The 56,579-nt window shown below is 67.3% G+C and carries 54 protein-coding genes and 1 pseudogene (2 of these 55 cut by a window edge); 38 read left to right on the top strand and 17 right to left on the bottom strand.

The features are described 5' to 3' along the window. A protein-coding gene (mprF, locus tag C7H84_RS02895) for a bifunctional lysylphosphatidylglycerol flippase/synthetase MprF (RefSeq protein WP_121857321.1) crosses the window boundary here: on the top strand, positions 1 to 1,406 show its 3' portion. Its footprint begins 1,189 nt before the window's first position; 1,406 of the gene's 2,595 nt are visible here — the last part of the coding sequence; its start codon lies off the left edge, out of view; the stop codon is at positions 1,404 to 1,406. Next, complete coding sequence (locus tag C7H84_RS02900) at positions 1,403 to 2,683, top strand: AcvB/VirJ family lysyl-phosphatidylglycerol hydrolase (RefSeq protein WP_121857322.1); 1,281 nt, start codon at positions 1,403 to 1,405, stop codon at positions 2,681 to 2,683. Before mprF ends, C7H84_RS02900 begins: the two co-directional genes overlap by 4 nt. 109 nt (positions 2,684 to 2,792) lie before the next feature. Here the strand turns inward: C7H84_RS02900 and C7H84_RS02905 are convergent, their stop codons facing one another. After that, positions 2,793 to 3,188, bottom strand: coding sequence for a hypothetical protein (locus C7H84_RS02905; protein WP_121857323.1), 396 nt, complete (start codon positions 3,186 to 3,188; stop codon positions 2,793 to 2,795). Between the two features lie 85 nt (positions 3,189 to 3,273). After that, positions 3,274 to 4,710: a PLP-dependent aminotransferase family protein gene (locus tag C7H84_RS02910; protein ID WP_121857324.1), complete on the bottom strand. Its 1,437-nt coding sequence runs from the start codon at positions 4,708 to 4,710 to the stop codon at positions 3,274 to 3,276. Positions 4,711 to 5,081: 371 nt separating this feature from the next. On the opposite strand from C7H84_RS02910, the gene C7H84_RS02915 reads away from it, so the two are divergent. Continuing rightward, positions 5,082 to 6,206, top strand: coding sequence for an extracellular solute-binding protein (locus C7H84_RS02915; protein WP_121857325.1), 1,125 nt, complete (start codon positions 5,082 to 5,084; stop codon positions 6,204 to 6,206). Next, entirely contained in the window at positions 6,203 to 7,975 is a 1,773-nt protein-coding gene (locus C7H84_RS02920) for a sensor domain-containing diguanylate cyclase (protein ID WP_121857326.1), read from the top strand. The genes C7H84_RS02915 and C7H84_RS02920 overlap by 4 nt, the downstream gene beginning before the upstream one ends. 101 nt (positions 7,976 to 8,076) lie before the next feature. Here C7H84_RS02920 and C7H84_RS02925 read toward each other — a convergent pair whose 3' ends face one another. Continuing rightward, complete coding sequence (locus C7H84_RS02925; protein WP_121857327.1) at positions 8,077 to 8,376, bottom strand: DUF4148 domain-containing protein; 300 nt, start codon at positions 8,374 to 8,376, stop codon at positions 8,077 to 8,079. A 267-nt stretch (positions 8,377 to 8,643) separates the two neighbouring features. After that, complete coding sequence (locus C7H84_RS02930; protein ID WP_121857328.1) at positions 8,644 to 8,904, bottom strand: hypothetical protein; 261 nt, start codon at positions 8,902 to 8,904, stop codon at positions 8,644 to 8,646. 240 nt (positions 8,905 to 9,144) lie between these two features. Between C7H84_RS02930 and C7H84_RS02935 the strand changes: the two genes are divergently transcribed. Both C7H84_RS02935 and C7H84_RS02940 read left to right on the top strand, forming a co-directional pair. Beyond that, positions 9,145 to 10,041 carry a LysR family transcriptional regulator gene (locus tag C7H84_RS02935; protein WP_121857329.1) on the top strand — a complete coding sequence of 299 codons (897 nt, stop codon included), beginning with the start codon at positions 9,145 to 9,147 and terminating at the stop codon, positions 10,039 to 10,041. A 147-nt stretch (positions 10,042 to 10,188) separates the two neighbouring features. After that, on the top strand, positions 10,189 to 10,821 hold the full coding sequence (locus C7H84_RS02940; RefSeq protein ID WP_121857330.1) for a LysE family translocator: 633 nt from the start codon (positions 10,189 to 10,191) through the stop codon (positions 10,819 to 10,821). A gap of 97 nt (positions 10,822 to 10,918) precedes the next feature. Here the strand turns inward: C7H84_RS02940 and C7H84_RS02945 are convergent, their stop codons facing one another. After that, positions 10,919 to 12,604: a metallophosphoesterase family protein gene (locus C7H84_RS02945; protein ID WP_121857331.1), complete on the bottom strand. Its 1,686-nt coding sequence runs from the start codon at positions 12,602 to 12,604 to the stop codon at positions 10,919 to 10,921. Positions 12,605 to 12,780: 176 nt separating this feature from the next. Between C7H84_RS02945 and C7H84_RS02955 the strand changes: the two are divergent. After that, positions 12,781 to 12,927, top strand: a pseudogene (locus C7H84_RS02955) (hypothetical protein); the annotation flags it as partial. A gap of 92 nt (positions 12,928 to 13,019) precedes the next feature. On the opposite strand, the gene C7H84_RS02960 reads toward C7H84_RS02955, so the two are convergent. The 3 genes from C7H84_RS02960 to C7H84_RS02970 all read right to left on the bottom strand — a co-directional run bounded on the left by C7H84_RS02960 (position 13,020) and on the right by C7H84_RS02970 (position 16,338). Continuing rightward, positions 13,020 to 14,213, bottom strand: coding sequence for a tyrosine-type recombinase/integrase (locus tag C7H84_RS02960; RefSeq protein WP_121857334.1), 1,194 nt, complete (start codon positions 14,211 to 14,213; stop codon positions 13,020 to 13,022). An 87-nt stretch (positions 14,214 to 14,300) separates the two neighbouring features. Further along, the gene (locus C7H84_RS02965) at positions 14,301 to 15,056 is read right to left on the bottom strand and encodes a glucose 1-dehydrogenase (RefSeq protein WP_121857335.1); all 756 of its coding nucleotides are present in this window, start codon (positions 15,054 to 15,056) and stop codon (positions 14,301 to 14,303) included. Positions 15,057 to 15,162: 106 nt separating this feature from the next. Beyond that, positions 15,163 to 16,338, bottom strand: coding sequence for a helix-turn-helix transcriptional regulator (locus C7H84_RS02970; RefSeq protein ID WP_121857336.1), 1,176 nt, complete (start codon positions 16,336 to 16,338; stop codon positions 15,163 to 15,165). A 240-nt stretch (positions 16,339 to 16,578) separates the two neighbouring features. Here C7H84_RS02970 and C7H84_RS02975 point away from each other — a divergent pair, with 240 nt between their 5' ends. Beyond that, a complete protein-coding gene (locus C7H84_RS02975) occupies positions 16,579 to 16,959 on the top strand; it encodes a DUF4377 domain-containing protein (protein ID WP_121857337.1) in 381 nt (126 codons plus the stop codon). 26 nt (positions 16,960 to 16,985) lie between these two features. On the opposite strand, the gene C7H84_RS02980 is transcribed toward C7H84_RS02975, so the two are convergent. After that, positions 16,986 to 18,374 (bottom strand): DHA2 family efflux MFS transporter permease subunit, encoded by a 1,389-nt coding sequence (locus C7H84_RS02980; protein ID WP_121857338.1) that lies wholly within the window; start codon positions 18,372 to 18,374, stop codon positions 16,986 to 16,988. A gap of 187 nt (positions 18,375 to 18,561) precedes the next feature. Here C7H84_RS02980 and C7H84_RS02985 point away from each other — a divergent pair, with 187 nt between their 5' ends. Beyond that, positions 18,562 to 18,945 carry an ATP-dependent protease gene (locus C7H84_RS02985; protein ID WP_121857339.1) on the top strand — a complete coding sequence of 128 codons (384 nt, stop codon included), beginning with the start codon at positions 18,562 to 18,564 and terminating at the stop codon, positions 18,943 to 18,945. Positions 18,946 to 19,065: 120 nt separating this feature from the next. Here C7H84_RS02985 and C7H84_RS02990 read toward each other — a convergent pair whose 3' ends face one another. From C7H84_RS02990 to C7H84_RS03015, 5 genes are all read right to left on the bottom strand, one after another. After that, positions 19,066 to 19,440: a copper resistance protein CopC gene (locus C7H84_RS02990; RefSeq protein ID WP_121857340.1), complete on the bottom strand. Its 375-nt coding sequence runs from the start codon at positions 19,438 to 19,440 to the stop codon at positions 19,066 to 19,068. A 2-nt stretch (positions 19,441 to 19,442) separates the two neighbouring features. Continuing rightward, positions 19,443 to 20,375 (bottom strand): hypothetical protein, encoded by a 933-nt coding sequence (locus C7H84_RS02995; protein ID WP_205611385.1) that lies wholly within the window; start codon positions 20,373 to 20,375, stop codon positions 19,443 to 19,445. A gap of 106 nt (positions 20,376 to 20,481) precedes the next feature. Further along, positions 20,482 to 20,838 carry a DUF2946 domain-containing protein gene (locus C7H84_RS03000; protein WP_240461948.1) on the bottom strand — a complete coding sequence of 119 codons (357 nt, stop codon included), beginning with the start codon at positions 20,836 to 20,838 and terminating at the stop codon, positions 20,482 to 20,484. A gap of 513 nt (positions 20,839 to 21,351) precedes the next feature. Continuing rightward, complete coding sequence (locus C7H84_RS03010; RefSeq protein ID WP_121857344.1) at positions 21,352 to 22,512, bottom strand: DUF4382 domain-containing protein; 1,161 nt, start codon at positions 22,510 to 22,512, stop codon at positions 21,352 to 21,354. Positions 22,513 to 22,671: 159 nt separating this feature from the next. Next, entirely contained in the window at positions 22,672 to 23,280 is a 609-nt protein-coding gene (locus C7H84_RS03015; protein WP_121857345.1) for a carbonic anhydrase, read from the bottom strand. Positions 23,281 to 23,886: 606 nt separating this feature from the next. On the opposite strand from C7H84_RS03015, the gene C7H84_RS03025 reads away from it, so the two are divergent. Beyond that, on the top strand, positions 23,887 to 24,885 hold the full coding sequence (locus tag C7H84_RS03025; RefSeq protein WP_121857346.1) for a helix-turn-helix domain-containing protein: 999 nt from the start codon (positions 23,887 to 23,889) through the stop codon (positions 24,883 to 24,885). A gap of 126 nt (positions 24,886 to 25,011) precedes the next feature. Then, positions 25,012 to 25,653, top strand: a complete 642-nt coding sequence (locus C7H84_RS03030; RefSeq protein ID WP_121857347.1) for an HD domain-containing protein — start codon at positions 25,012 to 25,014, stop codon at positions 25,651 to 25,653. Positions 25,654 to 25,891: 238 nt separating this feature from the next. Here C7H84_RS03030 and C7H84_RS03035 read toward each other — a convergent pair whose 3' ends face one another. Next, the gene (locus tag C7H84_RS03035) at positions 25,892 to 26,242 is read right to left on the bottom strand and encodes a VOC family protein (RefSeq protein WP_121857348.1); all 351 of its coding nucleotides are present in this window, start codon (positions 26,240 to 26,242) and stop codon (positions 25,892 to 25,894) included. Between the two features lie 259 nt (positions 26,243 to 26,501). Here C7H84_RS03035 and C7H84_RS03040 point away from each other — a divergent pair, with 259 nt between their 5' ends. From C7H84_RS03040 to C7H84_RS03080, 9 genes are all read left to right on the top strand, one after another. Then, a complete protein-coding gene (locus tag C7H84_RS03040) occupies positions 26,502 to 27,641 on the top strand; it encodes an LLM class flavin-dependent oxidoreductase (protein ID WP_121857349.1) in 1,140 nt (379 codons plus the stop codon). 170 nt (positions 27,642 to 27,811) lie between these two features. Further along, on the top strand, positions 27,812 to 29,005 hold the full coding sequence (locus tag C7H84_RS03045) for an acyl-CoA dehydrogenase family protein (protein ID WP_121857350.1): 1,194 nt from the start codon (positions 27,812 to 27,814) through the stop codon (positions 29,003 to 29,005). A 10-nt stretch (positions 29,006 to 29,015) separates the two neighbouring features. Further along, positions 29,016 to 30,773, top strand: coding sequence for an FAD-dependent oxidoreductase (locus C7H84_RS03050; protein WP_121857351.1), 1,758 nt, complete (start codon positions 29,016 to 29,018; stop codon positions 30,771 to 30,773). Further along, complete coding sequence (locus tag C7H84_RS03055) at positions 30,773 to 31,291, top strand: flavin reductase family protein (RefSeq protein WP_121857352.1); 519 nt, start codon at positions 30,773 to 30,775, stop codon at positions 31,289 to 31,291. Before C7H84_RS03050 ends, C7H84_RS03055 begins: the two co-directional genes overlap by 1 nt. Before the next feature lie 39 nt (positions 31,292 to 31,330). Continuing rightward, entirely contained in the window at positions 31,331 to 31,555 is a 225-nt protein-coding gene (locus C7H84_RS03060) for a hypothetical protein (RefSeq protein WP_121857353.1), read from the top strand. 10 nt (positions 31,556 to 31,565) lie between these two features. Then, entirely contained in the window at positions 31,566 to 32,624 is a 1,059-nt protein-coding gene (locus tag C7H84_RS03065) for a ferredoxin--NADP reductase (protein ID WP_121857354.1), read from the top strand. 52 nt (positions 32,625 to 32,676) lie between these two features. Continuing rightward, a complete protein-coding gene (locus C7H84_RS03070; RefSeq protein ID WP_121857355.1) occupies positions 32,677 to 34,257 on the top strand; it encodes a FadD3 family acyl-CoA ligase in 1,581 nt (526 codons plus the stop codon). 37 nt (positions 34,258 to 34,294) lie between these two features. Continuing rightward, positions 34,295 to 35,068: an SDR family oxidoreductase gene (locus C7H84_RS03075; RefSeq protein ID WP_121857356.1), complete on the top strand. Its 774-nt coding sequence runs from the start codon at positions 34,295 to 34,297 to the stop codon at positions 35,066 to 35,068. Positions 35,069 to 35,827: 759 nt separating this feature from the next. Further along, positions 35,828 to 36,481 (top strand): hypothetical protein, encoded by a 654-nt coding sequence (locus C7H84_RS03080; protein WP_121857357.1) that lies wholly within the window; start codon positions 35,828 to 35,830, stop codon positions 36,479 to 36,481. 102 nt (positions 36,482 to 36,583) lie between these two features. Here the strand turns inward: C7H84_RS03080 and C7H84_RS03085 are convergent, their stop codons facing one another. Next, entirely contained in the window at positions 36,584 to 37,558 is a 975-nt protein-coding gene (locus tag C7H84_RS03085) for a helix-turn-helix domain-containing protein (RefSeq protein WP_346428366.1), read from the bottom strand. 582 nt (positions 37,559 to 38,140) lie between these two features. On the opposite strand from C7H84_RS03085, the gene C7H84_RS03090 reads away from it, so the two are divergent. After that, on the top strand, positions 38,141 to 39,217 hold the full coding sequence (locus tag C7H84_RS03090; protein ID WP_121857358.1) for a helix-turn-helix domain-containing protein: 1,077 nt from the start codon (positions 38,141 to 38,143) through the stop codon (positions 39,215 to 39,217). A gap of 19 nt (positions 39,218 to 39,236) precedes the next feature. On the opposite strand, the gene C7H84_RS03095 is transcribed toward C7H84_RS03090, so the two are convergent. After that, positions 39,237 to 40,463, bottom strand: coding sequence for an acyltransferase (locus C7H84_RS03095; RefSeq protein ID WP_121857359.1), 1,227 nt, complete (start codon positions 40,461 to 40,463; stop codon positions 39,237 to 39,239). A 643-nt stretch (positions 40,464 to 41,106) separates the two neighbouring features. On the opposite strand from C7H84_RS03095, the gene C7H84_RS03105 reads away from it, so the two are divergent. The 17 genes from C7H84_RS03105 to C7H84_RS03185 form a co-directional block, all read left to right on the top strand. After that, a complete protein-coding gene (locus tag C7H84_RS03105) occupies positions 41,107 to 41,343 on the top strand; it encodes a DNA-binding protein (RefSeq protein ID WP_014899176.1) in 237 nt (78 codons plus the stop codon). Continuing rightward, positions 41,330 to 41,746: a type II toxin-antitoxin system VapC family toxin gene (locus C7H84_RS03110; protein ID WP_240461950.1), complete on the top strand. Its 417-nt coding sequence runs from the start codon at positions 41,330 to 41,332 to the stop codon at positions 41,744 to 41,746. Before C7H84_RS03105 ends, C7H84_RS03110 begins: the two co-directional genes overlap by 14 nt. 251 nt (positions 41,747 to 41,997) lie before the next feature. Next, on the top strand, positions 41,998 to 42,894 hold the full coding sequence (locus tag C7H84_RS03115; protein WP_121857361.1) for a VOC family protein: 897 nt from the start codon (positions 41,998 to 42,000) through the stop codon (positions 42,892 to 42,894). 9 nt (positions 42,895 to 42,903) lie between these two features. Next, on the top strand, positions 42,904 to 43,797 hold the full coding sequence (locus tag C7H84_RS03120) for a CoA-transferase (RefSeq protein ID WP_121857362.1): 894 nt from the start codon (positions 42,904 to 42,906) through the stop codon (positions 43,795 to 43,797). Between the two features lie 10 nt (positions 43,798 to 43,807). Then, positions 43,808 to 44,605, top strand: coding sequence for a ketoacid CoA transferase (locus C7H84_RS03125; RefSeq protein WP_121857363.1), 798 nt, complete (start codon positions 43,808 to 43,810; stop codon positions 44,603 to 44,605). A gap of 8 nt (positions 44,606 to 44,613) precedes the next feature. Continuing rightward, complete coding sequence (locus C7H84_RS03130) at positions 44,614 to 45,540, top strand: enoyl-CoA hydratase (RefSeq protein ID WP_121857364.1); 927 nt, start codon at positions 44,614 to 44,616, stop codon at positions 45,538 to 45,540. After that, positions 45,537 to 46,649 (top strand): nitronate monooxygenase, encoded by a 1,113-nt coding sequence (locus C7H84_RS03135; RefSeq protein ID WP_121857365.1) that lies wholly within the window; start codon positions 45,537 to 45,539, stop codon positions 46,647 to 46,649. Before C7H84_RS03130 ends, C7H84_RS03135 begins: the two co-directional genes overlap by 4 nt. Positions 46,650 to 46,674: 25 nt before the next feature. Then, complete coding sequence (locus C7H84_RS03140) at positions 46,675 to 47,484, top strand: enoyl-CoA hydratase family protein (RefSeq protein WP_121857366.1); 810 nt, start codon at positions 46,675 to 46,677, stop codon at positions 47,482 to 47,484. Then, positions 47,481 to 48,650 (top strand): acyl-CoA dehydrogenase family protein, encoded by a 1,170-nt coding sequence (locus C7H84_RS03145; protein WP_121857367.1) that lies wholly within the window; start codon positions 47,481 to 47,483, stop codon positions 48,648 to 48,650. Before C7H84_RS03140 ends, C7H84_RS03145 begins: the two co-directional genes overlap by 4 nt. A 35-nt stretch (positions 48,651 to 48,685) precedes the next feature. Continuing rightward, positions 48,686 to 49,753, top strand: a complete 1,068-nt coding sequence (locus C7H84_RS03150; protein WP_121857368.1) for an acyl-CoA dehydrogenase family protein — start codon at positions 48,686 to 48,688, stop codon at positions 49,751 to 49,753. After that, the gene (locus C7H84_RS03155; protein ID WP_121857369.1) at positions 49,753 to 50,904 is read left to right on the top strand and encodes an acetyl-CoA C-acetyltransferase; all 1,152 of its coding nucleotides are present in this window, start codon (positions 49,753 to 49,755) and stop codon (positions 50,902 to 50,904) included. Before C7H84_RS03150 ends, C7H84_RS03155 begins: the two co-directional genes overlap by 1 nt. A 41-nt stretch (positions 50,905 to 50,945) precedes the next feature. Then, positions 50,946 to 51,824 carry an SDR family oxidoreductase gene (locus C7H84_RS03160; RefSeq protein ID WP_121857370.1) on the top strand — a complete coding sequence of 293 codons (879 nt, stop codon included), beginning with the start codon at positions 50,946 to 50,948 and terminating at the stop codon, positions 51,822 to 51,824. Positions 51,825 to 51,827: 3 nt separating this feature from the next. After that, positions 51,828 to 53,081, top strand: a complete 1,254-nt coding sequence (locus C7H84_RS03165; RefSeq protein ID WP_121857371.1) for an acyl-CoA dehydrogenase family protein — start codon at positions 51,828 to 51,830, stop codon at positions 53,079 to 53,081. Next, on the top strand, positions 53,078 to 54,280 hold the full coding sequence (locus C7H84_RS03170; RefSeq protein WP_121857372.1) for an acyl-CoA dehydrogenase family protein: 1,203 nt from the start codon (positions 53,078 to 53,080) through the stop codon (positions 54,278 to 54,280). Before C7H84_RS03165 ends, C7H84_RS03170 begins: the two co-directional genes overlap by 4 nt. After that, positions 54,277 to 55,077 (top strand): SDR family oxidoreductase, encoded by an 801-nt coding sequence (locus tag C7H84_RS03175; protein ID WP_121857373.1) that lies wholly within the window; start codon positions 54,277 to 54,279, stop codon positions 55,075 to 55,077. Before C7H84_RS03170 ends, C7H84_RS03175 begins: the two co-directional genes overlap by 4 nt. After that, a complete protein-coding gene (locus C7H84_RS03180; protein WP_121857374.1) occupies positions 55,077 to 55,562 on the top strand; it encodes a MaoC family dehydratase in 486 nt (161 codons plus the stop codon). Before C7H84_RS03175 ends, C7H84_RS03180 begins: the two co-directional genes overlap by 1 nt. 17 nt (positions 55,563 to 55,579) lie before the next feature. Further along, positions 55,580 to 56,579 carry the 5' portion of an acetyl-CoA C-acyltransferase gene (locus C7H84_RS03185; protein ID WP_121857375.1) on the top strand. Its footprint extends 206 nt past the window's final position, so only the first 1,000 of its 1,206 coding nucleotides appear in the window; the start codon lies at positions 55,580 to 55,582; its stop codon lies off the right edge, out of view.

Here is a 56,579-nt window from a genome sequence, read left to right on the forward strand (position 1 = left end):
CGCTGCTGTTCGTCGCGCGCGGGCTGCTGCGCCGGCTGGACGGCGCATGGTGGATGACCTTCGCGCTGACGCTCGCGAGCCTCGCGCTGTCGCTCGCGAAGGGCCTCGCGTTCGTCGAGGCCGGCGTGCTCGGCACGCTGCTGGTGCTGCTGCTCGTCAGCCGCCGCCGCTTCAACCGGCATTCGTCGCTGCTTGCCGAGCGTTTCACGGTGAGCTGGTTCGTGTCGGTGACGATGGTGCTCGTGCTCGCCGTGTGGGTGCTGTGCTTCGCGTTCCGCGACGTGCCGTACACGCGCGATCTGTGGTCGCATTTCGCGTTCGACGAGCGCGCGCCGCGCGCGCTGCGCGCGACGCTGGCGGCCGGCGTGTTCGTCGCGATGTTCGCGCTGTGGCAACTGCTGCGCCCGGCGCCCGGCCGGTTCGTGAAGCCCGTCGAGCAGGACCTGCTCGACGCGGAACAGATCATCCGCGCGCAGGAATGCAGCGACGCGGGCCTGGCGCTGATGGGCGACAAGTCGTTCCTGTTTTCCGAATCGCGCCGCGCGTTCCTGATGTACGCGAAAAACGGCCGCACGTGGGCCGCGCTGCACGACCCGGTCGGGCCGCGTGAGGAATGGCCGGCGCTGATCAGCAAGTTCATCGCGCTCGCGCACGCGCACAGCGGCCGCGCGGCGTTCTACCAGGTGCGCGCGAACGCGCTGCCGCTGTATCTCGACGCGGGGCTCACGCTGATGAAGCTCGGCGAGGAAGCGCACATCGCGCTCGACCGGTTCGACCTGAAGGGTTCCAACCGGTCGCACCTGCGCTACGCGCTGCGCCGCGGCGACAAGGACGCGCTGACAGTCGAAGTGATCGCGCCGTCCGACGTGCCGGCCGCGCTGCCCGCGCTGCGCGACATCTCGGACGGCTGGCTCGACAGCCGCGACGCGCGCGAGAAGAGCTTCTCGGTGGCCGCGTTCCACGACGGCTATCTGGCGACGCAGTCGGTGATGCTGGTGCGCCAGGCCGACAAGCCGATCGCGTTCGTCACGTTCATGACGACCGACCTCAACACCGAGGCGACCGTCGGCGTGATGCGGCATCTGCCGGAAGCGTCGCCGTATGCGATGGAGTATCTGTTTACGCAGCTCGCGCTGCATCTGAAGGAAGCGGGGTTCCGCAAGCTGAGCCTGGGCATCGCGCCGTTCTCGGGGATGGGGGCGGCGAAGATGCCGTCGCCGTTCCACCGGCTCGGCCTGATGGTCTGGCGCTTCGGCGGCCGCTTCTACAACTTCCGTGGCTTGCGTGCATTCAAGAGCAAGTTCGAGCCGCACTGGGAGCCGCGTTATCTCGCGGCCTCGGGCTCGGTCGGCGTGTTCGTCACGCTCGCGGATCTGTCCCTGCTGGCTGGAGGTCGGCGTTCATGACGTTGAAGAAGGGTATCGCGCAGGCGGCAGTCGCCTGTGCGGGAATGATGCTGGCCGGCACCGCGTTCGCGGCGCAGCCGGCGGTGGCGAAACCGGAAACCGTGTCGGGCGGCCGCTACGGCCCGGTGACGGTGACGAAACCGGGCGGGCCGCTGCGCGGCTTCGTCGTGCTGTTCTCGCGCGAACGCGGCTGGGGCGCGGCCGACCAGCAGGCCGCCGACGCACTCGCGAAGGCGGGCGCGATGACGGTCGGCGTGGATTCGGAGCGCTATGCGGCGAACCTCGCCGCGAAGCAGGAAACCTGTCACCACCTCGATGGCGACGCGGAAGCGGTCAGCCATCAGCTCGAACGCCTCGCGCAATCGGCGCGCTATTACACGCCGATCGTCGCGGGCGTGGGCCAGGGCGGCGCGATCGCGAAGCAGATCCTGTCGATGGCGCCGGAGAACACCATCGCCGGCGTCGTATCCGTCGATCCGGCGGCGAAGCTCGATGCGCGCTTCAAGCCGTGCCCGCCCGATCCGACGATCGTGCGTCGCGCGATGCCGGGCTTCGTCGAAACGGCCGCGGCCGGCGACACCGCGAAGCTCGTGTCGCTCGTCACGTCGCACCTGCATGACACCAGCAGCAGCGACGAGCTCGACGTGTCGGACCTGCCGCTCGTCGAGCTGCCGGCCAAGGGCGGCAGCGACCGCCTCGCGATCGTGATCTCGGGCGACGGCGGCTGGCGCGATCTCGACAAGACGATCGCCGAGGCGCTGCAGCGCGACGGCGTGTCGGTGGTCGGCATCGACAGCCTGCGCTACTTCTGGAGCGAGAAGCCGCCCGCACAGGTGAGCCGCGACCTGGCGCGCGTGATGCGCACGTACACGGCGCGCTGGCATGCGAACCGCGTCGCGCTGGTCGGCTACTCGTTCGGCGCCGACGTGATGCCGTTCGCGTACAACCGGCTGCCGGCCGACCTGCGCGACAAGGTGTCGGTGATGGCGCTGCTCGGCTTCGCACCGTCGGCGGATTTCCAGATCCGCGTGACGGGCTGGCTCGGGATGCCGGCGAGCGACAACGCGCTGAAGGTCGCGCCGGAAATCGCGAAGGTGCCGCCGAAACTCGTGCAGTGTTTCTACGGCGCGGAAGAGAAGGACACGATGTGTCCGGCGCTCGCGAACACCGGCGCCGACGTGATCAAGACGGGCGGTGACCACCACTTCGGTCACGACTACATCGCGCTCGAGAAGAAGATCCTCGGCGCGTTCGGCAAGCCGGTAGCGGCGCGCTGAACGCCGGCGCCCGCTTCGCGACGGGCGCGGCGCTTGCGATTCATCGGACGGGCGGCCTGCGGGCCGCCCGTTTCGTTTGGTTTCGCTTGGTTTCGCTTGGCGTGCGGGCTTACGCGCCGGCGTCGACGATCAGTGCCGGGTCGAGCGCGCGGATCCGCTGGTCGATGAAGTAGCCGCCGCCTTCCTGGTAGCGCAGGAACAGACGGCCGCACGACACGCAGCGGCCGACATTGCAGCGGTTGTACGGGAAATGGCGCGGCGCGATCGGCGCGTCGTCGGACCAGTAGCGCGTGCCGGCCGGATGGTATTCGTCGTAGGTCGGTTCGGGGTCGTCCGGCGGCGCGAGCGTCGCCACTTCGACGAGCTGCGGGTCCTGCAGCGACAGCGGCAGGCTGGTCCAGCCGGCCAGCGGCGTCTTCGTGCAGGTGCAGGATTGCGTGATGCCGGCCGCTTCGGCGGTGAGCTTCAGCAGCGCGGCGTGATCGAGGAAGGGCAATGCGCTCATGAGACGGGAATCGGACGAAGGAGCGAACGGGCTTGCACTGTAACCCGCGCGCGCGTCGGCTGCACGGCGGCGGCTCGCACGCGGCTCAACCGGCCTTGCGTACGGCCGGCTCGGCGACCAGTTCGCCGAGCACGCGGATCGCGCGTTCGATGTCGCGGCTCCATGGATGGCCGAAGTTCACGCGCACGCAGCGTTCGAAGCCGTGCGCGGCCGAGAACAGCGGCCCGGGCGCGAAGCTGATGCCGCGCGCGATCGCCTGGCGGTGCAGTTCCATCGCGTCGATCGCATCGGGAAACGCCAGCCACAGGAAATACCCGCCGTCCGGCCGCACCCACTCGACACCGGCCGGCAGCCAGCGCCGCAGCGCGTCGTCCATGCGGGCGAGCTGCGACTGCAGTGCGCCGCGCAACTTGCGCAGGTGACGGTCGTAGCCGCCGTGTTCGAGATAGTTCGCGATGCCGGCCTGCGCGGGAACGCTCGCGGACAGCGTGGTCATCAGCTTGAGCCGCTGCACCTTCTCGGCGAACCGGCCGGCGGCGACCCAACCGATCCGGTAGCCGGGCGCGAGCGTCTTCGAGAACGAACTGCAGTGCATCACGAGACCGTGCCGGTCGAATGCGCGCGCGGGCAGCGGGTAGTCGGGGCCGAAATGCAGCTCGCCGTACACGTCGTCCTCGATCAGCGGCACGTCGCGCGCGGCGAGCAGCTCCACCAGCGCGCGCTTCTTGTCGAGCGACAGCGTGACGCCGGTCGGATTCTGGAAATTGGTCATGAACCAGCACGCGCGGATGTCGTGCCGCTCGAGCGCGTTCGCGAGCGCCTCGAGATCGAGGCCCGTGCGCGGATCGACGGGAATCTCGACCGCCCGCAGGTCGAGCCGCTCGATCGCCTGCAGCGCCGCGTAGAAGCCGGGCGATTCGACCGCGACCACGTCGCCGGGCCGCGTGACCGCCATCAGGCACAGGTTGAGCGCTTCGAGCGCGCCGTTCGTGACGACGATCTCGTCGACGGGCTGCGCGACGCCGGTCGCGAGATAGCGCCGCGCGATCTGCTGGCGCAGCGCCTCGTTGCCGGGCGGCAGGTCGACGACCGTGCTCCACGGGCTGACGAGTCGCGTCGCCTGCGCGAGCGACTTCGCGAGCCGCGGCAGCGGAAACAGTTGCGGCGCCGGGAACGCGGAACCGAGCGGCACGATGCCGGGCTGTGTCGCGGCGTCGAGCACCGAGAACACGAGATCGCTGATGTCGACCTTGCGGGTGGGGCCGACACGGCTCGCGCGGCGTGTCGCGGGCGTGGCCGTCGCCGCCGGGGCCGCCCCCGGTGCGACGTAATAGCCGGAACGCTCGCGTGCGCGTAGCAACCCCCACTGTTCGAGCAGGTAGTACGCGCGAAATACCGTCGACTGGCTCACGCCGTGCTGCGCGATGATCTGCCGCAGCGACGGCAGGCGTGTGCCGACCGCGAGGTTGCCGTTGCGGATTTCGTCGGCGATCGTATGGGCGAGGGTCTCGTAGCGTTTCATCGGCGCGGGTGAACACGTTGCCGCCACGCGTAGGGCCGATGCGGCGCCGCGCGGGCGGGCGCGGCTCATTGTCCGACGCGGGGCCGGAAAAGGAAAGCACGACGGATCTTCACGCCAATCATGTCGCGCGATGCAAACCGTGCGCGCGATGCCACGCGTGCACATCCGTCGCGCGACCGCTTTCAACTGATCATTCTCCGTTCGTGCCGCGGTGTTCGTGTGCGTGCGACGACACGCAATCGAATGCGCGCACACGTGTCGCGTGGAGCATTCCGCGAACCCGGTGTGCGTGCGGCTTGTTCCAATTGCGCGGCGAAATTTTTTATGGTCTTGTTGCACGTTCAAGCATCGACTCGAAAAAGGACAGTCGAATGCATACGGGGAATTCGGGCGGGGACCGATTGTTCAGTGGAATCGGCGCGTATCGACGTGCACGCCGAGCCGTATGCCGACTGTTCGTCATCTTGACGCTCGGCTTGCCGAGCCTGTCGGCGTGTGCCGCTTCTCCCGAGACTGCCGGCGACAGCGTGCTGCGTATCCTCGCGTGGCCGGGCTATGCGGACAACGACGTCGTCAACGCATTTGAGACGCAATTTCATGTGCGCGTCGAAGTGACCTTCGTCGATTCCGACGAAGCGTTATGGGCGCGGATGCACAGCGCTTCGCCGCCGCCGTATGACGTGCTCGCGGCCAACACGGCGGAGATCCAGCGCTATGCACGCGACAGTCTGCTCACGCCGATCGATCTGTCGCGGATCCCGAACCGGCGGCGGCAACTGCCGAACTTCCAGCAACTCGCGACCATCGGCGGGCTCGTGCACGACGGCGCCACCTACGCGATTCCGTTCACGTATTCGTCGATGGGCCTGATCTACGATCGCTCGCAGGTGCCGGCCGCGCCGCACTCGATGCTCGAACTCTGGAATCCGCGCTACCGCGGCAAGGTGCTCGACTTCAACAGTGCGCAGCATAACTTTTCGTTCACCGCGCTCGCGCTCGGCTACCCCGATCCGTTCCGCCTGTCGCCCGCGCAGACGCTTGCCGTCGCGCACAAGCTGATCGACCTGCGACGCAACCTGCTCACGTATTACACGCTCCCGGAAGAAGCGACCGCGCTGTTCGTCCAGCACCGCGCCGCGCTGATGTTCGGCAACTACGGCACGCAGCAGGTCGAACAATTGCGTCGTGCCGGTGCGGACGTCGGCTACGTGATTCCGGACGAAGGCGCGCTCGCGTGGCTCGACTGCTGGGGCGTCACGCGCGGCACCGAACATCGCGAACTCGCGTTCGCGTGGATCAACTACATGCTCGAACCGGCGATCGGCGCGCTGCTGACCGAACGCCAGGGGCTCGCGAACACGCTCGAAGCGCCGCGCGGCCTCGAGGCCGGCCATCAGCACCTCGTGTGGATCCAGCCGGTCGAGGACATCGCGCGGCGCGAGTCGCTGTGGAGCCGCATCGTGTCGGGCGACCGGCCGGAGCGATTCGAAAAATGATCAGGCTCGGGCTCACGTCGAAGTTGTCCGTGCTGTTTGCCTGCATCGGCGTGATCGCATCCGGCTCGACCGGCTACTACACGTATCGCGCGAACCGGACGATGCTCGCGCAGGAGGCGCAGCACAGCCTGCTGATGTCGACGCACTTGCTCGGCCAGCGTTTCACGACCGCGCTGGCGGACGTGGCCGACGATGCGCTCGTGCTCGCGCAGTTGCCGTCGTCGTCGCTCGTCGCGGGCAGCGACGACATCGATCGCCCGACGCGCACGCGGCTCGAGCAGGTGTATTACAGCTTCATGCGCAATCACCCCGAGTACCTGCAGATCCGGCTGATCGCAAGCGACCATTTCGGGCTCGAACGGATCCGTGTCGATCGCGACTCGCGCGGCATCGTCGTGCTGCCGGAGCAGGCGTTCCAGGAGAAAGGGCAGTTTTCCTACGTATTCGATACGCTCGCGACGGCACCCGGTCACATCTACCTGTCGCCGATCGCGATCAATCACGAGACGGGTTCGCATGCGGCCGAAGGAGTGCCGATCCTGCGTGTGGGCACGCCGGTCGTCGACATGGGCGGCCAGGTCGTCGGCGCGCTGATCGTCGACGTCGAGCTGTCGCGCGTGTTCGACCGTCTCGAGCGCGATCTGCCGCCCGACTACGCGGTGTTCCTCGCGAACGAGTGGGGCGATTTTCTCGTGCATCCCGATCCTTCGCAGACGTTCGGCTTCGATCGCGGGCGGCGCGTGCTGATGCAGGACAGCTTTCCCGACACGCGGCTGCTGTTCGTCGGCACGCGCACGAACGTGACGATCAACGGTCCCGTGCTGCTCGACGATGTGCCCGCCCAGATGTTCGCGTTCGTGCGCACGCCGTTCGGCAATCACGAGGGCAACCGCTTCGTCGTGCTCGGCATGGCGCGGCCGCTCGCGGACGTGCTGACGCCGGCCGGCGTGCTCGGTGGGCGGATCATCCGGATGGTGTTCCTGATGAGCCTGGCGGCGGTGATTCTCGCGATCCTGTTTGCACGCGCGATCACGCGGCCGTTGCAGATGCTCGCGAGCGCCGCGACCCACGTGTTCGACGATCCGGCCGCCGAACGGCTGCCGGTCGCGCGGGCCGACGAGATCGGCGTGCTGGCGCGCTGCTTCGACAGCATGCGCGTCGAGATTCGCACGCAGGTCGCAATGCTGCGCGCGAAGCAGCTGGAACTCGCGCACCTCGCCGGTCACGACCCGCTCACCGGGCTGCCGAACCGCCTGTTGTTCATGGAGCATCTCGATGCCGCGATCCGGCATGCGGCCGCGGTGCACGAGGGGCTCGCGGTGATGTTCGTCGATCTCGACCGCTTCAAGCAGATCAACGACCAGCACGGGCACGCGGCCGGCGACCGCACGCTCGTCGCGGTCGCGAAACGGCTGAGCCTCGTGCTGCGCGGCGGCGACATGGCGGCCCGGCTCGGCGGCGACGAATTCATCGTGCTGATCGCGGACGTGCGATCGCCGGCGGTGATCGGCGATATCGCGTCGCGCATCCAGATCGTGATGGCCGAGGAACTCGAGTTCGGCGACCGGCAACTGGCCGTCGGTGCGAGCATCGGCGTCAGCGAATATCCGGCCGACGGCGCGTCGGCCGAGGAATTGCTGGTGAAGGCCGACGCGGCGATGTATGCGGCGAAGGCGTCCGCGCAGTGCGCGTGCGTGCGTTACCAGGAACTGCTGGGCGGTGGCATCGGCGATGCCCCGGGCCGGCTGGCGGCGGCCGGCGATCGATGACGATCCATCGCTGATGCCGGCGCCGGAAACGCGACGAGCCCGTCGCGGGACGGGCTCGTCGCAATCTGCACGGACTGCGCGCGACGCGCGCAGCGCCGGGCTCAGTGGCCGAAATAGACCGAGTCGCGAGCGTTCCGCACCTTGACCGCCGGCGCGCCGCCCTGGACGACCGGGGCCGGCTGTGCGCCGTAGCCGCTCGCGTCACCGGCGTGCACGCGCTCCTGCGCGGCCTGGATGTCGGCCGGGTAGTACGGACTCGACTGGCTCGGGGTGTAGCCGGCCTTTTCGAGCTGGACGAGTTCGTTGCGCACTTGGGCGCGGGTCACGGTGCTTTGGGCGAATGCGCCGAACGAAGCGGACAGGGCGACAGCGGCGACGACTGCGGAAACGAGCGATTTCATGATGACCTCCGATGTTCTATTGACTTCGCCGGCGACACCATGTCGTGAGCGATTGATCACATCGTAGGCTTCGGTGAGCCTAGGGTAAACGTGGATTCGAGCGAAAGATTATTGCGGCTGGGGTAATAATTTCGACGCAAAACGGATCCGTCCCCATTCGGCGTTGCATGAGCTGTAACTGGACGACGGGAGGGAACGGCGGTGCGGCGCGCACCAGCGAACGGCCGGCGGCGGCCGGGACCTACGGCGGGTTGGGGCGTGGCAGGATCAGACGCCGTCGGCGTCATCGATCTCCTTGCGCTCGCGGCGTTCCTCGTTGCCGCGGCGCGCCCGCAGGCGCTGGCGCGACAGGACCGCGATCACCTGCTGGGTCGGCGCGCCGGAAGGCAGTTCGTTGCGGATGCGATCGGGCACCATCGGCAGGCCCGCGCGCTGCCGGCGCAGTGCCTTCGAGATGGCCCGGCGGCACTCGTCCCCGTGGCAATCCCATTCATCGCGGATTCTCTGGCAATAGCGGCATTGTTCCATCGAAACAGTCTAACGCGTCTTGCGGATCGCGGCAGAGCGCGCGGGCGGACGGGGCCGAACCGGGTTGGCGGAATTTTCCGCGATCGTTTCGAACGGTCGTGAATTGCGTGCCGGGCATCGCGTCGGTCCGGATCGTCCCGGATGCCGTGCGCGGTCGAGCGTCGCTCGCTGGCTTGAAGATCATTCATGTCGCTTCGCTCTATCATGTGCGAAATACATGGATCTCAACAAGGAGGCGAGATGACGCTTGCGCAGTTGCAGGCCCTGGCGGCCGTCGTCGAGCTCGGCTCGTTGACGGCCGCGGCCGACCGGCTCAGCCGCAGCCAATCCGCGATCAGCCACGCGTTGACCGAACTGGAGGACCTCACCGGCGTCAAGCTGCTGTTGCGCGACCGCCAGCCGGTCGTCCTGACCGCGGACGGCGAACGCCTGTGGCCGTACGTGCAGAACGTCGTCCGGGAAGCGCAGACGCTGCGCCAGCAATTCAGCCTGTCGCGCGGCAAGCTCGAAGGGCGGCTGGTGGTGGCGTCGCTGCCCAGCGTCTCGCTGGCGTTCGTCGTGCCCGCGCTCGAGGCGTTGAAAGCGGCGCACGACGGCGTGACGGCGGTGCTGCTCGAAGGCACCGACGCGGAAGTCGAAGGATGGCTCGAGGACGGCACCGCCGACGTCGGCGTGGTCGCCGGCACGAAGACCTTCGCGCACCATCTGCCGTTGCTCGACGAGGATTTCGTCGCGGTGGCGGCCGACGGGATGTTCGACGGCCGCAAGAGCGTGTCGGCGAAGCTGTTGTCCGCGATGCCGTTCATTTTCTCGAAGGCGGGGTGCGGGCCCGTCATCGCGGACTACTTCGCGCGCAACGGTGCGTCGCTGCGCGCCGCATTCAACGTGGTCGAGATGCGCACCATCCTGGCGATGGCCGAGGCGGGGATGGGCGTATCGATCGTCCCGCGCATCACGCTCAGCTACACGCGATTCGGCGGGCGCGTGCTGGAGTTGTCGCCGAGGCTGCATCGTTCCGTGCGGCTGTCGTGGAACGCGAGCGGCAACGCGGTGGCCGACGCATTCGTGAACCTGGTCGATGCGCAACGCGCGAAGGCCGGAAGGTCGCTTCAGGCGCGGGCGAAAAAGCGCAAGTAGCGCGTCGGCGGCGCAACGACGCGACACCGCGATGATGTGATGAAGCGCGCGCATGGGCCACTTGCAGTTTATTCATGCTGATGGCCGTCGACATGCAATACATTGGTCGACACTTGCCCTGACCTCATCGCCCTGAAGGAGACCGCCGTGCCGGCCATGCCTACCCTGATCGCTTTCGGACTCGTGTCGCTCGGCATGGTGCTGACGCCCGGTCCCAACATGATCTACCTGGTTTCCCGCTCGATCTGCCAGGGTCGCCGCGCGGGGCTGGTGTCGCTCGGCGGCGTCGCGCTGGGCTTCGTGTTCTACATGTTCTGCGCGGCATTCGGCATCACCGCGCTGGTGCTGACCGTGCCGTACGCGTACGACGCGCTGCGTTTCGCCGGCGCGCTGTACCTGCTGTATCTCGCGTGGCAGGCGCTCAAGCCGGGCGGGCGCTCGGCGTTCCAGGTCCGGCAATTGCCCCACGACAGCGGCGCGAAGCTTTTCACGATGGGCTTCGTCACGAACCTCGCGAATCCGAAGATCGCGGTGATGTACCTGTCGCTGCTGCCGCAATTCATTGCGCCGGGGCACGGCAGCGTGCTTGCGCAGTCGCTGGCGCTGGGCTGCGTGCAGATCGCGGTGAGCGTATGCGTCAACGCGTTGATCGCGAGCATGGCCGGCTCGATCGCGGGGTTTCTCGCCGAGCGGCCGGCGTGGGCGCGGGTGCAGCGCTGGGTAATGGGGACGGTGCTGGCCGGACTGGCCGTGCGTATCGCGCTCGAATCGCGCAGCTAGACCGCGACGCGTATCGCGTGCGTCGTGCCCGTCGTCGTTCAGCGTGAATCACTACCGGCCGCCCGCGGCGCAATCGGCGCCGCGGGCGGCCGTCACATCAGCGCTCGCCGCGCTTCTTGCTCAACTCGATCGTCTCGAACAGTTCGTACTGCGAGGTCGGGTGCTGATCCGCGCCCGGCGCATGGTAGTAGCGCATCGTGATCGTCGTGTGGCCGCCCGGCTGGCCCGGATCGTGGTCGAACACGGCGATCCCGTAGCCGGTGCCCGTATCGCGGCGCGCGGACCAGATCGCATCCTCCAGCGCATCGGCCGGCTTGCGCACGAACGTGTTCGGCGCGGTGCCCGGCACCGGCCGGTTCGGCTTCGTGAAGATCTTCGCCTGCGCATAGCCGGTCGCCGGGTTCTCGCCGTACACGTCGAGCGGCGCGCTGGTGCCGCCGCCGCCGAGGATCAGGTGGATCGTGCCGTGGCTCGTGTCGAACGTCGTGCGGTTCGGATCGGTCGAGCCGACCGGACGCGGCTGCAGCGTCTCGACGACTTCGCCGGTCGATGCATCGACGCCCGCGCGGTGATTGCAGCCGCGCACCGGATAGCTGCGCTCGTAGTCGTGATCGTGGCCGCACAGCACGAGGTCGACGCCGTAGCGGTCGAACAGCGGCAGCCACGCCTCGCGGATGCCCTTGTCCGAGCCGTTGCCCGTCTTCGACGAACTCAGCGCGTCCTGGTGCATCTGCACGACGATCCAGTCGATGTCGTCGTCGTGCGACGCATGCCGCAGCGTGTGCTCGAGCCAGCGCGTCTGCTCGCCGTTGCTGTAGCCGCGCACGTAGAACGACGTGCCCGGTTCGATCGGCGGGCGGCCGGTGCTCGCGGCCGGCACGAGCGGAGCGGGGCCGCCGACGAATGCGGCGGCATCCTGGTACACGACGTCGTCGGCGTCGAGCGAGATGAACAGCACCGAGCTCACGCGGAAGCTGTACCAGCGGCCCGGAAAGCGCGTGCCGTTCTCGGGCAGCGTATAGCGCGCGAGATACGAGTCGAGCCCCTGCGGACCGTTGTTGAATTCGATCTCGTGATTGCCCGGGCACGGCATCCACGGACGGTTCGCCGCCGAGCTCTGGTTGTTGTTGCCGAAGTCGCGCCACACTTCCGGCTGGTGCGCGGGATTGAGGTTCGCGTAGCAGAGGTCGCCGTTCAGCAGGTGGAACAGCGGCTGGAACTGCTCGACGGCCTGCACCGCGAAGCGGCTTTGCGGCGACGACAATACCCACGCGCCGTTCGGCGTCGCGAGGTCGCCGTAGCTCGTGAAGCGGAACGGCGCACGCCCGCGCGGCGCGGTCGTGAAGGTCGCGGCGAACGGCTGCGCGGCGTTGCTGTCGTTGTCGGCCGTGAGTTCGTAGCGGTAGCGCGTGTTCGGCTTCAGGCCGTGCACGCGGGCATGGTACGTGAACACGGTCTCGCCGTTCAGGCCGTCGGTGTAGAGGCGTTGCACGCCGTGCACGGTGCGTGCCGGCTCGCCGTCGGCGACGATGCGCGCGCGCGGATTGACGGCCGGCGCGAGCGACGCCCACGAGATCGCGACTTCGGACGCCGGGTCGCTGCCCCACGTCAGGTGCACCTGCTCGGGCGTGCCGTCCGGGTTCGACGCGGCGGCACGGGCGGCCGCGAGCCCGCCCGTGGCGGTGGCGAGGCCGGAGACGCCGGCCAGTTTCAGGAAGCCGCGGCGCGACACGGAGGCAGCCGGCTCGTTCGATTCGGCGGGGAGGTTGTCCTGGTTCGACATGGTCGTATTTTCGGTGAATGACACGCGAGATGCGGAACCGCCCGGCCGTGCGTGAGCGCGTCCGGGGCGTCGGCCGGAAACGAGCGGGATCCCGGTGTCACGCATTGTCGAAGCGCAGTTTTGCCGGCTTGTGACAGACGGTCATCAAAACGCGGACCCGATGCAGCGACGCGCATGCGCGGCCGTGGCCGTGGCCGCCCGCGCCGGTGGGCGGGGTTGCGCCGCCGTCGCCTGCGCCCGGCTATCGCTGGGCGAAGGGACATTACCGCTGGGCCGGCAATCACTGGGCGTGGGTTCCCGGGCATTGGGTGGCCGTGTATTGACGAGAACGGCCCCGCCGCGCCGCGCGCTCAACATCAGAGGAGCGCGAGGGCGCGCCCGCATATTGAACCGCGCCGCGTGTCGACCTGAGCGGCTACCACCCGATCCGATGCTTCTCGTCGGTTTCGCTGTGCCGCCAGTCGTCGTCCGCGTGCAGATACTGGCTGGTCGTCGTCAGCGACACGTGCCCGAGGTTGTCGCGCACGAGCCGTAGATCCACGCGACCGTCGGCCATGTGCGAGCCCGCACTGTGCCGCAGCCAGTGCGCGGATGCCTGCTCGAGCACGCGCGCCTGTTCCTCGCCGGTAGCGCCTTGCGCACGCAACCGGTCGGCGGCGAACCGGAACACCTGCTTCACGATTCGATGCAGCGCGGCACGCGTGAGCGGCTTGCGCGTGCGACCGACGGGCAGCACGAGCGGGGTAGGTTCGCCGTCCGCGGGCAGCGCAGGCAGGCCATGTGCACGCCGATAGCGTGCGAGCTCGGCCATCATCTCGGTGGTGGCCGGCACGAGCCGCTGGCGGCCGCCTTTGCCGGTGACGTCGAGCCACCAGCGCTCGCGTCCGTTCGCGTCGCGTCGTGCGAAGAAATGCCCCATCGTCGTGTCGGCGGCTTCCGTGATGCGCAGGCCGCCGAGATACAGCAGCGTGAACACCCAGCGCGCGCGATCCGCATGGAAAGCGGCGCGCGCATCGTCGCGCGGCATCGCGGCGATCGCATCCTTGACCGCCTGCCACAGCGGCAGCCCGAGATGGCGCGTGACGCGCGGCGCGGGCCGCCGTTGCCGCTGGCGCGACAGCGCGAGCGGATTGCCGGCCAGATAGCCGGCCTGCACGAGCCACGAGAACATCACGTTCAGGATCACCATCGCCTGCCGCTGGCTGGCCGCCGACAGCGGCCCGTAGAACGGCCGCCAGCGCGGGTCGCCGCGCGGATGCTTGCGGCCGCCGTTCGCACACCACATGTCGGCGGGCTCAGGCGCGAGCAGGAATTGCCGGTAGACGACGAGATCCTCGTGCGTGAGCGACGACAGCGGCTTGCCGCACGCGATCACGGCCCACAGCAGCAGGCGCTCGGCTTCCTTGCGGTAGTTCTGGAACGTGGTGGGCGTATCGACGAAGCGCGCGAGCCACGCGCGCACCGCATCGAGATCATGGGTCGCGGCGATCTGCGGATGCGCGGTGGTCGAGCGGTTGGTGCCCGCGCGTCCGTCGAGCGCGGCCGGCACGGTCAGCGCATCGATCGGCTGCGGCCGCAGCGCGGCGTCGGACGGAACGGGTGAAGTCATGCGAAAGCGGGGGGCGGCCTGCCGGTGGCCGGGCGGGCGCGGGCGGCGCGACGAAGCGGTCGAGGAAGCGCCGATGGTAATACACGATCACCACGCGGTGAAGCCGCCGTCGACCGCGAGCGCCTGGCCGGTGACGAAGCGCGCGGCCGGCGAGCACAGCCACATCACCGTGTCGGCGATGTCGCGCGGTTCGCCGAGCCGCGCCATCGGGGTGGCCTGCTTCAGGCGGGCCATGTCGTCGCGGTTCTCCGGACGATCGGTGATCGCCGTGTTCGCAATGCCGCCCGGGCACACAGCGTTCACGCGGATGCCGCGGCTCGCGTAGTCGATCGCGACCGCACGCGTGAGGCCGATCACGCCGCTTTTCGACGCCGAATACGCGGACAGCCCCGGCCCGCTGACGAGCCCCATGATCGACGACGTATTGACGATCGCGCCGCCGCCCGATTGCAGCATGTGCCGGCATTCGTGCTTCATGCACAGCCACACGCCTTTCAGGTTCACCGCGATCGTGCGGTCCCATTCGCCTTCGTCGAGTTCGGCAACGGGTGTGCCGCGCGGCGCGATGCCTGCGTTGTTGAACGCGACGTCGATGCGGCCGAAGGTGGCGACCGTCGTGTCAAGCGCGGCGCGTACATCGTCGGCGATCGAGACGTCGGCTCGCAGCACGATCGCCTTCGCGCCGAGCTGTGCGATCGCGTGCGCGGTGTCCTCGGCGGCGGCTACGGCGGTATCGAGCAAGGCGACGTGCGCGCCGGCCTGCGCGAAACACAGCGCGGCCTGGCGTCCGATGCCGGTGGCCGCGCCGGTCACGACGGCGACTTTTCCTGCGAAGCTTTCCATGCCTGTCTCCTGCGGCGTTTAAGAGACCGACAGGTTAGGGCGCGCGTGCGCGGGCTTCGACGTTGAAACGGACTAGGCGGATTCGACGGCGGGTCGGATCGATGCGTCACCCCAACGACAACACGCTGTTCAGCAACGTCCGCACGAGCGTCGCCTGCCGCGTGACGCCCGTCTTCGAGAAAATCGCCCGCAAATGCGAGCGCGCGGTGTTCTTGCTGATGTCCAGTTCGTCGGCGGCTTCCTCGAGCGTCGAGCCGTTGACGAGCGCGAGCGCCAGCGCGGTCTCGGCCGGCGTCAGGTCGAACAGCTTGCGCACGATGTCGTGCGACGCCTGCGACTTGCGCTCCGCATCGCGGATGAAGATCGCGCACGCGGGCCGGCGCGGATTGTCCTCCGACCATTCGCTGAGGGGCACCGTGCGGATCAGCACGCCGAGCGGCGGCTTGCCGGACGGGCGTGGCACCGCGATCGCCTGCGCGACCGACGGCGCGCCGCCCAGCCGTTCCGCGAGCACCTGCCGGATCAGCTTCTGCAGCTTGCGATCCTCCAGCGGATACGATGCCTCCAGCGCGCCGGCGCGTACGCGCAGGCCGTCGCATTCGGCGAAGATCTCGTCCGCGACGGAATTGGTTTTCATGATCGCGCCGCGCTCGTCGAGGATCGCGGTGCCGACGAGCATCCGGTCGATCGTGCTCGCATACAGCGTGCGCTCCGATTCGACCATCCCGAACTTCGCATGCAGCCGCACCGCGCGCTTCAGGTGCGGCAGCAGCGCGTTGCACACGGCCTTGTCGGCCACCGAGAACGCGCGGCCATGATGCGAGCGGCACACGCGGAACCGGCATTCGATCCCGTCGGCCGTGCGCAGGTCGGCGCCCATCAGGTACCCGACGTCGAACGGCTCGAGAAACTCGCGATACATCGCGCTGCTGCGCCACACGCCGACACCGAGCAGCTCGTCGACGGTGACGACGCGATCGCTCGGCAGGTTCACGAACGGATCGAGTGCGTAGTAATAGTTGTTGTACGATGCGACGCCCGGCAGCGGCGCGCCGTGCTCGGACGCATTGATCATCAGCCCCGCGTGGCCGCTGGCCGGCCAGCGCAGGATCATCGTCACGTAGTTCGCGTCGAGGTGCACGCGGATCTGCTCGAGTGCGCCGCCCCACGGCACGTCCTCCAGCGGGCCTTCATAGATTTTCGCGAGCAGTGCGTCGTACTGCCCGAGCGTCAGTTTCGATTGGGCGAGGCTCGGGGGAAGGGCCGGGGGCGCCGTGGTCATCGGGGTTGTCTCCAGTTGCAGCCGCCGGGTCGCGGTGCGCCGGGCGTGCGGGTGCGTGCATGGACCTGACCGGGCCGCTGGCGGCGGCGCGCAGCGGCCTGCACCGGAATACGGTAGCGCATCGGCGCACGCGCGACATCCTGCGAATGAGGGGGGCGGTACGCCGGTTGTAAGCGATTTGTGAACTTTCCCGGCGGAGCGTTCGTCTAATCGGCCCGCCAACGCTTCCGAGGACATCAGATGATTCGCAAGACCCAAACGCTGCTCGGCGCGGCCATGATTGCCGGCGCCACGCTGCTCGCCGGCTGCCAGACCGACGCGGCTGCGACGGATGCACGCGCGGCTCGTCCGGCCGATAGCCAGCCCGTGACCAAGACCGTCTACGTCGCGCCGCAGGCGGCGCGCTGCACGGGCGTCGCACCGATGGACTGCCTGCAGGTCCGCAGCAGCCCGTCCGAGCCGTGGAGCCTGTGGTACGCGGGCATCGAGGGCTTCGCGTACCAGCCCGGCTATCAATATGTGCTGGAAGTCGACGAGTATCGCGTCGCGCAGCCGCCGGCCGATGGTTCGTCGATCCGCTGGGTGCTCAAGCGGGTCGTCGAGCGCCGCCAGGTGAACTGACGGCAGCGGCCGGCCCGCCGCGCCGCTTACGCGGACGGCCGGGGCGCGACCGGGCGCGGCGGCGGCGCGGCGTCGATGCGCCGGAACACGACGGACGACAGCAGCGTGACCGCCCCCATGCAGACGAACGACAGCATGAAGCCGTTCGCCATCGAGCCCCAACGCGCGGCGAACAGGTTCACGAGCCCGCCGCCGATCGACACGCCGAGCCCCATCGCCAGCATCTGCATCATCGTGAACAGGCTGTTGCCGCTGCCGGCGTCGGCATGCGACAGCCCCTTCAGCGTCACGGCGTTCATCGCGGCGAACTGCATCGAGTTCGCCGCGCCGAACACGATCAGCAACGCCATCTCCAGCGCCGGCGCGGGCCGCGCCGACACCAGCGCGAACCCCGCGATCGCGCAGCCGACGATCCCCGTATTCACGACCAGGAAGGTCGCATAGCCGAAGCGTTTCGCGAGCGGCGCGATCCAGCGCTTCGCGATCACGCCGGCGATCGCGGCCGGCAACATCATCATCCCCGACTGCAGCGGCGTGTAACCAAGCTGCACCTGCATCAGCAGCGGCAGCATGAACGGCACCGCGCTCGTGCCGATGCGGCACAGCAGGTTGCCGAGCAGCCCCGAGCCGAAGTTCGGCTCGCGGAACAGCCCGAGCCGGAACAGCGGCTGCGCGCGGCGGCGCGCATGCGGCAGGTACGCGAGCGCGCTCGCCACGCCGAGCACGGCGAGGGCAATTGCCCAGCCGGTGCGGTGCGCGGGCATCGGCGGATCGATCGCGAGCGACAGCGCAATCATCGCGACCGACAGCAGCGCGCAGCCGATGAAGTCGAACGGCGGCGGCTGGGTTGCCTGGCCGTGCGGCAGGAAGCGCTGCACCGCGATGAAGCCGACCATGCCGACCGGCACGTTGACGATGAACACCCAGTGCCACGAAATCGCCTCCGTGAGCCAGCCGCCGAGCGTCGGGCCGACGATCGGGCCGAGCTGCGCGGCGATCGACACGAACGCGATCGCCGCGACGTACTGTTCGCCCGGCACGCGGCGCAGCACGGCGAGCCGCCCGATGGGCAGCAGCATCGAGCCGCCGATGCCCTGCACCGCGCGCGCGACGACGAGCTGGCCGAGCGTGTGCGACGCCGCGCAGCCAATGGACGCGAGCGAGAACACCAGGATCGCGAGCGAAAATACGCGGCGCGTGCCGAAGCGGTCGGCGAGCCAGCCGGACGCCGGCGTGAGCATCGCCATCGTCAGCGTGTAGACGACCACGACCGGCTGCATCGCGAGCGGCGACGCATGCAGACTTTGCGCGATCGACGGCAGCGCGGTGTTGACGATCGTCGTGTCGAGCGACTGCATGAAGAATGCGGCGGCGACGATCCACAGCAGCGCGGAATGTGAGGGTTCGCGGGACATGACGAAAAGGGAGGAGCGGCGACCGGCGCATGGCCGGCCTACAAGCTCTGGATGGTACCGATTCCGGTGGTTATCGGGAAGCGGCCTGAAGTCGTGGGAAAATTGCTTTGGCTGCACCGCCCGGATCCGCGGCACAGCCCGGGCGTAGCCCGTGCGAAGATTTGCGATGAACCCCATGAGAGATGCAATGACTACGACATTCGACGAGGCGACAACGGCGGCGATCGACGCGTTTGCCCAACTGGATTTCTACACGGCTGTGCAAGCGATGCGCGCCGAGGCCGATTACGACCGCGAACTGGACCAGTGGATCTCGCGCTATATCGACGAGCAGGGCGGCGGCGCGGACGACGCCGCATACGACGCGTTGCACGCGCAAGCTCAGGCAACCCCGGAATACGCGCAGTTCGTCGATGCGGTTCGGCAGGAAATCCGGGAATACTTCGACGTGACCGACGATCAACTGGACTGGATCGTCCTGCTGCGCAATGACGATAGCGACGAGCTTTGGGCGGAAGTCAACCGGCGGCGCAGCGCGCTGGGGACCGGTGAAGTGCGCGGAGACCTCTAACCACTGCCTAACGGCTCGACCGGCGGCAGCTGGGCGGGGCGCGGGGCCCCACGGCACACGCGCGCGCTACGTTAGCGACGACGGCCACCACGATCAATGTGAAAGCCGTCGCCCGGTTCATTACTTCACTTTGAACGAATAGTCGCCGTGCGTGCGATGCCCGTCCGACGAGACCGCGACCCAATGCACCGTGTACGTGTCGGGCGGTAACACCGGCAGCGGAACATGTATTGATTTCGTGTTGCTCGGATCGACCTCGGCCTTCGCGGTATTCACTTGTCGACCATTCGAATTGCTGACGTTCAACGAGCTGAACGCGGCTTCAAGCGGGCCGTCGAACTCGATCGCCACCCTTGCCGGCGCCACGACTTCGGCGCCCGCTGACGGTGACTGCTTTTGCGGAAACACATGGGCGAACGCCGTCGACGCGATGAAGATCCCTGTCGCGATGGCTGCTGCGCGCAAACCGTGACGATCTCGCTTCAATGCCGGCATGGCTATTCCCCTTTCCCGAAAAATGGCTTGCCGAGCGAGTGGGGCATCACGTCGTCCAGAAACAGGTGCGCCTGAAACAGGACGCCGATACCCTTTCCGCTTGCATGGTTGACCGGAATGACCGCTTCGGCGCCAAACTGGCCCCAGCGGTTGAGCCAGAGCAGGCCGGGATTGATGCTGCCGGTCGTGTGTCCCGAACACGGGCCGCCGGTACAGGTGCTCATCGGGAATTCGACGACCGGGATCAGGTTATTGAACGGCGCCTTGAGTCCGACATCCTGCACGAAATTCTGCAGGTACGGGATGCTGTATTGCACGGTGACGCCCCAGCTTAACGAATCCGGGTCGGCGCTGTTCATCGTCAGGCGCGGACCGAGGGTCCCGGTGATCGCGAGCGGCTTCAGACACTTCAGGATGTCCGGCAAATCGCCGAATCCCTTGCCGACGTAAAGCGTCGGCGTGATCGCCGAGTGTGGATCGGCGATCGACCTGGCTCCCGTGCCGCCCAGTTCCGCGACCGCGCCGACCGAGGCCATGAACTCGTGCTTTTCGTTCACGTAAAAGCGGTATTTGACGCCGATCGCGAAGTTGTCGAATCCGCGGGCCGATCCACCATTCGGTGCGTTGATGTTGACGTAGGTTCCGACGACTGAAACGGCGACATTGGGCGTGATCAGCTTGTCCCATTCGAGCGATGTCGTGTTGGTGTTCTGCTCGTCACCATCGTCGGTCAGCGATTTGCCGTGGCCGAATTCCAGATTGAGTTCGTCACCGACACCAGGGTCGTCGACCGCCATCGTCGCCGGGAAAACCCGATTACCGGCGATGGCGTGCGCTGATGCAAGTGCGGGGAACAGAAGCGGGATAGCGATAGTGGCCGGAGCAATTAGGGCCGCGAGCATCGGCATACCGCCGCGTGGAGGAAGGGTGCGCATGATTCGATCCTTGTGTGAGGCACGCAAAGGTGCTCGCGAGCCCGTAAAACGACGCGCGAGGACACGACGATGCAATGGCATTTGCATCGTCGCCGGGCTGACTCAATCAGGATGGAAATGGCGGCGCACGCGGCTGGGCCGCCGCAAAGTGGAAAGCGCTGTGGAGTGTTTGAAACGTGGTAGCCGAAGCGGGATGAACTGCCCAATCGGTCGGCGCGAAGCCCGTGGTCCCGCCCAGTAACGCGGGCATGTCGCCGAGCAGCCCGCAATACGCGCAGGCCTGCCAGTGGGCCGCCTTCTCGGGCAACGGCGACTGGTCGGAACCAGCAATGTCCGCACCGTTGCGCGTCGTGCAGAACGCGCCGGATACGGCATCGATCTGGTGTTCGGAAGAAAGGCTCTGCGATACCGTTGGCGCGAGCGTCGCCATCAGGATTGCAAGCAATCCCAGGATGCTGCTCATCTTCTTGCGAAATAGAGCGGACATGACGTTGGCGCAATCGCGTACCGGACGGCACGTTGCGGGGATTATGGCACGGGCGCCGGATGGTCCGGATGGGTAAGCGCCCTACTTGTGCGTAGGCATCGGGAGGTGCTTGCGCGGCTGTTCGCGCAAGTCGCCTGTGCCCGCTTCCTAATGTGCGACTGCTCGCTCAGGGTCGGTAACGGTCGCCAGGAGGGGCGACGTAGGTCTTGGCGTAGGTTGCTGGTACGAAAAATGAAAAAAAGCCCGCTGTACGCGGGCCCCGTGCAATCAGCAATTGCCTTTCTTCGCCTGTCCGGGCGGGCAGAACCCGTTCCCCGGTCCACCCTGCGGTGCGACTACCACCGGTGCACCCGGAACATAGGCGACGCACCCGCTGAGTGCGCCCACCATGCTCGCCGCTGCGAGCAACGCGATAACCCCTTTTTTCACTTCGTTCTCCCGTTATTGACGAAAGGGCCCTTCGGCCCTTTCGATGATGCTGCCGATACGTCAGAAGGTGAAATTGACGTTCGACTGGCTGGTGGTTGCGTTGACGTTCGCCGATTGCGTTGCCCCCGACGCCGCGTCCGCTTCGATCGTGTATTGCCCCGCAGCCGCCGGCGCGGCAGCGAGCGCGACCGGCAGCGAGCCCGAGTATGTGCCGACGATCGGTGCGGCCGTGGGCACGTTGAGCGCATAGGCACCCGTGTCCATGTTCGCGTTGATCGACGTGATCTCGTAGGCGTTCGCATCGATCGTCTGCAGCGCGCGCACGAATGCGTTCGCGCTCGCCGTTGCCGTGCCGCTGACGGTGCTCATCGTCGAAGCCGGCAGCGTGATCGGTGCGGTCGACGCCGAAACTGCCGTGGTCGTGTTCACCACGACCGGGACCGAGCGGACGATACCCGACGCGAAGCTGTTCTGCACGATCACGACATCATAGTTGCCCTGAGTCGAGCTCTGGATCAGCGGAGACAGCACGAACTTCCCGGAGCTGTCGGCCACGGTGCCCCGGACGACCTTGCCGCCTTGTTCGGCATAGACGGTCGCGCCGGCTTCCGCCGATGCGACGTAACCGGAGATTGCGCCGCTCACGACGGTCGGGACCGCAGTGACGACAGGTTTCAGCGCGTATGAGCCGTTGCCGCGCTGGACGATCGACTTGCATGCGTTGAAGTCGAGCACGAGGTCGACAAGCGTGTTGGGCTGAACCGTGAACGGCTGAATGATCTTGTAGCCGCTTTGCGTTGCGCTGGGTGTTGCGAGCGCCTGTTCCGCGCCGCCCGTCGGGACGACCGAATTCGCAAGGTTGTTGCCTTGATTCTGCGCGAGGACGAGGCGAACTTGCTGATATTGGCCCGCAGGCAAGGCAGTCTGGCCGAGATCGGCGAGCACGCCGTTCGTCAGCGACAAGAGGTCGATTTTCTGCGGCGTTGCGAGGGAAATCGTCGACCAGCCGGCGTCGTTGTCGGCGGCATTCGCGTTGGCGTTGACGCGGACCTGCGAGACGGTGATGTACACATGGTCGAAGCCACAGGATGGCGCGTCCGTCATTGCGACATGCAGCGTACCGGTTTGCGCGGCGCTGCCGCCATCGTCGCCGCCACCGCAACCGGCGAGGACGAATGGCACGAAGGCGGCACAAAGCGCGGTCTTGATGATGTTATTCATATGTCACCCCCAGATATGGGTTTTATTGTGGGTGACCGAAGAATAGCGATACCGCGGCTTACTATTTGGGAAATTTTGAAACGAACGGTAACTTTCCATTCGATCGGTAAAATTTTACCGATCGAAGCCAATCCGCCGACATTCCTTCTGCATGTTGGTTTACGGAGCGGCCTGGGTCGGAATGTCGCGCACCACCTCGGTCAATTTTCCGGAATTGATCTCATAGAAAAAACCATAGAGCTTGACGCTCTTTGGCACGGCCGCGCTGGCACGAAGCAGCTGCACGTCGTGTTTGATCGAATCCTCGAAGTCGGAAATGGCGAGGCTATCGTGATCGAACATGGTTGAAATGTCGGCGTGGTGATGATCGTGGAACTCGTCGACCAGGTCTTCAGGCTTGAAAGCCGTGGCGCCACAAAACGAATGATGTACCACGACGACATTTTGAACCTGGAAGAGGTAGTCCATCGTCGCGACTGACTGCAAGGCCGAAAGGGCACGCCCCCCTGCGTTGGACACGGCGAACAAGGTACGCGTGTTACCGATCCGGTTACCCGCTTCGTCGAGAATGTTCTCGCCCGGATAGACCTCATCCCCGAAATAGTCCGCGACAGCCTGCGGTATTTCGGATGCCCGCGGATCGAAGCAGTGGACCACGATGGTCTTCATCGGGATGAAATGACTGAATCCCTGGAAGTTCGACCGGTCGAACCAGCCCGGTTCAAACCACGGCTGCGTCCTGAATTCGAATTGGCTGTATTGACTCATTTCTTGCTCCACTCTCTATGTTCCCGGCGCGATTGGAAAGACGACGATTTGATACGGTGTGTACTGCAAAGTACAAGTTTGTCGATTCGTGGCACGGTGACATTGCGCCCTCGATTTCTGCCCGTGCTCGACCGCACGAAGGAGTTGCTCATTCGTCGAACGGCGCCCAATCCAGCACCACCGGCGCATCCACGATCGTGAGCGGCGACCGATTGTGCTCAATCCTCGAACAGATGTGAAACCAGTGCGGGTACGGCTGTTTGCAGTCGACCTCATGATTGACGGGTCAGTATAGGATTGCTGATCGTCCAGGACGATGACATTCACACCTCGTTTTCTGCCAGCATGCGAATGCGGTTTTCACTCGACGTCGAATTTTCCATGCATCGTGCGCGTCCGGCCGGCTCCGACGGCGCTCGCGCAGCTGTCGCTACGCAGCCCGGCCGGGCATTGGCAGAAAAAGAGGTATGGTTGTCATTGCGCTCCGATGCCGCATGCCTGTAGTTTATCTTGTGGTCCATACCATGTCGCCATGGGCCAGTCTCGTCACAGTGCGCGCGAGTCGGCCTGATCGGATCGGGACCTCGCACTTCGATACGTCAGCACATGCATAAAACCGGTAATCCGAATGGGCAAGCGTCTCGAAAGGTCGTCATCGTTGCCTATGACGGCGCCAAGCTCATGGACATATCAGGTCCGCTGCAGGCCTTCAGCGACGCCTGTCTGGACGACGGTCGTCCCGCGTATCAGGTCGTTCTGACCTCCGAGGCAGGTGGAGCGGTGCCCACGGACACGCGCGTGGCGCTTGAAACGGTGCGCCTCGACGACGCGGTGATGGAGTCCGTCGATACGCTGCTCGTCGCCGGCGCCGATCTGATCATGCCCGCCGCCGCCACTGCATCGCTGCGCGCGCGGCTGGTGAACTATCTGAATTGGCCGCGTCGGCTCGGGTCGGTTTGCACGGGCGCCTTCATTCTCGCGCAACTCGGCATCCTCGATCGCCGGGACGTGACGACGCACTGGGCAGCTTGCGCGCGGCTGGAGCAGCAGCATCCGGCCATCAACGTGAAATCCGACGCGATTTTTGTCACGTCTGACCATATCTGGACGTCCGCCGGCGTTTCCGCCGGGATCGACATGGCGCTGGCGATGATCGAGGACGACCTGGGCCATCTGGCGGCGCTCAATGTCGCTCGCGGCATGGTGCTTTTTCTCAAGCGACCGGGCGGTCAGTCCCAGTTCAGCATCGAACTGCGTCAGCAGATGCGCGACGCGCGCGGTCGGTTCTACGATCTGCATGACTGGATTCGAACGCATCTTGACGCGGATCTGACCGTTCCCGCACTGGCGGATGCGGCCCGTATGAGCCCGCGCAATTTTGCCCGCGTCTATCTGCGCGAAACCGGGGAAAGCCCGGCGAGAGTCGTCGAGAGGCTGCGCATAGAGGCGGCCAGACGTCTGCTCGAGTCTGCGCACGAGTCCATTCAGGTCATCGCGCGCCGGACGGGATTTGGTGACGACGAACGTATGCGCCGGGCATTCGCGAAGGTGTACGGCGTGTCTCCGCAGGACTATCGCCGCCGCTTCGGGGCGTCGAAGGCATGACACCTGTCGGGCAACAGGCGCCTGCAGGCCGACGCGGGAGCAACGTCCGGAAACGAGGGGCGTTTGTCATTGCCGACGGACACCGGCCGCACTATCTTCCCGGGACAGGACATTCGAGGAACATGTATGAAACATCCCGTCACCGTCGGAGGCATGACTGCACCTGACTCGGCGCTGGCTCGCAAAGCGGCTGCACTCGTCGAATCGGCCCACGCGAAGCCGCTCTTGCATCACGTTCATCGAACCTGGTGGTTTGCAGAGTTCATCGGGAAAAAGCGGCAAATGAAGTACGATCGCGAGCTGGTGTATCTCGCGTCGCTGCTTCACGATCTCGGCCTGTCCGAGCATCACGCCGCAGACAACCGCTTCGAAGTCGATGGCGCCGACGCTGCGAGCAGATTCCTGCATGCGCACGACTACCCGGAGGCGAAAATCGATGTTGTCTGGGATGCGATCGCGCTGCATTCGTCTGCAGATATCGCCGATCGCCGGGAGCCGGAAGTGGCGCTCGTTCATTTCGGCGCCCATGTCGATGTGATGGGACTCAGGATGAACGAAATCTCTCCGCAGCTGATCGACGACACGCTCGCGCTTTATCCGCGGCTCGGCTTCAAGAAAGCGTTCACGCAGGCACTCGCCGAAGTCGCGAGAAAGAAGCCGCACACTGCCATCGGAACGGGGTTGGCCGACATTGGACGCCGCCTTGCGCCGTCTGTCGAGATCCCCGACGTTTGCGACTTGCTGCTCGCCGCACCTTTCGATAGCTGACGTGTCGCGATGCACGTGAGCGAAGCGAAACAAGCCGGGCCACGAAGTTTCATGCTCTCCCTTTGAGAAATGGGCCGGTGGCCGTCAATCCGGGCACGCACTTCGGTTGCTCTCTGGTCATCGGGGGGCGGCACTTCGATTGTCGCTGGTTGCTGGAAGGTCGACTTATCGAACCGGGTCACGAACACGATGTACCGGTAAAGTTTCTGTCCTTCGCCCTGGTTGCGACCCGATCGCATCACGCCGCGCGTTTCTGCGAAATCACCAGCAGCGCGCCGTTCTTGTCCTCCAGCACCGCACGATATTCATGCGGCCCCGCCTGCACCGGCACGCGCACCGACGCGCCGGCCTTCACGACCCGCGCCATCGCCGCGTAGAGATCGTCGCCTTCCTCGACCCGCAGCGTGAGCGCCGCGCGCTCGACGATCTGTTCGTCGCCCGCGACGAGCGCGATCGTCAGCGGGCCGCCGTCGAGCGCGCAATAGCGGTCGCCGTCGCGGAACTTCACGCTCAGGCCCAGTCCGTCGACGAACAGCGGCAACGCCGTGTCGATGTCGTCGACCGGGTACAGCAGCATCGATACCTTCATTCCCTCTCTCCGTTGTCGTGATGTGTGCGGCGCGCGGCGCACCGTCGTTCGATGCTAGCGCGCGGTGCCGGCCGCGACGCAGTCTGTTCGGATGACGGTGAAACCCCTCTGTCCCCGCATGCACGCCGTTACTCCAAACAGACGATGCCCGGGCGCGCCCGCGCGCCGACACTCCCATCCGTGGACCGTCGCTATTCGTCCGTACCGTGCGGGCGGCTGCACGACCCCGACTCGTCCAACAAACATGGAGACGCACGCAATGAAGTTTTCCCTCATCTACGAAGCCCAGACCACCGACGCATCGCGCGAGGGCGACCACCGGGTGTTCAAGGAGACGGTCGAGCAGGCGCTGCTGGCCGAGCAGGTCGGCTTCGACACGATCTGGTGCGTGGAGCACACGTCGCTGACCAACTATGCGCACATGAGCGCGCCGGAAACCTTCCTTGCGTACCTGGCCGGCCGCACGACGCGCATCGGCCTCGGTCACGGCGTCGTGTGCCTGCCGCCGGCGATGAACCATCCGATCAAGGTCGCCGAGCGTGTCGCGCTGCTCGACATCCTGTCGGGCGGCCGCGTGCATTTCGGCGTCGGCAAGGGCGGCAGCCAGCAGGAAGCGGGGGCGTTCGGCTACGACCTCAACGAACTGCAGCCGATGATCGACGAGTCGATGTATCTCGTGCCGAAGATGTTCGTGCAGGACGAGATCGAGCACGATGGCAAGTACATCAAGATTCCGAAGCGTCCGATCCATCCGAAGCCGATGCAGGATCCGCATCCGCCGATGTACCTCGCGTGCACGAACACCGATGCGCTGCTGCGCGCCGGCCAGCGCGGGATGGGCGCGCTGGTGCTCGGCTTCGGCGGCCCCGACGAAGTCGCGAAGAAGAACGCCGTCTATCGCGAAGCGTGGGCGAACCGCAAGCCGGAAGACCAGGTCGGTTTCCGCCCGACCCAGCACCTCGCGGCGCTGTGCCCGACGGTCGTGATGGCCGACGGCCAGGCGGCCCGCAAGATCGGCATCCGCGGCCAGCGCTACTTCATGGAATCGCTCGCGTACTGGTACACCGGCGGCGAGCGTCCGGACCCGGCGAAGTGGGGCGACGACCTCGTGCAGGCCGATACCGGCGAGATGGTGATCCGGTCGCGTTTCGCGTCGGAGGAAGTCGTCGTGAACTTCGCCGATCCGGCGCTCGCGATGATGAACCCGAACCACGCGTACGGCACGGTCGACGACTGTATCGGCTACGTGGGCCGCCTGCAGGAAGCGGGCGTCGACGAAGTGCTGTTCCTGTGCCAGATGGGTACGGTACCGCACGATGCGCAGATGGAAACCATCCGCAATATCGGCGAACACGTGATCCCGTTCTTCAACAAGGAGAAGGAGCGCGCCTGCGCGTAAGGGCCGGGCGACTGGGCCGCGCCCGTCGTCCCTTCGGACGATGCGGCGGGGCCGCGCGAGGCCGACCATCGGCAGCAGGAATCCTCGCTCGCGGCCGCACGCCGCGACGAACGATTTGGAAAAAGACCGGAGCGGGCGCCGCCGCGCGCTCCGTATTACAGGAGACATTCGTGCATCGCGACAACGATTCGAACGCACTGGCCGCCACGCTGATCGCCCGGGCCGAAGCGCTTGCGCCGGCGCTCGCCGGCCGCGCCGCGCAGGCCGAAGCGCAGGGCCGCATCCCCGCGGAGACGATCGCCGACATGCAGGCCGCCGGCTTCTTCAAGGTGCTGCAGCCGAAGCGCTACGGCGGCTACGAGCTCGATCCGCAGACCTTCTTCGACATCCAGATGGCGCTCGCGCGCGGCTGCATGTCGACGGCATGGGTGTACGGCGTCGTCGGCGTGCACAACTGGCAACTCGCACTGTTCGACGAACGCGCGCAGCAGGACGTGTGGGGCAAGGATCCGACGACGCTGATCGCGTCGACCTACATGCCGGTCGGCCGCGTGACGCCGGTCGACGGCGGCTTCCGCCTGTCCGGCCACTGGAAGTTCTCGAGCGGCAGCGAATTGTGCGAATGGGTGTTCCTCGGCGCGCTGGTGCCGCCGGCAGAAGCGGGCCAGCCGCCGGAATACCGCACGTTCCTGCTGCCGAAATCCGACTACCGGATCCAGCAGGACTGGGACGTGCTCGGCCTGCGCGCGACCGGCAGTCACGACATCGTCGTCAACGACGTGTTCGTGCCCGCGTACCGCACGCACAAGGCCATCGACGGGATGATGGGCACGAGCCCGGGCCTTGCCGTCAACGACGCGCCGCTGTTCAAGCTGCCGTTCGCGCAGATCTTCGTGCGGGCGGTGTGCACGTCGTGCATCGGCGCGCTGCAGGGTGCGCTCGACGACTTCACCGGCTATGCGGCCACGCGCGTGTCGGCCAACAGCGGCGCGAAGACGACCGACGATCCGGGCGCGCAGAACGCGTGCGCGAACGCGGCCGTCGCGATCGACGAGATGAAGGTGCTGCTCAAGCGTAATTTCGCGGAACTGATGGCGTCGGTGACGGGCGGCCCGGCCGTGTCGATCGAGCGCCGCGTGCATTTCCGCTACCAGTCCGCGCAGGTCGCCGAGCGCTGCGCGCAGGCCGCTAACGCGCTGCTGCGCTATGCGGGCGGCAACGGCATCTATCACCGCAATCCGCTGGTGCGCCGCTTCCTCGATCTGCACGCGGCGCGCGCGCACTACGCGAACAACGTGGACCGCTTCGGCCAGAACCTCGGCGCCGTGATGCTCGGCCGCGAGAACACCGACTACTTCATCTGACGAGGCCGCGATGAACGACACGCAAGCGCAGCAATACGCGTTCGACGTCGTGGTCGTCGGCTCGGGCGCCGGCGCGCTGCTCGCGGCCTGCCGAGCGGCAGACCGCGGGCTGTCGGTCGTCGTGATCGAGAAGACGGCGCTGTACGGCGGCACGTCGGCGATCTCGGGCGGCGGCATCTGGGTGCCGTGCAACCACCATATCGCCGAGCTCGGCGCGACCGATACGCGTGAGGCCGCGCGCCGCTATCTCGACGCATGCACGGCCGGCGCGTCGACGCGGGAGCGGCTCGATGCATATCTCGACCACGCGCCCGAGATGCTGCGTTACCTCGAGGCGAACACGCCGGTGCGCTACCAGGCGCTGCCGAAATACGCGGACTATTTCCAGAAGCTGCCGGGCGCGATGCCGGGCTATCGGGCACTCGATCCGCTGCCGTTCGACGGCGCGCTGCTCGGCGACGAGCTCGACCGGCTGCGGCCGGCGTCGCCCGGCACGCTGATCGGCGGCCGCGTGGCCGTGACGTCGAAGGAGGCGCACACGCTGTTCTCGCGCGGCCCGGGCTTCATGAAGCTCGCGATCGCGCAGTTCGGCCGCTACTGGCTGGACTTCGGCGTGCGCCGGCGCACGCGGCGCGACCGGCGCCTGACGCTCGGTAACGCACTGATCGGCGGGCTGCGCCGCGCGCTGCTCGACCGCAACGTGCCGGTATGGCTCGACACGCCGATGCGCGACCTGCTCGACGTCAATGGCCGCGTGACGGGCGTGCGCGCGCAGCGCTTCGGGCAGCCGGTGACGATCGTCGCCCGGCGCGGCGTGATCCTCGGCGCGGGCGGCTTCGAGCGCAACCAGCCGATGCGCGAACGCTACCTGCCGCAGCCGACGCAGATGCAATGGAGCGCGACGCCGCCGGCCAACACCGGCGACGCGATCGCCGAAGGCCATCGGCTCGGCGGCGCGCTCGCGTTGATGGAACACGTGTGGGGCGCACCGACGATCGGCGTCGCGGGCGAGGAGAAGCAGCGCGCGCTGTTCGTCGAACGCAACCTGCCGGGCTGCGTGATCGTCAACGGTCTCGGCAAGCGCTTCGTCAACGAAGCCGCGCCGTATTCGGAGTTCGTGCCGGCGATGTATCGCGACCATGCGCGCAGCGGCGCATGCGTGCCGGCGTGGATGGTGTTCGACGCGCGGTTTCGCCGCAAGTATCCATGCGGGCCGATCATGCCTGCGTCGATGATGCCCGATTCGCGTATTCCGCACGCGTTCCGCGACGTGCTCGTGAAGGCCGATACGATCGATGCGCTTGCCACGCGGATCGGCGTCGATGCGGCCGGGCTGCACGACACGCTGCGCGACATGGCGCGTTACGCGGCAACCGGCATCGACGAAGCGTTCGGCAAGGGTAACAACCTGTTCGACACGTACTACGGCGATCCGCGCAACCAGCCGAACCCGTGCCTCGGGCCGGTCGACGAGGCACCGTTCTACGCGGTGCGGATCGATGCGGGCGACATCGGCACGAAGGGCGGGCTCGTCACCGACGCGCAGGCGCGCGTGCTCCGCGCGGACGGCGCGCCGATCGACGGCCTTTACGCGATCGGCAACACCAGTGCATCGGTGATGGGCGCGAGCTACCCCGGCGCGGGCTCGACGCTCGGTCCGGCGATGACCTTCGGGTTCATCGCCGCCGACCACCTGGCCGCGCAGGCGGCCGACGCCGGCGGCCGGCCAGCCCGGCCGTCCAAGACTGAACTAGACGGAGTCCAATGATGAGCGATCTCACCACCCATCCGCTGCGCACCGACATGCTGCTCGCGATGCGCCGCCTCGCGCGCTCCGTCACGGTCATCAGCAGCGCGCACGACGGCCGGCGCTACTCGATGTCCGCGACGGCGGTCGATTCGCTGTCGACTGATCCGCCGTCGCTGCTGATCTGCATCAACCGCAATGCGTCGCTGTATCCGCCGCTCGATGCGGGTGCGCCGTTCTGCGTGAACGTGCTGTCGGCCCGCCATGAAGGCATCGCGATCGACTGCAGCGGCCGCCTGAAAGGCGAGGCGCGTTTCACGACCGGCGACTGGCATACGTCGCTGCTCGGCGTCCCGTATCTGCACGATTCGCAGGCGAGCCTCGTGTGCGAGCAGGACGGCCGCTTCGAATACGGCACGCATACCGTGTTCATCGGGCGCATTCGCGAAGTGCTGATGAGCGGCGACGTCGATCCGCTCGTCTACCTCGACGGCGCGTACACGACGCCCGGCGCGCCCGCGAGCCGCGAGGCAGCGTGACGGCGGCGCAGGTTTTTTCGCAGCGAAATGAGGCGATCCATGACACGCAGACTGAACCGCAATATCGCGAACGATGCGGGCACAACGATCCTGCGCGAGCTCGCGCAGTCGGTCGGCGCTTCGGAAACGCAGGTGCTGAACGCGTTCGCGTTCGCTTGCATCGCGCCGGCGCTGGCGTCGAACACGGCACTGCGCGGTGCGGCCGAAACCGGCTCGCATGCCGCGGGTGTGGCCGGTGCGGCTGGTGCGGTGCGTGCGGCATGAGGAGCAGCCGATGAGCGATTCCCGTTTTCACCGGCTGACCGTGTCCGGCGTCATCGCCGAAAGCGACGACGCCTGCTCGTTCGTGTTCGACGTGCCGGCCGCGTTGCGCGATGCATTTGCGTACCGGCCCGGCCAGTTCCTGACGCTGAACGTGCCGTGCGCGGATGCAACCGTCGCACGCTGCTACTCGCTGTCGAGCGCGCCGGGCATCGATGCGGCGCCGAAGATCACCGTCAAGCGTGTGCGCGACGGCCGCGCGTCGAACTGGCTGTGCGACCGCATCCGCGCGGGCGATGCGCTCGACGTGCTGCCGCCGGCCGGCGTCTTCACGCCGCGCACGCTCGACGGCGACCTGTTGCTGTTCGCGGGGGGCAGCGGCATTACGCCGGTGCTGTCGATCCTGAAGTCGGCGCTCGTGCACGGGCGCGGAATGCTGACGCTGATCTATGCGAACCGCGACGAGCGCTCGGTTATTTTCCGCGACGAGCTGCAGCAGCTCGCGCACCGTCATCCGGGCCGATTGCGCGTGATCCACTGGCTCGACAGCGTGCAGGGCGTGCCGCAGCAGCGGCATCTCGAGGAACTCGCGCGGCCGTTCAGCCAGCAGGAGACGTTCATCTGCGGGCCCGCGCTGTTCATGGAGAACGCACTCGCTGCAATGCTCGGCCTCGGGCTGCCGCGTGCGCGCGTGCACGTCGAGCGCTTCGCGTCGCTGCCCGATGCGCCGGCGCAGGTGCAGGCCGATCCGGCGGTTTCTGCCGGGACGGCGGCTTCGGCTGCCGCGTCCGGGGCCGGCGCGGCGATCGAGACGGTGCTGGACGGCGAGGCCTTCGCGTTCGACAGCGCGCCCGGCGAAACGCTGCTCGACGCGATGCTGCGCGCCGGCCTGCCGGCGCCGAACTCGTGCCGGATGGGGCAGTGCGGTGCGTGCATGTGCCGCGTCGAGCGCGGCGAAGTGGCGCTCGACAGCAACCACGTGCTCGACGGCGAAGAAATCGCGGCCGGCTGGACGCTCGCGTGTTGCGCGCGGCCGGCGAGCGATGCACTGCGTGTGGTGTTCCCCGATTGAGCCGCGGCGTGTCGATCGCGCGCACGGCAACCCTGTTTCGACACCTAGGACGATGGACAACGACATCCTCACCACGCCCGCGCTGATCGCGCGGGCTGCCGCGCGCCACGGCGCGCATCCGGCGATCGAGTCGGAGCATGGCCGGCTCACTTATGCGGAACTCGACGCCGCGCGCATCGAAGCGGCGCGTGCGCTGCTCGCCAGCGGCATCGACGTCGGCGACCGCGTCGCCGTATGGGCGCCGAACCTGCCGCAATGGATCGTCGCGGCGCTGGCGATCCACACCGTCGGCGCGATCCTCGTGCCGGTCAATACGCGGATGAAGGGAATGGAGGTCGGCGGCATCCTGCATGACGGCGGCGCACGGCTGCTGTTCTGCTGCGGCACCTTCCTCGGCGAATCCTATCCGGCGATGCTCGCGCCGTACCGGCCCGCGATGCTCGAACGTGTCGTCGTGTTCGACGGCGAGCCGCCGTCCGGCGCGCACGACGAGACCTGGAACGCGTTCCTCGCGCGCGGTGCGGCGGTGCCGCTCGCCGCGGTGCGCGAACGGGAAGCGCGAGTGACGCCCGACACCGTGATGGACCTGATGTTCACGTCCGGCACGACCGGCCGCCCGAAAGGCGTGATGACCGCGCACGGACAGAACCTGCGCGCCGCGCAGGCATGGGCGAAGATCGCCGGCGTGCGGCAGGACGACCGCTACCTGATCGTCAATCCGTTCTTCCATACGTTCGGCTACAAGGCCGGCTGGCTCGCCGCGCTGTCGAGCGGCGCGACCGTGCTGCCGCATCTCGTGTTCCAGCCGGCCGACGTGTTGCGGCGTGTCGCGGACGAGCGCGTGTCGGTGCTGCCCGGGCCGCCAACGTTGTACTACGCGCTGCTCGATGCGCCCGATCGCGCGACGCGCGACCTCTCGTCGCTGCGGATCGCGGTGACCGGTGCGGCCGCGATCGCGCCGAGCCTGATCGAACGGATGCGCGCGGAGCTCGGTTTCGAGACCGTGCTGACCGGCTACGGGCTGACCGAATCGTGCGGCTTCGCGACGCTGTGCCGGCACGGCGACGATGCGCAGACCGTTGCGTATACGTCCGGCCGGCCGATGCCGGACGTCGAGGTGCGCATCGCGGGGCCGGACGGCACGGCGCTCGGCCCGGACGAGACGGGCGAGATCTGGGTGCGCGGCTACAACGTGATGCGAGGGTATTTCAACCAGCCGGACGCGACGCGCGAAACCGTCGACGTTGACGGCTGGCTACATACCGGCGACCTCGGCTGCGTCGACGAGAACGGCAACCTGAGGATCACCGACCGGATCAAGGACATGTTCATCGTCGGCGGCTTCAACTGCTATCCGGCGGAGATCGAGCGGCTGCTGGCCGCGCATCCGGCGATCGCGCAGGTTGCGCTGGTCGGCGTGCCCGATACGCGGCTCGGCGAGGTCGGGCATGCGTACGTGGTGCTGCGTCCCGGCGCGCACACCGACGCCGCTGCGCTGAACGACTGGGCGCGCAGCAACATGGCGAACTACAAGGTGCCGCGGCATTTCACGTTCGTCGAGCAACTGCCGACGAGTGCGGCCGGGAAGGTGTTGAAGTACCGGCTGCGCGCGGGCACCGAAGCGGCGGCCTGAGCGCCGCTGCCCGACATCACATCAACGGGGTGATCCCATGAACGACAACGGATTTCCGCAGGGTGCGGTGCTCGTATTCGGCGGCAGCGGCGGAATCGGGCAGGGTGTCGCGCTCGAATTCGCGCGGGCCGGCGTACCGGTCGCGCTCGGCTATCGCAGCAAGCACGACGTGGCCGAGCGCGTCGCGCGCGACATTCGCGGCGAAGGGGTTGCGGTCATCACGCATCGCGTGGACGTGACCGATCCCGCGCAGATCGATGCAGCGCTCGCAGCTGCGATCGATGCGCATGGCCGCGTGCACACGATCGTGTGGGCGGCCGGGCCGTTCGTGAACCAGCGACATATCGGCGACATGACGCACGACGACTGGCGTCGTGCGATCGAGGTCGAGGCGGTCGGCTTCTTCAATGCGGTGAAAGCTGCGCTGCCGCACTTTCGCGCGGCGGGCGGCGGGTCGTTCGTCACGCTCGGCTCGGCCGGGCATCTGCGTTGGCCGGATCGCGACGGGCTGTCGGTCGCGCCGAAGGCGGCGAACGAGGCGCTGGTGAAAGGGATTGCGCGGGAGGAAGGCCGTTACGAGATCCGCGCGAACTCGATCCTGGTCGGCGTGATCGAGGCCGGGATGTTTCCGGTGCTGCTCGAACAAGGGCAGTTCGACCAGGCGTGGATCGACGACACGCAGAAGATGCTCGCCCTCAAGCGCTGGGGGAAGGCGCACGACATCGGGCGCGCGGCGGTGTTTCTCGCGTCGGATCGCGCGAACTACATCACCGGGCAGCAATTGAATGTGTCGGGTGGGTACGGGTTGTAGTCGATGAACAGAGCCCGCTCGCACGCGCGGGCGCGCGAGTGGGATGTCTCAATCGTCTCGAACACCGACATCACCCGTTTGCGCAATCTTCGTCAGCACGCGGTTCTGACATTCGTACTGCTGTCCGTTGTACGTCGAGCAGCGGCCTCGGTATTTCCCCTGACCCACAAGAAGCGACTGCGTTTACGGATGCCGTGCAGCGGACACAAGGTCGCACGGATGAAACGTTTCTTTGCGACGCGTGCGGTGTCGCATGCTTTTCCTTTATAGCGATTGCGGCCTGCCGACGGCCCGCTCATGCGTGTCCGGCACGCATTGCAGCGGCGGCCGTGTGAAGTCCGGCGTATCCACACGCTGGTAGCGCGCCGAAAACAGATGCGTTCCTGAAACATTTCCGTCGATTCCCCACCGCCTATTCGTGCACGCGCGCACACGAAGCTTGTCGTGCGCCGGTTTGCGGCGCATGGCACGTGCCTTGCGGTTAGCCGCGTGCCGCTCGTTTCAACCGCGACTGATTTCATGATGAATCGCGGGAGCGGCACGCAACGACATCGAAACATCGGGGATCGGATCGAGCCGCGGAATGGCGGCCCGTCGCGCCGGACGCGCATTGCGTCGTATCGGCGACGCGAACGGGCACCGTATGTTCGCTCCGTCAAACAGCATGGTGTCGTGCCGGGGGACCCGCTGCGCGTGGCGGCATGTGCTGCACGCGGCGGATCGGTGCGCCCGGCACTTGTCGGGGGAACGCCCGTGAAAATGACAGTGAACCAATGGGCAGCGCTGGCGATGGTGTTCGCGGCCGGCGCGCACGCGCAGGAAATCTATCTGCAGGGCGGCACGCAGGGCGTCGGGATCGGCGCGGCCGTGAGCTTCAATTCGGTGCTGGGCGCGCACGCGGATTTCAATGCGATCAATCTGACGCATGACTTCACGGTGGCCGGCAATCGCTATCAGGACGACATCAAGCTGCGGCAAGGCGGCCTGTACGCTGACATCTTCCCGTGGCGCGGCAGCGGTTTTCGCGCGACGATCGGATTGCGCTTCAACGACGACGAGATCCGTGGCGTGTCGGTGCCGACCAACGGGACCTACGTGTTCGGCGGCAAGCGCTATCCCGCGCTGCCGGGGATGTATGCCGTCGCGGAAGCGCGCTATCCGACCGTGATGCCGTACGTCGGGATCGGCTACGGGCACCGGCCGGCGTCGAAAGGGCTCGGTTTCGTCGCCGATCTCGGCGTCGCATACGGGATCCCGCGCTCCTCGTACACGCTATCGCCGGCACTGGCCGCCGCGGCCGGACCGCAGAAGAGCCAGATACTCGTTGCCAGCGGCCTCGACGAACTGAACCGGGTGATGTCGCGCTATCGTTGGTATCCGGTCCTCCAGATCGGGATTTCGTACCGGTTCTAGCGACTCCTGCTTTTCCGCAGCTGGTAGACCGTCGCACGGGCGTGTCGTTGTTCGAGCCGATGGTCCGGCATGGATATGGGCGGCCGCGCTTGAACGATTGGCTCACGCGACGCTGGTCATCGCGTCGTTACGCGCGCGGTACTCGGTCGGCGTTGTCGACAGGTATTTTCTGAACAGCCTCGCCAATTGCGCGCCACTATTGATGCCGCAGCGACGCGCGACCTTGTCGACAGGCAAACTCGACTCCACCAGCATCTTGCAACTCATGTTCAGGCGCGCGCGCAGCAGATAGTCGGATGGCGTCATGCCGATCTCGCTCTTGAACCTTCGCAGGAAATTGCGCTCGCTCATGGCGGCGACCTGCGCCGCGTCGTCGATCAAGACAGGGCGGTCGACGTTCGCCTCCAACCAGCGCGCGGATGCCGTGATCTGCTCGCTCACGCGTGGCGCCATGCTCGCCGCAACGGGCAAAGCGATCGGTGTAGGCGCCGGTGCAGCCAGAGACCCGGACACATGCCTCGCGAGATCTTCGCCCAAGTCGTCTCCGACGATTCGCAACGCCGTGCGAACGGCGTCAGGCTCGCCGCTCGGCGACCCGTTAGCGGATATATCTGGAGATTCGTTGGCGGCACGAAATCCGCTCAGAAGGCCCGCCGCATCCAGAAGATGCTTTCCTTCAGCGATCGGATGAACGCCTTCGCAAAACGGATGCTTGCGGCGCAGCCAATCGATCAGCCGCTTGTCCTGACAAGCCAGATGAGCGTCTGCTCCGCCGGCGACGAACACGATGTGCTTGCCGTCCAGGCGCCGCCGCGAATCGATCCGTTCCGTCCAGACGAAGACCAATGAAGAGGTGGCAATGCGTCCGCCAGCGGCGGAGACCAACGCTACGTCGTAGCGCGTCTCTCCTGAAGGACGAGATGCAGTCAGCGCACTTGCCTTATGAAAAATCTCGATGATCGCCGCGACATCGTGCAGCGCAAATCCATTGGATAGTGCAATGTCGACCCGCGTCGGTGCCCGTGCAGCGGGCTTGCGCGAGCAGCGCAGCGTGGCATGCTCCAGTTCCATGGTCATTCCCCAGGATGTCGTTGACCGGCAGAGGTCCGCTCCGGGTTCTGCAACGCGAACCCGTTGACGCAGGCTATCCGGGCGACCCACGGCAACGATCAGGTGGCAGAATCGGACAGCCCCGTGGCCGCCTGAAACAGGCGGATCCCCATGTACGGACGGCCCAAGAATTCTATGAGCGGCGGTCGGGGCGGCTTGACACTCCGTCTCAAGAAATGTGGATCTTCATGCATAAGTGAGGGCTGCACTTTCGGCCGAGCAGGACCTCGTCAAATTGTCTGAGAAATGGGGCGATTCGGCCGGCTTTGCGGCACGATGTGGAACTCCAATTCGCAAACGATTGCCGTCACGATTTGTTTTTTTTCGGCTTGTGTCGGATACGGGCGCTGACCGATAGTCGACCCGTTCAGGAGCGCTTGGCGTTTTCGGGACTGAAACGATTGACTTGGCGCAAAGCCGTCTTCCGTGCGCTGCGGCAAAGTACGCCTTTTATGCTAGACATGCCACGCTAGCGCGTTCCGGGCCGGCCATTGGCTCAATATAAAATTCGGCCGCGCGGGACGGATCAAAACCGGATGAAAATCAGCAATGAGCGCTGCATTGAACGACGACCCGGTACACACGGCGACACCGTTGGGCGGATTGCTGTTGCCGCCCACGCTCGCGCCAGGCATCGCGCATAGCCATTTCAGCGTTCAAGGCGACGCCCGTCGCAGCTTCCATGCGTGGCAGGAGCGCATGAGTCCTGTCTACGACATCCGGCCTTCGTCGAAGCAAGCCGAAGATACGTTCGATGCATCGCTGTCCCGTTACACCATCGACAATCTGAGCCTCTTCGACTTTCACACGGGGCCGAACCTGGCCGTGCGATCGTTGGGTCGGGTTTCGACCGAGAGCATTCGCGACATCACGTTCAGCGTATTTGTTGAAGGGCCGCCGGCCCGGTTCCTGGGCGGCAAACCGCGGTCCGACGTGCCGCACATGCCGCAACTGCCAAGTATCCTCGCGCTGGACATGGATCAACCGTGCACAGTCAGGAGCTTCCATGGTCGGATACTTCTGCTTTTCGTGCCGCGCGCTTTGGTGGAAAAGTCATTCCCTGATGCAGCCTCCCTGCATGGCCGCTGGGTTCACGCGACCACCCCACTGACGCGCATGCTGATCGAGCATGTGGTGGCGCTCAGGAGGCGCATCGTCGGACTGAGCAAGCAGGAAGCACATCAGTCTTTTCTCACTGCTGTAGATCTGATCGTTGCAGCTTTCAGCCGTCAAGCGGGTCTTGCCGGTGACGCTCGCGCCGCGGTACGCGCTGCTGTTTACGGGCAAGTGCGGCGGCATGTAGATGCAAATCTGCATGATCCGAATTTATCGCCTGACAGCGTATTGGCATCGCTACATCTGTCACGTGCCAGCGTGTATCGCCTGTTCGAGCATGAAGGCGGCCTGGCTGCCTATATCCGCAACCGCAGGCTGAGAATGGCGGCCGATGAACTGGTGCGCTTTCCGCATATGGCGGTACAGGACGTAGCCTCCGGGTTGGGTTTCAATGATGCGTCGAGCTTTACGCGCGCATTTCGTCGGGCCTTCGACATCGCGCCGCGAGAATTGCACGAGTACGCATCGTTGCTCCAGCGCGGAAGTACCAAACGGGCGCGCTTCACCTAGAGGCAGTGTTGAACGTGTGTCACAGCACGGCCGTACGTTGCTCACGCGCGGTTTCGACCTCCCGGCGGAGCGCGCGCGGTGTGCTGCGCTTCGCGATGAACGGATGCTCGATGTAGCGGTAGGTCAGCAGCGCGCAGAAGACGGACACCAGCGCGCATGCGAGCGACAGCGCCCAGATGCTGGAGTCGTCGACGGAATTGATCGGGATCACGAACTTGTTGAATGCGCGGATGAGGATGTACACGATCACCATGTGGATCATGTAGATGCTGAAGCTGGCGGTGCCGAGCAACGCGAGCGGACGGGTCGTGAGCACGCCGTAGAACGTGTTCCCGCACGCGACGCAGAGGAACACGGGGAGCAGCGGCAGCGCGCCTTCGAGCGAATAGCGCTCGGTTGGGTAAGGGGCGGCGGCGAGAATCAGCAGCGCGACGGTGGCTGCGGATTTCGTGCCGAGCAGCGCGCGGATCGCGGGATGCCGCGCGCTCTCGAACGCGAGCGCGCCGAACGCGAACAGCAGGGCCATCCCGCCCGGCGGTCCGAACAGCGCGGCGCAGGTCGTGACGACCGCGAGCGCGATCAGCTTGCGCCATGCATGCGTGGCGACGAACCACGCGAGAAACGGAAGGGCGACGTAGAACCGCCATTCGTAGGCGAGCGTCCACCAGACGCCGCTCAGATAGCTGGTTTGCGCCGCGCCGTTGACCGGGAAGGCGCCGAACCAGCCGAGCGAGACGGCCTTGAGCAGTTCGACGAGCCGCGCGACCGGCGCGTCGACGACGTTGCCGGGAAACCAGTACAACGTGCATGCGACGATGACGATCGCGTAAAAGAGGTAGAGCGGCGCGAGACGCCGCACGCGCCCGACGAAGAAGGTTCGCACGTCGAACGTGCCCTTGCACGCGCGTTCCCAGAACAGGAAGCCGGTGACCATGAAGAACATCGCGACCGGAATGGTGCCGAGATTGCGCAGGAAGTCGGAGGTGGCCCCCCAGACCCCGGTCGCCAGCAAGCCGATGTTGCATGCGAAGTGATGAAACACGACCGAGGTCGCGAGGATGCCGCGGAACCCGTCGAGGTTGTCATAGCGCATCGACAGCGACTTGTCGACGGCCGACCGGTAGAACGGTACGTGCCTGGCGGCGAGCCACGCAACGATCGCCACGGCCGCCAGGCAGGCCGGAAAGTAGAGTTCGTCGGGGGGCGGGGAAAACAGGGTATCCAGAGAGGGCGTAATCAGGTCCACTGAAGGGCGTCTCGTGTCTTGGATCGCTTGGATCGGGATTTCAGGCACGGAGGGTCCGCGTCGAGGCAAGGTCTTCTGCGCGCTTCGTGCGGCGTTCGATCGCCGGTCTTGTGCATCGATGGTATCAAACGGTCGCGACTGCATGCCGTACAGAGATGCAACATGATGTTTCGACACGGCGTGCGTTGCCTGTACGTCAACGGATAAAAGGGCGCGGGGTGATCGAAACCGGCTCGAGGTAATCGTCGTGGCGCTCGTCTGGATCGCGCCGCTCCAGGCATTCGTGGCGATGATCAGCGGCACGGGCTGGCCGGTCGCGTCCGCGATTCTCGTCGCGGTGCTGGCTGTGATCGTACGGCGCGCGTCTGAATCGACGCCGCGGCGCGCCGGACCACGCGCGCCTGCCGGATCATCCCGGCAGTGAATGGCCATTCGGCCGTCTTTTGCGCCGGTGCGATCCGACTTACCTTGTGCACCAGCAGTTCGACGCGTCGCGCCGGCCGCGCAGCGTGCACGCATTCGTGCGGCCCGTTGCCGCCGGCCAACGCCGACTCCATCCTCCATCCGGTCACATCGATGATAGCAATGCTTGCAATTCACCGCCGCAGCGCTATCATTGATAGCAACCTGTATGGAGGCAATCATGGCAAATCTTCTGGTGCGTAACGTGGATGACAGTATCGTTCAGAGCCTGCGCGAGCAGGCCGCGGCCAACGGCCGGAGCGCCGAGGCCGAACATCGGGCCATTCTGGCCGATGCGCTCGGCCGGCCGAAGCGACGGACATTCGCGCAGGTGCTGATGAGCATGCCGGATGTCGGCGAAGACGCGGATTTCCAACGTGTTCAGGATTCCGGCGAGGTCAGGCGTGTTTTTGATTGATACCAACGTCATCAGCGAGATCAGGAAGGGCAAGCGAACCAACCGCGGCGTGCGCGCGTTCTTCAGGCAGGCCGAGGCCGACGCGAGTCCGCTTTACCTGTCGGTCGTGACGGTGGCCGAACTGCGGCGCGGCGTCGACCTGATCCGGCATCGCGGCGATCACCCGCAGGCGTCGGCGCTCGAGGCGTGGATGGCGACGATCCTGGCCGGCTATGCGTCGAACATCCTGCCGGTCGATATCGAAACCAGCCAGATGTGGGGCCATTTGCGCGTGCCTGACCCGGCGCACGCACTCGACAAGCTGATCGCGGCCACCGCGCTGATCAACGATCTCACGGTCGTCACGCGCAATGTCGACGATTTCGCCCGCACCGGCGTGCGGCTGCTGAACCCGTTCGACTGACTTCGGTCGCCGCCATCGCGGCAACCTGCCGCCGCAGTCGGGCTTCCTTCGTGCGCCTTCTCGATCGCGCGCATCGCCAGCGTGCCGCCCGTGTCACCGGGCTTTAGTACGCATCCGAATCCACACGCCTTCCCAGCCGGTCTCGTCCCAAAAGACCCACCGGCTCTCGTCCCAACAGACGATGTGACGCCATCCCCGACCGGCCAGAATCCTTTCACGAACAACGGATTCTGAACCTGGAGGAGGCCGACATGATCGATGTCCGTGCGCTCGGCTACGTCGTGGTCGAGGCGACCCGCGTCGATGCGTGGCGCCGCTACGCGCAAGACGTGCTGGGCATGCAGGCGCTCGACGCGCCGGACGGCGCGCTGTACCTGAAGATGGACGAGCGCGATTTCCGCTACGTGATCGTCCCCGGTACGTTCGATCGCTATTTCGCGTCGGGCTGGGAGCTGCCCGACGGCGCCGCGTTCGACGCCGCACTGGCCGCACTGCAGCAGGCAGGCGTGGAAGCCGTGCGCGCCACGCGCGACGAAGCCGCGCTGCGCCGCGTGCAGGCGATGGCGTGGTGTACCGATCCGTCCGGCAACCGCCACGAACTCTACTGGGGCGCACGCTGCGACTTCCGCCGCTTCGTATCGCCGCTGGGCGTGGCGCGCTTCGTCACCGGCGACATGGGACTCGGCCACGCGGTGCTGCCCGCGCCGCAGTTCGACGCGACCGACGCATTCGTGCGCGGCGTGCTCGGCTTCGAGCTGTCCGACATCTACCGCGTGAAGTTCACGCCCGATCCCGCCGAACCCGAGAAGCGCATCCACTTCATGCACTGCCGCAACGCGCGCCATCACAGCCTCGCGCTGTTCGAGATGGCCGTGCCGTCGGGCTGCGTGCACGTGATGGCCGAAGTCGACTCGATGGACGAAGTCGGCCGCGCGCTGGACCGGGTCGCCGCGCACGACGTGAAGATGTCGGCGACGCTCGGCCGGCACTGCAACGACCAGATGATCTCGTTCTACATGAAGACCCCCGGCGGCTTCGATCTCGAATTCGGCTTCGGCGGCCTCACGGTCGACTGGTCGAAGCACGCGGTATTCGAGGCCACCAAGGTGAGCCAGTGGGGCCACGATTTCAGCATCGGATACCGGTAAGCCAGCACGATGACGATGAAACCTCTCGACAAGACGATGTCCGCGCGCGACGTGGTCGCGCAACTCGCCGACGGCATGACGATCGGCATCGGCGGATGGGGGCCGCGGCGCAAGCCGATGGCGCTGGTGCGCGAGATCGCGCGCTCGAATCTGAAGGACCTGACGATCGTCGCGTACGGCGGCGCCGACATCGGCCTGCTGTGCGCTGCCGGCAAGGTGCGCAAGGCGGTGTTCGGCTTCGTGTCGCTCGACGTGATCCCGCTCGAACCGCATTTCCGGCGGGCCCGCGAACAGGGCCGCATCGACGTGCTGGAGCTCGACGAAGGGATGCTGCAGCTCGGCCTGCGTGCGGCTGCCGCACGCCTGCCGTTCCTGCCGACGCGCGCCGGCCTCGGTACCGCGCTGCTCGATCACGCGCCGCAGCTGCGCACCGTGCAGTCGCCGTACGACGACGGCGAGACGCTGCTCGCGATGCCGGCGATCGAACTCGACGTCGCGCTGCTGCACGCGAATGTGGCCGACCGCATGGGCAATACGCGCATCGATGGCCCCGATCCGTTCTTCGATGCCTGGATGGCGCGCGCCGCGCAGCGCTGCTACGTGTCGGCGGAGAAGGTCGACGCATCGCTCGCGACCGACGATCTCGACGCCGCGCGCCGCAACCCGTTCGAACGCTCGCTCGTCACGGGCGTCGTGCACGCAACGGGCGGCGCGCATCCGACGTCGTGCGGGCCCGACTACGGCTGGGACCTGCCGCACCTGCGCGCGTACTGCGCGAGCGCGGAAGACGATGCGAAGACGGCGGCGTACCTGCGCGACGTGGTCGGCCAGGACGAACGCCAGTACCTCGAAGGCGTCGGCGGCCTGTCGCACGTGACGACGCTGCCGTTGCCGATTCTGTAAAGGAGCGCCTGTGAGCGAATCTCTCGACCATTCCCTCGCGGAACTGATGATCGTCGCGTCCGCACGACTCTGGCGCGACGACGGCGAAGTGCTGGCTACCGGCATCGGCACGGGCCCGCGCCTTGCGGCCGGCCTCGCACGGCTTGCGTACAACAACGGGCTGATGCTGACCGACGGCGAAGCGTATCTCGTCGAGGAGCCGATCCCGCTTGGGGCGCGCCCCGACGGCTATCGCGTGAAGGCGAGCGGCTGGATGACCTACGAACGCGTGTTCGACTGCCTGTGGCACGGCCGCCGCCATGCGCTCGTGATGCCGACGCAGATCGACCGCTTCGGCCAGGCGAACATCTCCTGGCTCGGCGACGACTACGCGCGTCCGAAAACCCAGCTGCTCGGCGCGCGCGGCTTTCCCGGCAACTCGACGAACCACGCGAACTCGTTCTTCGTCAGCGGCCACGGCAAGCGCACGTTCGTCGACGGCGAAGTCGACATGGTCTGCACGGTCGGCTACAACCCGGCGCGCCGGCTGCCGGGCATGAAGACCTTCGTCGACCTGCGCAGCATCGTCACCGATCTGTGCGTGATGGATTTCGGCGGGCCGGACCACGCGATCCGCGTGCGTTCGCTGCATCCGGGCGTGAGCTTCGACGAGGTGCAGGACGCGACCGGCTTCCAGCTGCTCGCGCATCCGGAACTCGGCACGACGGCCGCGCCGAGCGCGGAAGACCTGCGCATCGTGCGTGCGCTCGACCCTCACAACCTGCGCGCGACGATCGTGCGCAACAATCCGGCGCCGCGCCGCGGATGAGGTCCGACATGGAAGCGACCCAGATGACGTTCGGCGACGGTGTCGTCGATTACGCGGTCGAGGACGGCATCGCGACGATCACGATGAACCGCCCCGAGTATCACAACGCGCAGAACTCGAAGATGACGTATGCGCTCGACGCGGCGTTCCGGCGCGCCGCGCACGACGACGCGGTGAAAGCGATCGTGCTCGCGGGCGCCGGCAAGCATTTCTCGGCGGGGCACGACATCGGCACGCCGGGCCGCGACATCCACGAGTCGTTCGACCGCGCGTCGCTGTGGTACGACCACGTCGACAAGGAAGGCGGCGAATTCCTCTATGCACGCGAGCAGGAGGTGTACCTCGGGATGTGCCGGCGCTGGCGCGATTTGCCGAAGCCGACCATCGCGATGGTGCAGGGCGCGTGCATCGCTGGCGGGCTGATGCTCGCGTGGGTGTGCGACCTGATCGTCGCGTCGGAGGATGCGTTCTTCGCGGATCCGGTCGTGCGGATGGGGATTCCGGGCGTCGAGTATTTCGCGCATGCGTACGAGCTGAACCCGCGCATCGCCAAGGAGTTCCTGTTCCTCGGCGAGCGGATGCCGGCCGAGCGCGCGTACCAGATGGGGATGGTCAACCGCGTGGTGCCGCGCGAGCGGCTGCGCGACGCGACCTACGCGATCGCCACGAAGATCGCGACGATGCCGCGCCTCGGCCTGGCGCTGACCAAGCAGGCGCTGAACCACGTCGAAGAACTGCAGGGCAAGCGCGCGGCGATGGATGCGGCGTTCGCGTGGCATCACTTCGCGCATGCGCACAACGAGCTCGTCAGCGGCGATCGCCTCGGCGGCTACGACGCGCGCAAGATGGCCAGCTCGCAGCGCAAGCCTGAGCCGCACGACGGCGCCGCACCGGCCGAACCCGTACCGGTGGCCGTCAACGGAGCCGCCGCATGAGCACGACGCTTGATGGCTCGCTTCACAGCCCGCTGCATACGCCGCTGTGCGACCTGCTCGGCTGCCGCTACCCGATCGTGCAGACCGCGATGGGGTGGGTGGCCGACGCGCGGCTCGTCGCGGCAACCGCGAACGCGGGCGGCTTCGGTTTCCTGGCCGGCGCGACGCTCGAGCCCGAACAGGTCGAGGCCGAGATCCTGAAGGTGAAGTCGCTGACCGACAAGCCGTTCGGGATCAACTTTCACATGTTCCAGAAGAACGCCGCGCAGGTGGTCGATCTCGCGATCGCGCACCGGCTGCGCGCGGTCAGCTACGGCCGTGGGCCGGACGCGAAGACGATCCGCCGCTTCAAGGACGCCGGCATCGTCTGCATGCCGACCGTCGGCGCGCCGAAGCATGCGGCGAAGGCGGTCGAACTCGGCGCGGACATCGTGACGGTGCAGGGCGCGGAAGGCGGCGGCCACACGGGCGCGGTGCCGACCACGCTGCTGCTGCCGAAGGTGCTCGACGCGGTGCGCGTGCCGGTCGTCGCGGCCGGTGGGTTCTTCGACGGGCGCGGGCTGGCGGCCGCGCTCGCGTACGGCGCGGCCGGCATCGCGATGGGCACGCGTTTCCTGATGAGCGCCGAATCGCCGGTGCCGCGCGAAACACTCGAGCGGTACGTCGCGGTCGGCGACCCGGCGCGGATTCGCGTGTCGGACGCGCTCGACGGGCTGCCGCAACGGATGATCGACAACCCGTATCTGCTGAAGCTCGAACGCTTTGGCCCGCTGCGCCGCACGTGGTTCGCGCTGAAGACGGCCGAAGCGTGGCGCCGCCAGAACGGGCTGAGCACGGGCGACATGCTGGGCCTCGCGATCAAGGCGTTGCGCTCGCATGACTACACGGCGAGCCAGACGCTGATGGCGGCGAACGCGCCATTCCTGATCCAGCGCGCGATCGTCGAGGGCCGCCCGGACGAAGGCGTGCTGCCGAGCGGCCAGGTGGCCGCGATGATCGGCGCGATCGAATCGTGCGACGCACTGATTGCACGGATCGTCGCGGAAGCCGGCGAGCGGCTGGACGCGCTGGCCGCCATGCGCGGCGCGGCAGCGACCCAGGCGGCTTGAAAAACATCACAGGGAGGCTTTGGAGATGACTGCATCCAATCAACCGGGCGGCGCGACGCCGTTCCGCATCGAGCGCGCCGACGGCATCGCCGAACTGGTGATCGCCCATCCGCCCGTGAACGCGCTCGACGCGCAGGGCTGGCATGCGCTCGCGCGTGCGCTCGACGCGCTCGGCGAGGACGACGACGTACGCGTGATCGTCGTGCGCGGCGAAGGCCGCGGCTTCTGCGCGGGCGTCGACATCAAGGAGCTGGCCGCGCATCCGGAGCGGATCGTGTCGGTCAACGCGGGCAACTACGAGACGTTTCGCGCGGTGCACCGCAACCCGAAGCCGGTGATCGCGGCCGTGCACGGTTTCGTGCTCGGCGGCGGGATCGGCATCTGCGGTGCGGCGGATATCGTCGTCGCGGCCGATTGCGCAAGCTTCGGCGTGCCGGAAATCGACCGCGGCGCGATGGGCGGCGGCGCGCATCTGCAGCGCTTGTTCGGCGTGCAGAAGGTGCGCGCGATGTACTTCACCGGCGACATGATCGACGCGGCCGAAGCGTATCGGCTCGGCGCGGTCGAGCAGGTCGTGGCGCGCGACGCGCTGCGCGATGCGGCGCTCGCGATCGCCCGCAAGATCGCGGAGAAGAGCCCGGCGATGGTGCGGCTCGCGAAGGAGGCGCTGAACGGCGTCGAGGACGGCGACCTCGAGGACAAGTACCGCTGGGAGCAGGGCTTCACGCTGCAGGCGTACATGACCAACGACTCGACGGAGGCGCGCGCCGCTTTCGTCGAGAAGCGCGACGCGCGGTTCGACGCGCAAGCCAGCGCCGAGGAGGCCCGCGCATGAACCTCACCTATACGCCGCAGCAACAGGCATTCCGCGCGGAAATCCGCGAATGGCTCGCCGCGCACGTCCCGCGCGAGCGGCTGCCGAGCTTCGATACCGAGGAAGGCTTCGCCGCGCATCGCGAATGGGAGCGCACGCTGCATTCGGGCCGCTGGAGCATGGTCACGTGGCCGCGGGAGCTGGGCGGGCGCGGCTGCGACCTGATCGAGTGGCTGATCTTCGAGGAAGAGTACTGGCGCGCGGACGCACCGATGCGCGTGAACCAGAACGGCATCTTCCTGCTCGGGCCGACGCTGATGGATTTCGGCACCGACGCGCAGAAGGCGCGCTTCCTGCCCGCGATGGCGGCGGGCGAGCACGTGTGGGCGCAGGGCTGGTCGGAGCCGAACGCGGGCTCGGACATGGCCGCGATCCGCACGACGGCGATCCGCATCGGCGACGAGTACGTGCTCAACGGCCAGAAGATCTGGTCGACCCGCGCGGTGTGGGCTGACTGGCTGTTCGGGCTGTTCCGCAGCGATCCGGAATCGTCGCGCCACCACGGGCTCACGTTCCTGATGGTGCCGCTGTCGACGCCGGGCATCACGGTGCGGCCGATCCGTCAACTGAACGGGCAGACGGGCTTCGCGGAAATCTTCTTCGACGACGTGCGCGTGCCGGTCGAGAACCGGCTCGCGGCGGAAGGCGCGGGCTGGCAGGTCGCGATGGCGACGGCCGGCTTCGAGCGCGGGCTGATGCTGCGCTCGCCCGCGCGCTTCCAGCGCACCGCGCAGGCGCTGCGCGACCTGTATCTCGCGCATCGCGACAGCGCGGACCGAGACCCGACGCTGCGCGAACGCGTGGTGTCCGCGTGGATGGACGCACAGGCGTACGCGCTGTCGACCTACGCGACCGCGAGCCGGTTGCTGAAGGGCGGCCATATCGGCGCGGAGTCGAGCACCAACAAGGTGTTCTGGTCGGAGCTCGACCTGCGGATGCACCAGACCGCGCTCGACATCCTCGGCGCGCACGGCGAGGTCGTCCCGCAGACGGCCGCGCAGCACGCGACGCTCGGCCACTGGCTCGACGGCTTCCTGTTCGCGCAGGCCGGCCCGATCTACGCGGGCACCAACGAGATCCAGCGCAACATCGTCGCCGAACGGATGCTCGGCATGCCGCGCGCGTAAGCGCGCCGGCGCCCCCCTCACTGAACGGACATCGTATGGATTTCGTATTCGATGAAGACCAGGAGGCGCTCGCGGACAGCGTGAAGCGCCTGCTGATGACCGAGATGACCCCGGAGCTGATCCGCGAGCTGTGGGTCACGCCGACCGGCCGCTCCGACGCGCTGTGGTCGCTGTTCGCGTCGCAGGGGCTGACCGCCGTGTCGGTGCCCGAAGCGCACGGCGGCCTCGGCCTCAGCGAAGCCGAGTGGGCGCTGCTCGCGCAGACCTACGGCTACTTCGGCAGCCCCGAGCCGCTGCTCGACACGGCGCTCGTGTCGGCCGGCGTGCTCGCACGGCTGCCCGCGAGCGACTGGCGCGATGCGCTGCTGCGCGACATCGCCGAAGGGCGTGCGCGGGTCGCGCTCGTGCATCCGGTGAATCCGTATGCGGCCGACGTGCACGTCGCGCAGGCATTGCTGTGCGAGCACCGCGGCGAGCTGCACCGCGTCGATCCCGCGCAGTGCGCGTGGCGGGCGGTCGACAGCGTCGACCCGTCGCGGCGCCTGTTCACGCTCGACTGGGAACCGTCGGCGGCCACGCGCATCGCGAGCGCCGACGAAGCTGGGCCGTTGCTGAATCGTGCGCTCGACCATGGCGCGTTCGCGGTCGCCGCGCAGCTGCTCGGCCTCACGCAGCGCGTGCTCGACGTCGCGATCGACTACAGCGCGCAGCGCAAGCAGTTCGGCAAGGCGATCGGCTCGTACCAGGCGCTCAAGCACCTGCTCGCCGACGTCGCGATCCGCTACGAGTTCGCGCGGCCGGTGGTCGCGCGCGCCGCGCAGGCGCTCGCCGACGATCACCCGCAGCGCGCGGTGCTGGTGTCGCACGCGAAGCTCGCGGCGACCGCCGCCGCGCAGCTGGCCGCTCGCCACACGATGCAGGTGCACGGCGCGATCGGCTACACGTGGGAGCTCGACCTGCAGATCTTCATGAAGCGGATCTGGGCGCTCTCCGGCAGCTGGGGCGACACCGCGTTCCACAAGGCCCGCGTGGCCGACGCGATCCTCGGCGACGCATTGCCGATCGGCCCCGCGCAGACCTTCGATTTCGAGGAAACGAACTAATGAAACAAGCCTATATCGTCGACGCGCTGCGCACGCCGACCGGCCGCCGCAAGGGCGGGCTCGCGCACGTGCATGCGGCGGACCTCGGCGGCTTCGTGCTGAAGACGCTCGTCGAACGCAATGCGATTCCCGCCGACGAATACGACGACGTGGTGTTCGGCTGCGTCGACACGATCGGCCCGCTCGCGGGCAACATCGCGCGCACTTGCTGGCTCGCGGCCGGGCTGCCGCTGCAGGTGCCGGGCGTGACAGTCGACCGCCAGTGCGGCTCGTCGCAGCAGGCCGTGCACTTTGCCGCGCAGGCGGTGATGAGCGGCGTGCAGGACGTCGTCGTCGCGGGCGGCGTGCAGACGATGACGCAGATCCCGATCTCGTCGGCGATGACCTGCGCGGCGCCGCTGGGCTTCACCGATCCGTTCTCGGGCAGCGCCGGGTGGCGCGCGCGCTTCGGCGACGCGCCGGTGTCGCAGTTCGCCGCCGCGCAGCGCATCGCCGATCACTGGAACCTGTCGCGCGACGCGATGGAGCGCTATGCGCTGGAGAGCCACCGCCGCGCGATCGCGGCGATCGAGGCCGGCCATTTCAAGCGGGAAATCGTGCCGTTCGAAGGCGTGTTCCACGACGAGACGCCGCGCCCCGACACGTCGCTCGCAAAGATGGCGACCCTGGAGCCGCTCGCACCGGGTGGCTCGCTGACGGCCGCCGTCGCGAGCCAGACCTGCGATGCGGCCGCGGCGCTGCTGATCGTGTCGGAGGATGCGTTGAAGCGCTACGGCCTCACGCCGCGCGCCCGGATCCATCACCTGAGCGTGCTCGGCGACGATCCGCTGTGGATGCTCACCGCGCCGATCCCGGCGACCAGGGCCGCGCTGAAGAAGAGCGGCCTGGACCTGGCGCAGATCGACGTCGTCGAGTTGAACGAGGCGTTCGCGTCGGTCGCGCAAGCGTGGCTCGCGGACACGCGCTTCCCGCACGAAAAGACCAACCCGAACGGCGGCGCGATCGCGCTCGGTCATCCGCTCGGCGCGACCGGCGCGCGGCTGATGACGACGCTGCTGCACGAACTGGAGCGCACCGGCGGCCGCTACGGGCTGCAGACGATGTGCGAGGGCGGCGGTCTCGCGAACGTCACCATCATCGAGCGCCTGTGAGCGCGTCACTTTCACGATCTCTCGATTCAGGAGACACCGGCATGGGAATCTGTAACGGACGCACCGTCATCATCACCGGCGCGGGCGGCGGGCTCGGGCGCGAATACGCGCTCGCGTTCGCGGCCGAAGGCGCGGCGGTCGTCGTCAACGACATCCGGCACGAGGCTGCGCAGGCGGTGTGCGACGAGATCAAGCAGCGCGGCGGCCGCGCGCTTGCGAACGCCGACGACATCACGAAGCTCGACACCGCGCAGCGGATCGTCGATGCGGCACGCGACGCATTCGGCGACGTCCACGTGCTCGTCAACAACGCGGGCATCTGCCGCGACAAGATGTTCACGAGCATGACCGAAACCGACTGGGACGACGTGATGCGCGTGCACCTGCGCGGCCACTTCTGTTTGTCGAACGTGCTGGCGCGCGCGTGGCGCGATGCGGCGAAGGCTGGCAACCCGATCGATGCGCGCATCGTCAACACGACTTCCGGCGCCGGGCTGCAAGGGTCGATTGGCCAGTCGAACTACGGCGCGGCAAAGGCCGGCATCGCGGCGCTCACGCTGATGCAGGCGGTCGAGCTGCAGCGCTACGGTGTGCGCGTGAACGCCCTCGCGCCGGCAGCACGCACGTCGATGACCGAAGGCGTGTTCGCCGACATGATGAAGAAGCCCGAGGACGGCGGCTTCGACTATTTCGATCCGGCCAACGTCGCACCGCTCGTCGTCTGGCTCGGCAGCGCGCTGTCGGCCGACGTGACGGGCCAGGTGTTCGAGGTCGCGGGCGGGATGATCGCGGTCGCCGAAGGCTGGCGCACCGGCCCGAGCGTCGATCGGGGCGCGCGCTGGGCGCCCGCCGAGGTCGGTCCGGCCGTCGCGCAACTGCTCGCGGGCGCACGGCCCGCGCAGCGCGTGTACGGGAGCTGACGCATGGATCTGGCGCTCACCGACGAACAGTCGATGATCCGCGACGCGGCAGCCGACGTGCTCGCCGAACGCAGCGCATCGGCCGACGTGCGCCGCGCGATCGAGCAATCGGCCGGGCGCGACGACACGCTGTGGGCCGCGCTGGCCGGCGAGCTCGGCTGGAACGCGCTGTCGCTGCCGGAGGCGGCGGGCGGCATGGGGCTCGGCGCGCTCGAGCAGACGCTGCTGATGGAGCAGCTCGGCCGGCGCGTCGCGTGCGTGCCGTATTTTTCGACCGCGTGCCTGGCCGCGACTGCGCTGGCAGGCTGCTCCGATGCGGCCGCGGCTACTGGCTGGCTCGCAAAGATTGCCGAAGGCGCGTGCAGCGCGACGCTGGCGGTGCCGTTTGAATTGCCCGCCGGGTCACGGCAGTTGCCGGTCGTCGCGGAGGAAGCGGCAGGCGGCTACGCACTCTCCGGCACGATCGAACAGGTGATCGACGGCGCACGCGCCGACCTGCTGCTGATCCCGGCGCGGATCGCGAATGAAGGGCAGGCGATCGGGCTGTTCGCGATCGACGTCGCGACTACGGCCGGCGTGAGTATCACGCCGCTCGACACGCTTGACGCGACGCGGCCGATCGCACGGGTCACGTTCGACGAAACCCGCGTGGGCCGCGAAGCGTTGTTCGCCAGCGGCGCCATTGCCGCGCAGGTGCTCGATCGCACCGCATGGTTCGCAGCGCTCGCGCTGGCCGCCGAACAACTCGGCGGCGCACAGCAATCCCTCGACCTGACGCTCGACTACACCAGCCAGCGCGTGCAGTTCGGCCGCGCGATCGCATCGTTCCAGGCGGTCAAGCACCGCTGCGCGCAGATGATGGTGTTGATCGAATCCGCGCGCTCGGCCGTGCTCGGCGCCGCGAACGCGTGGGACGCGGAAGCCGGCAGCGGTGCGCCCGGCGCGGCGCTGTGCGCCGATGTCGCGGCTGCGAAGGCCGCTGCAAACGACGCGTATGCGTTCTGCGCACAGGAGGCGATCCAGCTGCACGGCGGCGTCGGCTTCACGTGGGAATACGACCCGCATCTCTATTTCAAGCGCGCGCAGGCGTCGGGCGCGCAGTTCGGCAGCACGCCGCAACTGCTCGAATGGATCGCCCGCCATGCGATCGACGGCGGCGCGTCACAGCGCGACGCGGTGCGCTCACCGCCGTCGTCGCTGCGGTCCGCGCCGATGGCAACGCGTCCGTCCGCCGCGCGCACTGGAGCACTCCAATGAACAGCGAAACGCGCGAACAGCAATTGCGGCACGAAGTGGCCGACTGGGTGCAATCGCACCTGACCGGCGAATTCGCGTGCCTGAAATATCGTGGCGGCCCCGGCGACGAGGAAGCCTTCCCCGAGCTGCGCAAGGCGTGGGAACGGGAACTGGCGCAGGGCGGCTGGACCGGCCTCGGCTGGCCGACCGACGCGGGCGGCCGCGGCTTTACGGTCGCCGAGCAGGTGATCTTCCACGAGGAATACGCACGCGCCGGCGGCCCCGGCCGGATGGGCCATATCGGCGAAGGGCTACTTGGGCCGACGCTCGTCGCGTGCGGCACCGACGACCAGCGCGCGCGCTTCCTGCCGGGGATTCTCGGCGGCACGCAGTTCTGGTGCCAGGGCTACTCGGAGCCGGGCGCCGGTTCCGATCTCGCGAACGTGCGCACGCGCGCCGAGCAGGACGCCGACGGCACGTGGCGCGTGTATGGCCAGAAAGTATGGACGTCGCTTGCGCACGATTCCGACTGGATCTTCGTGCTGGCGCGTACCGATCCGGCGTCGAAGGGCAACAAGGGACTCTCGTTCCTGCTGATGCCGCTCGACCAGCCGGGCATCGAGATTCGCCCGATCAAGCAGCTCAACGGCGGCGCCGAATTCAACGAAGTGTTCTTCGACGGCGCGCGCGCGGCAGCACGCGACCTCGTCGGCGCGCCGGGCGACGGCTGGGGGATCGCGATGACGCTGCTCGGCTTCGAGCGCGGGATGTCGACGCTCGGCCAGCAAATGCAGTTCGTCCGCGAACTCGAATGGGTGATCGACGCCGCGCGCGAATCGGGCGCCGATCGCGACCCGGTGCTGCGCCAGCGGATCGGCCGCGCATGGGCCGGACTGCGCGTGATGCGCTACAACGCGCTGCGGATGCTGTCGGGCGCGGACGACGCGAATGGCGGCGCCACCGCGCCGCTGCGCCGCGAGGCGCTGATCTACAAGTATTTCTGGTCGAACTGGCACCGCGACCTCGGCCAGCTCGCGATGGATGCGCTCGGGCCACGCGTGAACGTGATCGATCCGGCCGACGAGAAGCTCACCCATCTGCAGCGCGTATTCCTGTTCTCCCGTGCGGACACGATCTACGCCGGTACCAACGAAATCCAGCTGAACATCATGGCCGAGCGCGGGCTCGGCATGCCCAGAGAACCGCGAGGAAACGCATGACCCAACCTCAGATCCAGAAAGCACCGGCATACGTACCGGGCCATCAGCTGCTCGCCGGTAAATCGGTGCTGATCACGGCCGCCGCCGGCGCCGGCATCGGCTTCGCGGCCGCGCGCCGTTGCGCGGAGGAAGGCTGCCGCGCGCTGTTCATCTCCGACATTCACGAGAAGCGCCTCGAACAGGCCGTGGACACCCTGCGCGCCGAAACGGGGCTGCAGCGGATCTACGGGCGGTTGTGCAACGTCGCGGTCGAGGACGACGTGCAGGCGCTCGTTGCCGACGCGCAAGACAAGCTCGACGGCGTCGACGTACTGATCAACAACGCCGGGCTCGGCGGTGCGAAACGCATCGTCGAAATGGACGATGCCGAATGGTCGCGGGTGATCGACATTAGCCTTACCGGGACGTTCCGGATGACGCGCGCGATGCTGCCGCACATGCAGGCCCGCGGCCGCGGCGCGATCGTCAACAACGCATCGGTGCTCGGCTGGCGTGCGCAGGCGGAACAGGCGCACTACGCGGCGGCGAAGGCGGGCGTGATGGCGCTCACGCGCTGCGCGGCGCTCGAGGCGTCGCCATACGGCGTGCGCATCAACGCGGTCGCGCCGAGCATCGCGATGCACGATTTTCTGAAGAAGTCGGCTCCGGCCGACTTGCTGAATCAACTGGCGTCGCGCGAAGCCTTCGGGCGCGCCGCCGAAGTCTGGGAGGTCGCGAACGTGATGGTGTTCCTTGCAAGCGATTACGCGTCGTACATGACGGGCGAAGTGCTGTCGGTCAGCAGCCAGCACGCATGATGGCGACGACCCTCGATCCCGTGCAGGCGACGCCGCGCGTGTTCGCGCATCCCGGCGAGCTCGCGGCGGCCGTCGGCGACACGCTCGGCGCGAGCGCGTGGCTCGCGATCGACCAGCTCCGCATCGACGGCTTCGCCGACGCGACGGGCGACCATCAATGGGTGCACGTCGACCCGGTGCGCGCGAAGGACGGCCCGTTCGGCGTGTGCATCGCGCACGGCTACCTGACGCTGTCGCTCGTCAACCATTTCCTGCCGCAGATCGTGCGCATCGACGGCGCGCGGCTCGGCGTCAACTACGGCTGCGACAAGATCCGCTTCCCGGCGCCGGTGAAGGTCGGCGCGCGCGTGCGCGGCGTCGGCGAACTGCTGCGCGTCGAGCCGCTCGACGGCGGTGTGCAGGCGTGGATCCGCGTCACCGTCGAGATCGAAGGCGAGGCCAAGCCCGGCTGCGTGGCCGACACGATCAGTCGTTACTACTTCTAGATTCAGAGAGCCAGTTCATGGAAGACGCAGTCATCGTTTCCGTCGCACGCACGCCAATCGGCAAGGCGTTTCGCGGCATGTTCAACGACACCGAGGCGCCCGCGCTGGGCGGCCACGTCGTGCGCACCGCGCTCGAACGCGCGGGCGTCGCGCCGGCCGACGTCGACGACGTGCTGATCGGCTGCGCCGCGCAGCAGGGCACGCAGGGCTACAACATCGGCCGCCTGTCGGCCGCGGCGGCCGGGCTGCCGGCGTCGGTGCCCGGCATGGCGATCGACCGGATGTGCTCGTCGGGCCTGATGTCGATCGCGAGCGCCGCGCGCAGCATCGGCGCGGGCGACGCGCGGATCGTCGTCGCGGGCGGCGTCGAATCGATCTCGCTCACGCAGAACAAGCACAAGAACGGCTACCGCGCGCGTTCGCAGGCCGTGCTCGACCGTCAGCCGGCCGCGTACATGGCGATGATGGAAACGGCCGAGATCGTGTCGCGCCGCTACGGCATCTCGCGCGCCGCACAGGACGAATTCGCGTTGCAGAGCCACCAGCGCACGGCCGACGCGCAGGCGGCCGGCCGCTTCGACGCGGAAATCGCGCCGCTCGACGTGCGGCGCGCGCTGTTCGACAAGGAAGGCAACCCGACCGGTCACGAAGATGTGCACGCGGCACGCGACGAAGGCGTGCGCGCCGACACGACGGCCGAACGGCTCGCGGGGCTCAAGCCGTCGTGGAGCGGCGGCAAGGTCGTCGAGCAGGGCGAGTTCGTGACGGCCGGCAATGCGTCGCAGCTGTCGGACGGCGCGGCGGCCGTGGTCGTGATGTCGCGTGCCGAGGCCACGCGCCGGGGGCTCGCCCCGCTCGGCACATTCCGCGGCCTGGCAGTGGCCGGCTGCGAGCCGGACGAAATGGGCATCGGCCCGGTGTTCGCGATTCCTAAGCTGCTGGAGCGCTTCGGAATGACCGTGCGCGACGTCGGGCTGTGGGAGCTGAACGAGGCGTTCGCGTGCCAGGCGCTGTATT

The sequence above is a fragment of the Burkholderia sp. Nafp2/4-1b genome (assembly GCF_003635165.1).
Classification (GTDB): domain Bacteria; phylum Pseudomonadota; class Gammaproteobacteria; order Burkholderiales; family Burkholderiaceae; genus Burkholderia.

Coding starts and splice junctions, on each gene's coding strand:
- C7H84_RS03025 (WP_121857346.1), top strand. CDS start 23,887: ATGCATAAAACCGGTAATCCGAATGGGCAAGCGTCTCGAAAGGTCGTC.
- C7H84_RS03060 (WP_121857353.1), top strand. CDS start 31,331: ATGACACGCAGACTGAACCGCAATATCGCGAACGATGCGGGCACAACG.
- C7H84_RS02965 (WP_121857335.1), bottom strand. CDS start 15,056: ATGGAAAGCTTCGCAGGAAAAGTCGCCGTCGTGACCGGCGCGGCCACC.
- C7H84_RS02935 (WP_121857329.1), top strand. CDS start 9,145: ATGACGCTTGCGCAGTTGCAGGCCCTGGCGGCCGTCGTCGAGCTCGGC.
- C7H84_RS03035 (WP_121857348.1), bottom strand. CDS start 26,242: ATGAAGGTATCGATGCTGCTGTACCCGGTCGACGACATCGACACGGCG.
- C7H84_RS02900 (WP_121857322.1), top strand. CDS start 1,403: ATGACGTTGAAGAAGGGTATCGCGCAGGCGGCAGTCGCCTGTGCGGGA.
- C7H84_RS02985 (WP_121857339.1), top strand. CDS start 18,562: ATGACTACGACATTCGACGAGGCGACAACGGCGGCGATCGACGCGTTT.
- C7H84_RS02930 (WP_121857328.1), bottom strand. CDS start 8,904: ATGGAACAATGCCGCTATTGCCAGAGAATCCGCGATGAATGGGATTGC.
- C7H84_RS03170 (WP_121857372.1), top strand. CDS start 53,078: ATGAACAGCGAAACGCGCGAACAGCAATTGCGGCACGAAGTGGCCGAC.
- C7H84_RS03015 (WP_121857345.1), bottom strand. CDS start 23,280: ATGAGTCAATACAGCCAATTCGAATTCAGGACGCAGCCGTGGTTTGAA.
- C7H84_RS03040 (WP_121857349.1), top strand. CDS start 26,502: ATGAAGTTTTCCCTCATCTACGAAGCCCAGACCACCGACGCATCGCGC.
- C7H84_RS02970 (WP_121857336.1), bottom strand. CDS start 16,338: ATGACCACGGCGCCCCCGGCCCTTCCCCCGAGCCTCGCCCAATCGAAA.
- C7H84_RS03135 (WP_121857365.1), top strand. CDS start 45,537: ATGAGCACGACGCTTGATGGCTCGCTTCACAGCCCGCTGCATACGCCG.
- C7H84_RS02975 (WP_121857337.1), top strand. CDS start 16,579: ATGATTCGCAAGACCCAAACGCTGCTCGGCGCGGCCATGATTGCCGGC.
- C7H84_RS03085 (WP_346428366.1), bottom strand. CDS start 37,558: ATGACCATGGAACTGGAGCATGCCACGCTGCGCTGCTCGCGCAAGCCC.
- C7H84_RS03155 (WP_121857369.1), top strand. CDS start 49,753: ATGAAACAAGCCTATATCGTCGACGCGCTGCGCACGCCGACCGGCCGC.
- C7H84_RS02945 (WP_121857331.1), bottom strand. CDS start 12,604: ATGTCGAACCAGGACAACCTCCCCGCCGAATCGAACGAGCCGGCTGCC.
- C7H84_RS02960 (WP_121857334.1), bottom strand. CDS start 14,213: ATGACTTCACCCGTTCCGTCCGACGCCGCGCTGCGGCCGCAGCCGATC.
- C7H84_RS02925 (WP_121857327.1), bottom strand. CDS start 8,376: ATGAAATCGCTCGTTTCCGCAGTCGTCGCCGCTGTCGCCCTGTCCGCT.
- C7H84_RS02915 (WP_121857325.1), top strand. CDS start 5,082: ATGCATACGGGGAATTCGGGCGGGGACCGATTGTTCAGTGGAATCGGC.
- C7H84_RS03070 (WP_121857355.1), top strand. CDS start 32,677: ATGGACAACGACATCCTCACCACGCCCGCGCTGATCGCGCGGGCTGCC.
- C7H84_RS03140 (WP_121857366.1), top strand. CDS start 46,675: ATGACTGCATCCAATCAACCGGGCGGCGCGACGCCGTTCCGCATCGAG.
- C7H84_RS02905 (WP_121857323.1), bottom strand. CDS start 3,188: ATGAGCGCATTGCCCTTCCTCGATCACGCCGCGCTGCTGAAGCTCACC.
- C7H84_RS03065 (WP_121857354.1), top strand. CDS start 31,566: ATGAGCGATTCCCGTTTTCACCGGCTGACCGTGTCCGGCGTCATCGCC.
- C7H84_RS03120 (WP_121857362.1), top strand. CDS start 42,904: ATGACGATGAAACCTCTCGACAAGACGATGTCCGCGCGCGACGTGGTC.
- C7H84_RS03030 (WP_121857347.1), top strand. CDS start 25,012: ATGAAACATCCCGTCACCGTCGGAGGCATGACTGCACCTGACTCGGCG.
- C7H84_RS03175 (WP_121857373.1), top strand. CDS start 54,277: ATGACCCAACCTCAGATCCAGAAAGCACCGGCATACGTACCGGGCCAT.
- C7H84_RS03145 (WP_121857367.1), top strand. CDS start 47,481: ATGAACCTCACCTATACGCCGCAGCAACAGGCATTCCGCGCGGAAATC.
- C7H84_RS03075 (WP_121857356.1), top strand. CDS start 34,295: ATGAACGACAACGGATTTCCGCAGGGTGCGGTGCTCGTATTCGGCGGC.
- C7H84_RS02995 (WP_205611385.1), bottom strand. CDS start 20,375: ATGCGCACCCTTCCTCCACGCGGCGGTATGCCGATGCTCGCGGCCCTA.
- C7H84_RS03055 (WP_121857352.1), top strand. CDS start 30,773: ATGAGCGATCTCACCACCCATCCGCTGCGCACCGACATGCTGCTCGCG.
- C7H84_RS03165 (WP_121857371.1), top strand. CDS start 51,828: ATGGATCTGGCGCTCACCGACGAACAGTCGATGATCCGCGACGCGGCA.
- C7H84_RS03180 (WP_121857374.1), top strand. CDS start 55,077: ATGGCGACGACCCTCGATCCCGTGCAGGCGACGCCGCGCGTGTTCGCG.
- C7H84_RS03080 (WP_121857357.1), top strand. CDS start 35,828: ATGACAGTGAACCAATGGGCAGCGCTGGCGATGGTGTTCGCGGCCGGC.
- C7H84_RS03130 (WP_121857364.1), top strand. CDS start 44,614: ATGGAAGCGACCCAGATGACGTTCGGCGACGGTGTCGTCGATTACGCG.
- C7H84_RS02980 (WP_121857338.1), bottom strand. CDS start 18,374: ATGTCCCGCGAACCCTCACATTCCGCGCTGCTGTGGATCGTCGCCGCC.
- C7H84_RS03000 (WP_240461948.1), bottom strand. CDS start 20,838: ATGAGCAGCATCCTGGGATTGCTTGCAATCCTGATGGCGACGCTCGCG.
- C7H84_RS03010 (WP_121857344.1), bottom strand. CDS start 22,512: ATGAATAACATCATCAAGACCGCGCTTTGTGCCGCCTTCGTGCCATTC.
- C7H84_RS02920 (WP_121857326.1), top strand. CDS start 6,203: ATGATCAGGCTCGGGCTCACGTCGAAGTTGTCCGTGCTGTTTGCCTGC.
- C7H84_RS03090 (WP_121857358.1), top strand. CDS start 38,141: ATGAGCGCTGCATTGAACGACGACCCGGTACACACGGCGACACCGTTG.
- C7H84_RS03150 (WP_121857368.1), top strand. CDS start 48,686: ATGGATTTCGTATTCGATGAAGACCAGGAGGCGCTCGCGGACAGCGTG.
- C7H84_RS03105 (WP_014899176.1), top strand. CDS start 41,107: ATGGCAAATCTTCTGGTGCGTAACGTGGATGACAGTATCGTTCAGAGC.
- C7H84_RS02910 (WP_121857324.1), bottom strand. CDS start 4,710: ATGAAACGCTACGAGACCCTCGCCCATACGATCGCCGACGAAATCCGC.
- C7H84_RS03115 (WP_121857361.1), top strand. CDS start 41,998: ATGATCGATGTCCGTGCGCTCGGCTACGTCGTGGTCGAGGCGACCCGC.
- C7H84_RS02990 (WP_121857340.1), bottom strand. CDS start 19,440: ATGCCGGCATTGAAGCGAGATCGTCACGGTTTGCGCGCAGCAGCCATC.
- C7H84_RS03050 (WP_121857351.1), top strand. CDS start 29,016: ATGAACGACACGCAAGCGCAGCAATACGCGTTCGACGTCGTGGTCGTC.
- C7H84_RS03160 (WP_121857370.1), top strand. CDS start 50,946: ATGGGAATCTGTAACGGACGCACCGTCATCATCACCGGCGCGGGCGGC.